The 57,671-nt window shown below is 59.0% G+C and carries 40 protein-coding genes and 4 tRNA genes (2 of these 44 running past the window's edge); 30 read left to right on the plus strand and 14 right to left on the minus strand.

What is annotated here, in order from left to right; translation table 11 throughout:
* Both BLU85_RS23295 and BLU85_RS23300 read left to right on the plus strand, forming a co-directional pair.
* A protein-coding gene (locus BLU85_RS23295) for an autotransporter outer membrane beta-barrel domain-containing protein (protein WP_092204065.1) crosses the window boundary here: on the plus strand, positions 1–1,602 show its 3' portion. It extends 615 nt beyond the left edge of the window; 1,602 of the gene's 2,217 nt are visible here — the last part of the coding sequence; its start codon lies off the left edge, out of view; the stop codon is at positions 1,600–1,602.
* 203 nt (positions 1,603–1,805) lie between these two features.
* Complete coding sequence (locus BLU85_RS23300) at positions 1,806–3,272, plus strand: hypothetical protein (protein ID WP_139208022.1); 1,467 nt, start codon at positions 1,806–1,808, stop codon at positions 3,270–3,272.
* A 79-nt stretch (positions 3,273–3,351) separates the two neighbouring features.
* On the opposite strand, the gene BLU85_RS23305 is transcribed toward BLU85_RS23300, so the two are convergent.
* The gene (locus tag BLU85_RS23305; RefSeq protein WP_092204067.1) at positions 3,352–8,340 is read right to left on the minus strand and encodes an RHS repeat domain-containing protein; all 4,989 of its coding nucleotides are present in this window, start codon (positions 8,338–8,340) and stop codon (positions 3,352–3,354) included.
* Between the two features lie 54 nt (positions 8,341–8,394).
* Positions 8,395–8,949, minus strand: a complete 555-nt coding sequence (locus BLU85_RS23310; protein WP_139208023.1) for a hypothetical protein — start codon at positions 8,947–8,949, stop codon at positions 8,395–8,397.
* Positions 8,950–9,158: 209 nt separating this feature from the next.
* Here BLU85_RS23310 and BLU85_RS23315 point away from each other — a divergent pair, with 209 nt between their 5' ends.
* The 8 genes from BLU85_RS23315 (at position 9,159) to BLU85_RS23350 (ending at position 28,445) form a co-directional block, all read left to right on the plus strand.
* The gene (locus tag BLU85_RS23315) at positions 9,159–10,628 is read left to right on the plus strand and encodes a hypothetical protein (RefSeq protein ID WP_092204069.1); all 1,470 of its coding nucleotides are present in this window, start codon (positions 9,159–9,161) and stop codon (positions 10,626–10,628) included.
* A gap of 42 nt (positions 10,629–10,670) precedes the next feature.
* A complete protein-coding gene (locus BLU85_RS23320) occupies positions 10,671–13,358 on the plus strand; it encodes a fibronectin type III domain-containing protein (RefSeq protein ID WP_092204070.1) in 2,688 nt (895 codons plus the stop codon).
* 181 nt (positions 13,359–13,539) lie between these two features.
* Positions 13,540–15,945, plus strand: a complete 2,406-nt coding sequence (locus BLU85_RS23325) for a hypothetical protein (protein WP_092204071.1) — start codon at positions 13,540–13,542, stop codon at positions 15,943–15,945.
* A gap of 80 nt (positions 15,946–16,025) precedes the next feature.
* Entirely contained in the window at positions 16,026–19,388 is a 3,363-nt protein-coding gene (locus BLU85_RS23330) for a hypothetical protein (RefSeq protein WP_092204072.1), read from the plus strand.
* Between the two features lie 67 nt (positions 19,389–19,455).
* Positions 19,456–24,069 carry an RHS repeat domain-containing protein gene (locus BLU85_RS23335; RefSeq protein WP_092204073.1) on the plus strand — a complete coding sequence of 1,538 codons (4,614 nt, stop codon included), beginning with the start codon at positions 19,456–19,458 and terminating at the stop codon, positions 24,067–24,069.
* A gap of 453 nt (positions 24,070–24,522) precedes the next feature.
* The gene (locus BLU85_RS23340) at positions 24,523–25,074 is read left to right on the plus strand and encodes a fimbrial protein (protein ID WP_092204074.1); all 552 of its coding nucleotides are present in this window, start codon (positions 24,523–24,525) and stop codon (positions 25,072–25,074) included.
* An 82-nt stretch (positions 25,075–25,156) separates the two neighbouring features.
* Positions 25,157–25,909, plus strand: coding sequence for a fimbrial biogenesis chaperone (locus tag BLU85_RS23345; RefSeq protein WP_092204075.1), 753 nt, complete (start codon positions 25,157–25,159; stop codon positions 25,907–25,909).
* Between the two features lie 34 nt (positions 25,910–25,943).
* Positions 25,944–28,445 carry a fimbria/pilus outer membrane usher protein gene (locus tag BLU85_RS23350; RefSeq protein ID WP_092204076.1) on the plus strand — a complete coding sequence of 834 codons (2,502 nt, stop codon included), beginning with the start codon at positions 25,944–25,946 and terminating at the stop codon, positions 28,443–28,445.
* Here the strand turns inward: BLU85_RS23350 and BLU85_RS31180 are convergent.
* Positions 28,442–28,615, minus strand: a complete 174-nt coding sequence (locus BLU85_RS31180; RefSeq protein WP_170847626.1) for a hypothetical protein — start codon at positions 28,613–28,615, stop codon at positions 28,442–28,444. The genes BLU85_RS23350 and BLU85_RS31180 overlap by 4 nt on opposite strands.
* Here BLU85_RS31180 and BLU85_RS23355 point away from each other — a divergent pair.
* Positions 28,614–29,579 (plus strand): fimbrial protein, encoded by a 966-nt coding sequence (locus BLU85_RS23355; RefSeq protein WP_170847627.1) that lies wholly within the window; start codon positions 28,614–28,616, stop codon positions 29,577–29,579. The genes BLU85_RS31180 and BLU85_RS23355 overlap by 2 nt on opposite strands.
* Before the next feature lie 158 nt (positions 29,580–29,737).
* Positions 29,738–30,751: an RHS repeat-associated core domain-containing protein gene (locus BLU85_RS23360; RefSeq protein WP_092204092.1), complete on the plus strand. Its 1,014-nt coding sequence runs from the start codon at positions 29,738–29,740 to the stop codon at positions 30,749–30,751.
* Between the two features lie 135 nt (positions 30,752–30,886).
* Here BLU85_RS23360 and BLU85_RS23365 read toward each other — a convergent pair whose 3' ends face one another.
* The gene (locus tag BLU85_RS23365; protein WP_092175694.1) at positions 30,887–31,201 is read right to left on the minus strand and encodes a helix-turn-helix transcriptional regulator; all 315 of its coding nucleotides are present in this window, start codon (positions 31,199–31,201) and stop codon (positions 30,887–30,889) included.
* 256 nt (positions 31,202–31,457) lie between these two features.
* Here BLU85_RS23365 and BLU85_RS23370 point away from each other — a divergent pair, with 256 nt between their 5' ends.
* The 3 genes from BLU85_RS23370 (at position 31,458) to BLU85_RS23380 (ending at position 33,857) form a co-directional block, all read left to right on the plus strand.
* Positions 31,458–31,862: a MarR family winged helix-turn-helix transcriptional regulator gene (locus tag BLU85_RS23370; RefSeq protein WP_092204078.1), complete on the plus strand. Its 405-nt coding sequence runs from the start codon at positions 31,458–31,460 to the stop codon at positions 31,860–31,862.
* A 52-nt stretch (positions 31,863–31,914) separates the two neighbouring features.
* Complete coding sequence (locus BLU85_RS23375) at positions 31,915–33,123, plus strand: MFS transporter (protein WP_092204079.1); 1,209 nt, start codon at positions 31,915–31,917, stop codon at positions 33,121–33,123.
* A 182-nt stretch (positions 33,124–33,305) separates the two neighbouring features.
* Entirely contained in the window at positions 33,306–33,857 is a 552-nt protein-coding gene (locus BLU85_RS23380) for a glutathione peroxidase (RefSeq protein WP_014339719.1), read from the plus strand.
* A gap of 89 nt (positions 33,858–33,946) precedes the next feature.
* Here the strand turns inward: BLU85_RS23380 and BLU85_RS23385 are convergent, their stop codons facing one another.
* From BLU85_RS23385 to BLU85_RS23395, 3 genes are all read right to left on the minus strand, one after another.
* Complete coding sequence (locus BLU85_RS23385; protein WP_092204080.1) at positions 33,947–35,221, minus strand: OmpP1/FadL family transporter; 1,275 nt, start codon at positions 35,219–35,221, stop codon at positions 33,947–33,949.
* 144 nt (positions 35,222–35,365) lie between these two features.
* Entirely contained in the window at positions 35,366–35,848 is a 483-nt protein-coding gene (locus tag BLU85_RS23390) for a hypothetical protein (protein WP_092204081.1), read from the minus strand.
* A gap of 275 nt (positions 35,849–36,123) precedes the next feature.
* On the minus strand, positions 36,124–36,348 hold the full coding sequence (locus BLU85_RS23395; RefSeq protein WP_003204606.1) for a hypothetical protein: 225 nt from the start codon (positions 36,346–36,348) through the stop codon (positions 36,124–36,126).
* A 951-nt stretch (positions 36,349–37,299) separates the two neighbouring features.
* Between BLU85_RS23395 and BLU85_RS23405 the strand changes: the two genes are divergently transcribed.
* Positions 37,300–37,623 carry an SEL1-like repeat protein gene (locus BLU85_RS23405; protein ID WP_092204082.1) on the plus strand — a complete coding sequence of 108 codons (324 nt, stop codon included), beginning with the start codon at positions 37,300–37,302 and terminating at the stop codon, positions 37,621–37,623.
* A gap of 188 nt (positions 37,624–37,811) precedes the next feature.
* Entirely contained in the window at positions 37,812–39,197 is a 1,386-nt protein-coding gene (gene rmuC / locus BLU85_RS23410) for a DNA recombination protein RmuC (RefSeq protein WP_170847628.1), read from the plus strand.
* A gap of 190 nt (positions 39,198–39,387) precedes the next feature.
* Here rmuC and BLU85_RS23415 read toward each other — a convergent pair whose 3' ends face one another.
* Both BLU85_RS23415 and BLU85_RS23420 read right to left on the minus strand, forming a co-directional pair.
* Positions 39,388–42,858, minus strand: a complete 3,471-nt coding sequence (locus tag BLU85_RS23415; RefSeq protein ID WP_092204084.1) for a hybrid sensor histidine kinase/response regulator — start codon at positions 42,856–42,858, stop codon at positions 39,388–39,390.
* Between the two features lie 239 nt (positions 42,859–43,097).
* Positions 43,098–43,637 (minus strand): TetR/AcrR family transcriptional regulator, encoded by a 540-nt coding sequence (locus BLU85_RS23420; RefSeq protein WP_092204085.1) that lies wholly within the window; start codon positions 43,635–43,637, stop codon positions 43,098–43,100.
* A gap of 103 nt (positions 43,638–43,740) precedes the next feature.
* On the opposite strand from BLU85_RS23420, the gene BLU85_RS23425 reads away from it, so the two are divergent.
* The 4 genes from BLU85_RS23425 to BLU85_RS23440 all read left to right on the plus strand — a co-directional run bounded on the left by BLU85_RS23425 (position 43,741) and on the right by BLU85_RS23440 (position 48,521).
* Positions 43,741–44,931, plus strand: coding sequence for an MFS transporter (locus tag BLU85_RS23425; protein ID WP_092204086.1), 1,191 nt, complete (start codon positions 43,741–43,743; stop codon positions 44,929–44,931).
* A gap of 70 nt (positions 44,932–45,001) precedes the next feature.
* Positions 45,002–45,313, plus strand: a complete 312-nt coding sequence (locus tag BLU85_RS23430) for a cupin domain-containing protein (protein ID WP_092204087.1) — start codon at positions 45,002–45,004, stop codon at positions 45,311–45,313.
* Positions 45,314–45,416: 103 nt separating this feature from the next.
* Entirely contained in the window at positions 45,417–46,565 is a 1,149-nt protein-coding gene (locus tag BLU85_RS23435; RefSeq protein WP_092204088.1) for a TDT family transporter, read from the plus strand.
* Positions 46,566–46,646: 81 nt separating this feature from the next.
* The gene (locus BLU85_RS23440; protein ID WP_092204089.1) at positions 46,647–48,521 is read left to right on the plus strand and encodes an MFS transporter; all 1,875 of its coding nucleotides are present in this window, start codon (positions 46,647–46,649) and stop codon (positions 48,519–48,521) included.
* A 177-nt stretch (positions 48,522–48,698) separates the two neighbouring features.
* Here the strand turns inward: BLU85_RS23440 and sugE are convergent, their stop codons facing one another.
* The 3 genes from sugE to rdgC all read right to left on the minus strand — a co-directional run bounded on the left by sugE (position 48,699) and on the right by rdgC (position 51,163).
* Entirely contained in the window at positions 48,699–49,013 is a 315-nt protein-coding gene (sugE, locus tag BLU85_RS23445) for a quaternary ammonium compound efflux SMR transporter SugE (RefSeq protein ID WP_003204587.1), read from the minus strand.
* Positions 49,014–49,129: 116 nt separating this feature from the next.
* Positions 49,130–50,098: a bile acid:sodium symporter family protein gene (locus BLU85_RS23450; RefSeq protein ID WP_092204090.1), complete on the minus strand. Its 969-nt coding sequence runs from the start codon at positions 50,096–50,098 to the stop codon at positions 49,130–49,132.
* Between the two features lie 144 nt (positions 50,099–50,242).
* Positions 50,243–51,163 carry a recombination-associated protein RdgC gene (gene rdgC, locus BLU85_RS23455; RefSeq protein WP_092204091.1) on the minus strand — a complete coding sequence of 307 codons (921 nt, stop codon included), beginning with the start codon at positions 51,161–51,163 and terminating at the stop codon, positions 50,243–50,245.
* A gap of 160 nt (positions 51,164–51,323) precedes the next feature.
* On the opposite strand from rdgC, the gene BLU85_RS23460 reads away from it, so the two are divergent.
* The 4 genes from BLU85_RS23460 to BLU85_RS23475 all read left to right on the plus strand — a co-directional run bounded on the left by BLU85_RS23460 (position 51,324) and on the right by BLU85_RS23475 (position 51,840).
* A tRNA-Val gene (locus BLU85_RS23460) sits at positions 51,324–51,399 on the plus strand.
* Positions 51,400–51,418: 19 nt separating this feature from the next.
* Positions 51,419–51,495 (plus strand) — tRNA-Asp (locus BLU85_RS23465).
* A 175-nt stretch (positions 51,496–51,670) separates the two neighbouring features.
* Positions 51,671–51,746 (plus strand) — tRNA-Val (locus tag BLU85_RS23470).
* Between the two features lie 17 nt (positions 51,747–51,763).
* A tRNA-Asp gene (locus BLU85_RS23475) sits at positions 51,764–51,840 on the plus strand.
* An 89-nt stretch (positions 51,841–51,929) separates the two neighbouring features.
* Here the strand turns inward: BLU85_RS23475 and BLU85_RS23480 are convergent.
* Both BLU85_RS23480 and BLU85_RS23485 read right to left on the minus strand, forming a co-directional pair.
* Complete coding sequence (locus tag BLU85_RS23480) at positions 51,930–53,066, minus strand: catalase family protein (RefSeq protein ID WP_092205591.1); 1,137 nt, start codon at positions 53,064–53,066, stop codon at positions 51,930–51,932.
* Between the two features lie 31 nt (positions 53,067–53,097).
* Positions 53,098–54,903, minus strand: a complete 1,806-nt coding sequence (locus BLU85_RS23485) for a di-heme-cytochrome C peroxidase (RefSeq protein ID WP_092205590.1) — start codon at positions 54,901–54,903, stop codon at positions 53,098–53,100.
* A gap of 269 nt (positions 54,904–55,172) precedes the next feature.
* Between BLU85_RS23485 and BLU85_RS23490 the strand changes: the two genes are divergently transcribed.
* The 5 genes from BLU85_RS23490 to BLU85_RS23510 form a co-directional block, all read left to right on the plus strand.
* The gene (locus BLU85_RS23490; RefSeq protein ID WP_003204577.1) at positions 55,173–55,886 is read left to right on the plus strand and encodes a BamJ family beta-barrel-assembly machinery protein; all 714 of its coding nucleotides are present in this window, start codon (positions 55,173–55,175) and stop codon (positions 55,884–55,886) included.
* A gap of 293 nt (positions 55,887–56,179) precedes the next feature.
* On the plus strand, positions 56,180–56,635 hold the full coding sequence (locus tag BLU85_RS23495; RefSeq protein WP_072406553.1) for a YkvA family protein: 456 nt from the start codon (positions 56,180–56,182) through the stop codon (positions 56,633–56,635).
* Positions 56,636–56,737: 102 nt separating this feature from the next.
* On the plus strand, positions 56,738–57,079 hold the full coding sequence (locus tag BLU85_RS23500) for a helix-turn-helix domain-containing protein (RefSeq protein ID WP_053124879.1): 342 nt from the start codon (positions 56,738–56,740) through the stop codon (positions 57,077–57,079).
* On the plus strand, positions 57,076–57,447 hold the full coding sequence (locus tag BLU85_RS23505; protein WP_003179080.1) for a hypothetical protein: 372 nt from the start codon (positions 57,076–57,078) through the stop codon (positions 57,445–57,447). Before BLU85_RS23500 ends, BLU85_RS23505 begins: the two co-directional genes overlap by 4 nt.
* A protein-coding gene (locus tag BLU85_RS23510) for an SEL1-like repeat protein (protein WP_092205589.1) crosses the window boundary here: on the plus strand, positions 57,448–57,671 show its 5' portion. It continues 178 nt past the right edge of the window; 224 of the gene's 402 nt are visible here — the first part of the coding sequence; it begins with the start codon at positions 57,448–57,450; its stop codon lies beyond the right edge, outside the window.

Consider the following 57,671-nt stretch of genomic DNA (forward strand, 5'->3'; position numbering starts at 1 on the left):
CTGGAGCTCGACGGCACCCATGTCGAAGGTTTGACCGGCGCGGCCATCAGTGTCACCGACCCCGGCGCCACTTCGGAGCCAGCCGAGATCCTGATCAAGAATGGTTCGACCCTGGTAGGCGGTAACGGCGTGGTGCTGGAGGTGCGGAACGGCGCCATCGCCAACACCACCGTGGACAATAGCAACCTGGTGGGCGATGTGATCGTCAACGACGGCAGCACGGCCAACCTCACCTTGCAGAACTTCGCGACCCTGACCGGGCGCCTGCAGAATGTCGAGACCCTGGACCTCAACAGCCAGGGCAAGTGGATCATGGTCGAGGACGGCCAACTGAATAACCTGAACATGGGCGGTGGTTCGGTGCAGTTCGGTCAGTCGAATGAATACCTGCGCCTGTCGGTGGCCAACCTCAGTGGCAATGGCAACTTCATCATGCACACCGACTTTGCCAGCGGGCAGACTGACTTCCTCGAGGTCACCGGCACCGCCACCGGCAGCCATACCCTGGACATCGCCAGCAGCGGCGCCGATCCGCTGTCCGACAAGCAGATCCATGTGGTGCACACCGCCGGCGGCGACGCTGCGTTCTCCTTACTCAACGGTCGCGTCGACCTCGGTACCTATTCCTATGACTTGCAGCAGGTGGGTGCCAATGACTGGTACCTGGACGCTGCCAGCAAGGTGATCAGCCCGGGCACTGCCTCGGTGCTGGCGCTGTTCGATGCCTCGCGCTCGGCCTGGTACGGCGAGCTGAGCACCCTGCGCACCCGCATGGGTGAAGTGCGCATGAACAGCGGCCAGGCCGGCGGCTGGATCCGTACCTATGGCAATCGTTTCGATGTCTCGGCCGAATCCGGCATGGCCTACAAACAGACCCAGCACGGCCTGTCCCTGGGGGTCGATACGCCGGTCCCGGCGTTGGGCGACGGCCAATGGGTGATCGGCCTGCTGGGCGGCTACAGCCGTTCCGACCTGCAGATCAAGCACGGCACCTCCGGTGAGGTGGACAGCTTTTATGTCGGTACCTATGCCACCTGGCTGGATGCCGACAGCGGTTACTACTTCGATGGCGTGCTCAAGCTGAACCGCTTCCAGAACGAATCCAAGGTGGCCCTCAGCGATGGTGCCAAGGCCAAGGGCAGCTATGACACCCATGGCGTGGGCACCACGCTGGAGTTTGGCCGGCATATCAAGCTCGACGACGGTTACTTCGTCGAACCTTTTGTCCAGGCGGCCGCGCTGGTGGTGCAAGGCAAGGACTACTCGCTGGATAACGGCATGACCGCCGAGGGCAGCCGCAGTCATTCGCTGCTGGGCACGGCGGGCGCTACGGTGGGTCGGGATATCAACCTGGGCGGTGGGCAGATTCTCCAACCGTACCTGAAGGCGGCCCTGGTGCATGAGTTTGCCAAGGAGAACGAGGTCAAGGTCAACAACACCCGTTTCGACAACGACCTGTCCGGTTCGCGCCTGGCCTTGGGTGGCGGGGTGGCGATGAAGGTCACGGACAAGGTCCGCTTGCATGCCGACCTCGACTACAGTCATGGCGACAAGATCAAGCAACCCTGGGGCGTCAACCTCGGCGCATCTTATGCCTGGTGATCTATCGAAATAACGACAAAGGGCTGGTTATTCCAGCCCTTTGTCGTTTTTGCACACCGGGTTCCAAACGGGTTGTCAACCTAGCAGTTCTATCAGTACTCAAGTTGCAGAGTGCGGTGTTAAATGCTCCTTATTACGTCGGGGCTGATGGATGAAGTTGATAGTTCATTGGCATGTTTGTTCCTGCTTGAAGGAGTATCGCCATGACTGATGACAACTCTCCACGCCGCCTACTGCGTAAGCCGATTGTTTCAGTACTGCTGCCCGATAGTTCCGATTGGGACGAAACCGGATTGTTGCCGGTTGAGTATGTGAGTAAGCCGTTGCGGGTGGAAGTTCCACCTTGGATCGATTCACCGCCAAGTCCCGGGCTGAGGTCGTTTCTACGGGTTTACTGGGATAACCTGCCCCGTCCCGTTTATGAAAAGGAATGGACATCGACTGACTGGGGGAGTGGAAACAGTCCTCCGCCTGCCGATTTGTTTTTCGATCTTGAGGCATTGCATGTTGTTCATGGTGTCCATGATCTGTGGTACGAAGTGACGCTCTTTGGCGGCAATATTGACCCCTCTGAACATCTGACGGTCACCATCGATGAAATCCCCCCCAACCTCGGCAGCGACCCCAGGCTGGTCTTCGACACCACCGAGGTGACCAACCAGTACCTGGACAACAACGATGACAAGTTGATGGGGGATGTGCCGCCGTATGCGGGTGGCGCCCCAGGCGATGTCATCACTTGGTACTGGAGCCAAGTTGCGTTTCCGGTGAACCCGGCGGATAAAGTCGATTCACGCACGTTGTTTCGTGGCGAGAGCGGCCAGCCGCTGCCGCTGGAGGTTCCGGGTCGTGTCATTCGGGACAATAACAATGGCGAGCGTTTTGCGTACTACCAGATCAGCGACCGCGCCGGTAATGTCTCCACCTCTCGCGAGGTGCGCCTGAATGTGAACATTCGGCCGCCTACGCCACGGCGTTTTCCCACCGTGAAGGAGGCGAACAGTACCCCGTCAGGCACGGGCACGTTGAATCCATTCAACGGTGGCTCAGGGGTGACCGTGGTGGTGGAAGCCTCGGAGGTCGATCCCCACGAAGACGTCATCGTGGACTTCGTCGGCCTGGGCGGCGAGGACGGTGTCGGCTCCATCACGGGCGTGCGACCCATCACCGCCGGCGGGTTGGAATTTGCCATCCCGGCAGCCGTCGTCGCGGCGAACATTCCGGTGGACAGCTCCGACTTGCGCAAGGTCGAGACCTATTATTGGCCCGGCACGTCCCCCCAGCATTCGGCGATTTATACCCTGCGCATCAACCCGTTCGCCGTCGGGGCGCTGGGGCAGGTGCATTGCCGCCAGGCGCAGGTGGGCTCGCCGGCGACCCTTCCCAAATCGCGCGTTCCGCCAGAGGGCGCGGACCTGGAAATTGCCCGGTGGATCTATCAGGCCCGGGGCCAGCGGATGAACGTGTGGGCCATCGCGGAGGGCGTGCGCACCGATTTCCAGCGCGGGGTCCCGCATGGTTTCGATGGGACATTCAGCATGAAGATCGCGAAGGATTATGTGGATAGGCTGGCGCTTGACTCCATGTTTACGCTTTATGCGGGGGTGAGTTTTGATGGGGGGGAGAGTTATATTGAGTTCAGGAGTTTGGCGTTGAAAGTTGTGGCTTAAAAACGTCTGGGACTACCCGGTAGGGAACCTACCGGGTTTTTCAATGGTGCCATTGTATCGCTAGCTCTTTGAATAAAATCTAGCTACGGTCTCTGATCCATTTTCCGTCCTTCGATACCTTGGCGCTGAATGACTTGACATTAAGTTTGCCGTTAGTGACTTCGGATTGGACAAGATGCCATTTTCCGTCTCTACCGTGTATTAGCTCCCCACCTGCTCCGGAAAGCTCTGTTGCGTTTGAACTGACTTCAGCACCAGCGCGATCTCCCTCAGTAGGGGAGTCACCTACGCTACGGGATCGTTTTAGCTTGCGGGAGTTCGTAGGCCCAGTGTATTGGGATCGCACCCTAGGGAGTTTTTTTCTCTGAAAGAAGCGATACTTGCTCCTAAATGCCTCATTCAAGAAATCGGTTGCTTCTGTGGCACTGGCGCTACGCTTTGCAGCGTTCGCGCCTTGTACCGCCGCTGAGGCTCCCTCATCAACCGCGCTGGCTGCAGCCCCTGTCCCGCTCCTGGAAATTATGGCCGTCTGATCCGGTCCTATAGAGCCAAAGCTTTTTGCCACTTGGGCATGCCAACTTTGGGTGGCAGCCGCAGCAGAAGCAACTTTAGCAGCCGCCTTCATGGCTTGCGACAGACCCCAAACACCAAATAACGTGTCCAAACCACCAGAAATCAGCGCACTTGTCTGCTTTCTTTCACGATCTCGCAACCTCGTAGCGTGGGTAGCCATGATACCTTCATACATGCCATAAACACCGGCACCAATCCCCAACAAGGTGAAGGTACTCGTAACACCTATCGCCAGCGCCCCAACCGGAGGCGCAATGACCACCGCCGCTATCGACAACGCAATACCAATCGCCGACAGCGCCGCGCCCAGCGCGCCCAGCCAGTTCACGCCACGATTGGCATGCCCGGTGGGGTCGACGAAGTTGATCGGGTCGCCCGCCGTGTACATGTAGGGGTTGATCCCCCCGGCATCGAACGGGCTCAGCGAATCCGGGCTGTGGAAGCACATCAGCGTCGGGTTGTAGGCGCGGTAGCCGCGGCCCAGCAGATACCAGCCACTGGTTTCATCGCGGACTTCGCCGTTGAAGCCCAGCAGACATTGCAGGTCATCCTGCGGGCGACGTTCGCCATAGGCGCCATATACGGCCTTGCGCAACTCATCCTGGCTGCTCTCGCCCAGTACGCTGTTCTTCGCATCGGTCAGTAGCAGCAGGGTTCGCTCGGGATCGTCCTGTTGCTGCTGGCCCAAGGGTTGGCCGTCGATTCCCAGATAATGGATCTTCCTGTCGCCTTGTTCGGTCCGGGTCAGGCTGTCGTCATCGTAGAAACGCAAGGTTTCCTCGTCCGACTCATGGGTAACGCCGAACAAATGGTCGTGGGCGTCGTAGCGGTATTGGCTGACGGTCTTGCCGTCGCTGTCGGTGACGCGCAACAAACGACCCTGGCTGTCATACGTCAGGCGCTGGCCGTTTTCGTCGTGCAACAGGTTGCCATCCTCGTCGTAGTCGAGCTCGATGCTGTCCGGATAGTCGGGGTGCTTGTGGGTAATCCTGACCAATTGGCAGTGATCGTCATCGGCAAAAGTGCGCACGGTTTCGTCGCGGCTGCCGTCGGCGAACAGCGTATAAACCTCGGTGATATTGTCCAGCGCATCGAAGGCGAACAGCTGTTCACAAATCCCGTTGCCATAGCGATCTTGCGGCAGTTGGCTGCCTTCGCAGTTGTACTGCACCAGCCGTCCGCGCGGGTCGTAGCCGAAGGTTTCGAGCAGCTCGGTTTCATCGCCCTGTTGCCGATGGCGGCTGTGCAGCTTGCTGTCGGCCCGGTAGACCTGGGTGATCGTCTGCTGCGGGTGACCACTGCTCAGGTTTATCTGGCGGAGTATCTCGCGGCCCTGGTCGTCGAAGCTCAGCCGGGTTTCCAGTGACTGCCGGGTATGGGTGTTCTGCGTGGTGATCAGGCTGATCTGGCCGAGGCTGTCGTATTCGAAGGTCGCCTGGATCTGGCCCTGGGTCACGCTCTTGAGCCGGGCCTTTTCGTCATAGTCATAGGTGCAAAGCAGGCCATTGTCGTTGGTGCGGGTCAGGGGCCGGCCATTCAACGTATGGGTGTAGTGACTTTGCCATTGCTTGCCCGAGCGCTTCTCGGTCCAGCTCTCGCGTCGCAGTTGGCCGGTGGAGCTGTAGTCGAAGCTGTGCTGGCCCTGAGTATTTTCCGAAAGTGTGAGTTGCGCGCTTTGCTGGTCGTAGTTGAAGCTCGACTGCTCGTCCGGGGCGATGCTGGCGACCGGTGCGCCGGTCAGTCCCAACTGGTACTCGTAGCTGATGGATTGGTTGCTGGCGGTGATCCGCGTATCGACCTGGAGTTGCCCGCCTTTGTACTGGAACTGTTGCAGGCGCGGGCCGACTTTCAGTGTGGTCTGGCGATCCAGCCCGTCGAAGGTCTGCGAGCCGACGCAGGTGCTCGTCTCATTGGCGACGACCTCAAGCTTGATGGGTAACTCATCGGCGCTGTGACGGGCGTACGTGCGGTGAATTTCACTGTAGTCGGGCAATGTGGTGGCCTGCACCCGACCGAACAGGTCGTAGGTGAAACGGGTGGCTTCGCCCATCGGGTCGATCTGCTCGACACAATTGCCCAACCCGTCATAGAAGAACTGCATTTCGCTGACCGTCTTGTCCGCTGCGTCCAGCGCCTCGACCTTGTCTTCCTTGCCAAAGCGATTGAGCGTCGAGCGGGTCTTGCCCGTTATTTTCACCGGGGTGGCAACGCTCTCGCTCCAACTGCGCAGGGTTTGCGAGGGCGGGTCGTTTTCAGTGACATGCGCCACGCCATCGCTGCCGATGACCTTGTATTGCTCGCCCCAGGCGTCGTACTCGTAGCGGCTGGTCAGGGCAACATTCTTGCTGCCTTCCCAATCGATGTCGGTCTCGCTGGCCAGTTGTCCGAGGGCGTTGTAGGTCGCTCGGTAGGTTTCTCGCAAGGCATCGGGTTCGCCGCCCATGGCATCGGCATCCTGACGCTGCACTTTCAATACGCGGTTCAAGCCATCCAGCCAGGTAATGGTTTCGACGCCCTTGGCATCCTTGGCCCACTGCTGCGCCTGTTGCTCCGGTGTGTTGGTCAACGTGTAGCTGTAGGTGCGCTTGGCATGGTAGGCCGTGTCCGGTGCCACGCTCTCCTCGATCACCCGGCCCAGGCGATCGTACTGGTAGACGATCTCGGTGCCGACATCATCGGTGCTGAGCAGTCTGGCGCCATTGAGCAGCGAGTGTTCTTCGATGATCGTTTTGCGGATCGGCGCACGGGGTTGGTCGTCATAGCCGACCAGGGTGGTTTCGGTGCGCATGACCATGGCCCCGGTACGGGCGCTGCGGGTCATGCTGTAGGCGTATTCGGTGGTGGTCAGGGTATCGTCCTGGCCGTACAGCGTTTGCCGCATTTTGCTGAGCAACCCGTGCTGGCGGGGATCATCGGGGTTGACCAGATACTCATGGGCGATACGGCGCAACTCGGTCTGTGGCTGGTCGTCCACCACCTGGAACAGGGTCTCGTCGCTCAAGGCCAGCCAACGGTCGCTGCCGGCGAGCCCGGGGTATTCAACGTAGCGATAGCAGGTTTGCAAAACAGGCGCCTCACCGTACTCGGAAGCGGCCGGTGTCACGGTCTTGCTCTTGATATTGCGCACGAACCCGTGCGGATCGGCCGGGCAGTCATCCTCGCCCAAGGCGCTGTACCAGGTGTTGGTTTCGGTCACGCCATTGGCATTGACCTGCACCAGCAGGTTGCCGAAATCATCGTAGGTGCTGGTCGTCACTTCACTGTGCCGGGGCAAGGTGGCGGCAACATTGCGCCAGGTCTGGGTCAGGCGCTTGGGCAACTGGAAGTAGGCCGGCTGGTCCTTGAAGTCATCCAGCGGGTCGCCGTAGTACTCGGTCTCGGTCACCAGCAGGGAGTCGTCCTTGCCTGGTGCGCTGGCTTTTTGCGAAGTCTCTTCCAGCACCTGCAGATGGAACCGGTTGAACACCCGGCGGGTGGTTCGTATCGGTTTCTGGGCCTGGGCATCCCAGAGAATCTCGCTGGTTTCATAGCGATAGCCCCGGACCACGCCATCGCGATAAAGGTTATCCAGGCCATTATTGGTCCAGGTGACACCACTGCCATAACCGAGGAAGTTGTTGCCGGTGCGATCGTACTCATAATGCGTTTCGATGATCGGTTGCCCGAATCCCGGATCGATCTTGTGCCAGTGGACCCTGGGCAGCGTACGGTCGAGCACCCCAGGGAAGGAATGCGGTGTGCCTGAATAGCTGACGGTTTCATGGCCGCCAGCGGGGGTACGGACCTCCTTGAGCAGGGTCAGGCCGCTCAGGGAGATGTAGTCGAAGCGCCAGGACGCCAGGTCGTCGGTGGGCAGCACCACGCTTTTGGTTTCGCCGCCGAGGATATTCAGCACGAACAGGGCTTCCAACGCGGTGTCGGGATACAGCTTCACCTCCAGGATGTTGGCGCTGCGTTCCAGCCTGAGCAGCTCGGTACGGTCGGCATTGCGGATTTTGTTCAGCAGTGGCTGGGTACCGAAGGCTGTGTATTCCAGGGTCACGCTATGACCCTGGGGCGAGAGCATTTCCACCGGCATCGCGACCTGGCCCTGGCCCACCTGGAGGATTTCCACCAACCCGGATTTATGCACGACCTTGTAGCGTTGATCGCCCAGGTCGTGGAAGTGAAAGGTATCGAGTTTCTTTTCCGGGATCTCCATGCCATCGGGCCCGGGATCGACCTTGAAGGTTTCCCCGGAATACAGGGAAAGTATCCGGCTGTGCGGGTTGTACTGGGACAGTTGCAGGTCCCAACCTTTGCCAAAGCCACTGTCGCTTGTGTTGAGCGCATTGAAATTCAATTGCAGCGGTACGACTGGGCCACAGAGGTTATTGGCCTTGAGTTCGGGCAGGGAGATGGCGCAAGTGTATTGTCCGGTGCGGGGGTCGACCTGGCTGAGGATGAAGTTCAGGAAGTTAAAGGCGTTGGAGGGCACGGAGGTGGCGGTGGTCATGGGGGTGGTCCTCGGTGTGCGCGGTGAGGGGGCTGCCTGTTGAAAGTGTTTGGATTAGTTAGCGGGTTGTGAGCGTTCGATGTAGACGCAACTGATGCGCTCGTTGAGGTTTTTGCTGGCTAGATCAGAACCTACAAAAGCTCCATCGGGCTCAACCCGTAGGTGTTTTCCGGCAATCAGCTCTCCCGGCCGCAGGTGTCGCAGTGCATCGATGGAATGTGTCACGGCGCCGTGCGGGGTCCAGTCAGTGGGTTGCTTGACGGTTTTCAACAGGAAGAAAAAATTACTTGGGACTTTCGCATTCGAGCAGGACTCATTTTCAAAGAACTGAATCAAAGTTGCCGAGGGTACATTTTCCAGCCAGAAAGTTGAAACCATATTATTTTCACAATATTGGTTCGGTAAGCTGAAGTTCGCTGTCAGGGTTGTTTCAGGGATTGGCAAAGTGCACTTTTCTTCGCCTTTGTCGTTATTGAAGTGAATGCTTCCGAAAGCATTCTGTGTGGTATTACCCCGGTCGGGTGCAACGCACGCAACAATGCCGAGAGCACTGACACTGATAAGCGTCATCCAGGCACAAGTTCTCAATGTCGATTTAAGCGAGTTCATGGTCGGATACCTCTATTTAAATGGCCGAGGCTGTTTGGAAGGGGTGGCTGCACAGTTACCTTCTGGTCGAATCTAGCACTCACAAGAACCTTTGGAACCTAGTAGTTCTGCTAGTACCCAGCCTGTTTGGCCAAGCGTATAAATAAAAAAACTCAGGTATTTGCACGGGCAATTGTCCGGCTACCGGCATTGATTCGAAGGGTGGCAATATGACTACAAGCCATATCAAAGACGGAAAAAAAACGCCGGCCAAACCTCGTCAGGATGGCCTGCTACCCGCCCCGCAAATCAAGGAGTCCCACGACCAGCACCTGGATGCCGACAAGATCGATGGCAGCATGACCCTCGCGGTCGTGCCCTATCCCGGCATGGCCAACGGTGATGTGGTCCGCTTGTTCTGGGTGGGGACCCGTGGCGATGGGAACTCCGGCCCTGCGGTCAACCTGCCTCCCAAGACCTTGAGCGACAGTGACACCGACCCGAGCAACAACCCCGGTTCAGTGCTGACCTGGACCGTGTTGAAAAGCAGTGCCGTGGCGGTGCGCGACGGCAGCATCGCCCTGCATTATCAGGTCAAATATGCGTCTCCCTCGCAGCCCGATGACGAATCGGTGGAACGCACGATCCTGGTCACGCCACCCAGCACACCTGAACTGCCGGCGGCGACCGTCATGGACCTGACCGGCAGCGTGATCAATCCCATCCAGTTCCCCGAGGGCATCCGGGTGGTGGTGGCGCCTTATCCGGGGATTCGCGCGGGTGACGATCTGCTGGTCTACGGCACACGCACCGGGTTGGGCAGTGGGCCGAATAAAAACACGGTCCAGTATCTGCGAATCGACCAGGCGATGATCGACAGCGGCCGGATCGAGGTGCCGATGCCGCTTCAGTGGTTGCTCGATAATCAGGGCGGTGCCGTCAGCCTGCGCTACCAATATGCCCGTGACGATGGGGCCGGTTCCGGCGAAATTCTGGAACTGACGATTCGCGAGCCGTTGGTGTTGCCGACACCCACGGTGGATAACAGCGTGGTCAGCGAGGGCCGCGACGAGTTGAATCCGATCACCGCCATCAGTGGCGCCTTTATCAGCATTCCGCCGAGCGCGACCATCGGTGACGATGACTCGGTCATCGCCCATTGGAAAGGCTTCGGGGCCGAGGGCTCGTATGACGCGGTGGATCCTGCCCAGACCAACCCATTGAAATTCAAGGTGCCTTCGACGGCCTTGCCGCCGAACTTCGGCAAGACGGTGGAAGTGACGTATAGCGTCTCGGGCCAAGAGGCCCAGCCCCCATTGCAGTTGTTCGTGCGTGAGCTGACCAGCCATCCGGCGATTACCTGCGAAGGCGCCCAGGTCGGCTCGCCGGCGACCCTGAGATTGTCCGCTATTCCCCCCGGCGGTGCATTGTTGAGCCTGGGTCTCTGGTCGTTCATTTCAACGGCTCAAAGCGTGCGCCTGTGGTTGACCTCCAGCGCGGTTCCTGAACGCGACATCATTGCCGTGCGCCAGGTCCTGCCCGCCGAGACGACTGCGGGCGTCACGGCGCGCCTGACGACCACGCACCTGGCGGGAATCCCGGTTAATTCACTGTTCACTCTGCGGGCGAGTGTCAGTTTTGATGGCGGGCACTCGACTGTGGTGTTCAAGAATCCGTTGCAGTTGAAGTTGTTGGATTGATTACCCAAGGCATGCCCTTTGCGACACCGGGAAGATCGGATCATGAGCAAAATGTCATTGACGAGTTTGATTGCCGAGATGCACGGCAAATCCCTGACCTGTGGTTGGGACGCCGTGGTGCTCTACGATCAGCGCAAGACCAATGAATTATTGCTGCAGCTTTATATCGAGCGGGTCAATAGTGAAAACGGCTATATCGAACCGATGTCGATGGTGGCGCCCTGGGGCGAGGATGCCTACAAAGAATACATCCATGACCTCAAGTTGAGTGCGCCGCGCTTGTCGTTTGAAAACGCCGATCCGAAATTGCCGGCGAAGACCCGCCTGACCATGGACATGATCGGCGGCATGATCGTCAGCGCCAAAAAACCTCCTGGCGGGCCTTTTTACATATCGAAGTTGCTCAAGATATTGCCTGTGGGTGGCCCACAACTGTGGATGGACCAGCCTGTGACCAAGGCCCAGGTCAACGGTCTTGGCGAAGTGCTGATCGATTTGGCAAATGCCAATAACTTCAAGGCCAATTTCGTGCTTGGCGAGCTGTCGATGGAAAAAGTCGGCATCCGTTTCAAGGAGTACTTCCAGGAAAATATTCCCGCTGACAAGAAAGTGTTCCCACTGGGCCGCTTGGACGGAGAGTTGAATGGTGCGTTGACTCCGCAAAACTTCGAAGTCCGGTTGATGAAATCCGCTCCCAACGCTCTGATGGGCGATGAGCAATACGGCGAGGGCGCGGTGATGTTGTTCATCACCTTGAAGGGCGGGCGCGATAGTAGTCGCTTCCCCGACGCCCAGTCACCTTATTTGATTCCGGCGGATGGGGGCGGGGGGAAATATACCGGCACCTTGCTGATATCGAACAAAGTGCTCGTGGAGTCAATTCTGAAGCCGGCGCTGGAAAGCTCCATAGGTAAAGGCCTGGAACTGACGATCATCGATAAAGGGCAGGATCTTGCTTCGACGCTGCAAGCGACGGCCGGTGGGAGCCAGGTTGGTTTTGACACGACAATGTATTCCTATTGGTACGCACCCACTCAAAGCCAGTCATTCACAAACAGCAGGTTGGAACCCTTCGCTTACCAATTCAAATGGGACGTCAACGCACCCAGTGGCTTGAGTCTCTTTTATGGTGCAAAAGGCAATCTCTACATCCAGTGGCTCGCATCGGTTTCGGGGCAATGCAAAGTGCCCGCAAGGAACCCGGATCACGATTTTGGCTACCAGTGCAAGCATTGGCTGCAAGTATTGCTCGAGGCCAATGTGGACCCGACAAGCAATCATGTAGCGCTGAATAACCCGATCATTGAAATAATTCAAACCCGGGTCACGTTTAACGGAAGTGCCGGTCATTACTGGAATGAAGACGGTGAGGCGGAGACGAAAAGGCATATCAGCGACAGGGTCCAATTCGCCATTGGCGGTGTCATCGATAATATCCAAATTCCGTCGATCGACGTCTTCACCCTAAGGAATCTGTTATTCCCGGGGCACAACGCGCTGCACCTGACCAAGGCTTTCGTCCCCGGCGACCTCGCCCTGTTCGGTGAAATCGACCCGCTACGTACCAGTGCGAAACTCTCCCCGCTCAACTCGACCGTTGAAGCTGGCAGCGGATTTCAGTTCGACCTGACCCCGATGCCGAGCAATGTGACCTGGTCGGCGCGGGATATCGATGGCCGGGTGTCGCTGCCGGAGGTTATCAGTTCGAGCGGGTATTTTACCGCGCCATCCCAAAGCCAAATGCCCGAGGGCTTTCTCGCCATCGTGGTGACCGCGCGGGGCACCTTGGACGGAGCACCGGTGCAAAGCTCGGCGTTGGTTTCGGTGTTGGGCAGCATGGTCTTGACCAACCCCCTTTACGACAGCTGTGATCCGGGAGAAACGAAACAATTGACTGCCGAGTCACTGGACGGTGGCGCCCTGGAATGGAATATCCTGACGCCGCAATGGGGCTCAAGCTTGACCCCGGTATCGGGTGAACCGACCAAAAGAACCTATACGGCTGGCGGCAGTTCGGACCGCTATACACCGTTTTCCCTGGACAAGATCGAAGTCAGGCAAACGTCCAATGGCCAGGTGGGTTATATCCATGTCCTGATTCAAAACCAGGCGGTCACCACGCCATTGCGAATTTCCGAGGCGAGCGACCCTGACAATGGCACGGTGCAGTTTGAACTGCGCGGCACGCATGGCCCGGTCGACCCCTCCAGGGTAACCTGGAAATTGCTCGGTGGGCCGGGCACTTTCGATGAGAGTACAGGTAGCTATCGTGAACCGGCCTCCGTGGCGCCGGGCAGCTTTATCGTCGTGTCGGGTATGGTCCCCGATGAGTTCCAGGACATGCTTGCCGTTGCTGCGATTCCGTTGCCGCTGAGCAAGTATGTGGAGTTGCTTGAAATTCTGAATGAGACGGTCCCGCCTGTAGATTCCTCTCTCCCGATTCCCGGAAACTTTCGCTTGGAACACAATAATTACTACCCAATCCAGTTTCAGTGGAGCGCGTCGAATAACGCGGTTAAATACAGGCTTTACCGATGGTGGGTACCGATCGCAGACATTACCGGCACCGAATATACCTCCAGTGTTCAAGGCTATAACCGCTTCCATTTGCGTGCAGTTGATGCAGCCGGGCAACTGTCCGAGCGAACGCCTTATGTTTATTTTTATCCTCCAGGTTATTTGTCAAGCGAGCCTGGTCGTTCGGCCGGTTCAGGCGACGAGGGAGGGTAGGAGCTAATAACTTGGTCTCTGGATAACTCTATTCGGTCAGTATTGAGATTTCCAGCCAATGCAGGACTCATTGGGTGCGTGCGATTTTGCGGTTCGCCGTATATGGCACCCCGATGCATCGTTATCGACGTTTTAATACTTTGAAAGACAGAGAGACTACCGGCTATCGGAGTGATAAATCATGAGCAAATTTACCCTGACGCAATTGACCAATCAGATGCAAGGTAAGTCCTTCACCTATGGCTGGGACGCGGTAACTCTCTACGATCAGCGCAAGACCAATGAATTGCTATTTCAATTATATGTCGAGCGATTCAATAGCGAAGATGGTTATATCGAGCCCATCACTATGGAGGCTCCGTGGGGTGACGGTAGCTATGTGGAGCATATGTATGGGCTTAAATTGGGTGCGCCGCGCTTATCCTTTGAAAACGCCGATCCGAAATTACCGGCGAAGACCCGCCTGACCATGGATATGATCGGCGGAATGATCGTCAGCACAAAAAAATATTCCGGCGGGCGGATGTTTGTTTCCAGAATGCTCAAGGTATTGCCGGTAGGCGGTCCGCAACTTTGGATGGATCAGCCAATCACCAAGGCAAGAGTCTCCGGGCTGGGCGATGTTCTGATCGACCTGCGTGATGCCGACAATTTTAATGCCAATTTCGTGATCGGCAGCCTGGCGATGGAGGACGTGGGCCGACGGTTTGAAGAATACATCAAGTCATTGGATACCAAGTTATCGTGGTTCCCTCTGGGGCGGCTTGAAGGCGATTTGAATGGGGTTTTAACGCCACAACATTTTGAAGTTCGGACTATGAAGTCCGATCCCAATGCCTTGTTTGGCGATGAAGAATATGGTGATGGCGCGGTGATGTTGTTCATCACCCTGAAAGATGGTCAAGACGGCCTTGACTTTCCCGGTATCAGAGATCCCTACATGATTCCGGCCGATGGCAATGGTCAGAGATATACCGGGACGATGCTACTATCTAGCCGAATTTTGGCAGGCAAAGTTCTCAAGCCCGCTCTGGAAGACTCCATCGGAAGCGGGCTGGTGTTGAGGGTGGTGGATGCTGGCCGGGACATGGCTTCGACATTGGAGGCTACAGCTGGCGGCGGAAATATATCTTGGGCCACGGCACAGTATCAGTATTGGTACGCACCCACTCAGAATTACGGTTGGACTAGTAGTAAGTTAGATCCGTTCGCTTATACGTTCAGCAAGATCGACAGCAATGCCCCGGGGTTAACCGTGAATTACAGTGCAACCCGTCGTCTTATGATTCACTGGATAGGTATCGTGTCGGGGCGATGCAAAGTGCCTGCAGTTAATCCGAGTCATGATTTTGATTATCGTTGTAATTATGAGCTGGGCATGAAGTTGGAGGTCCAGTTGAACAGGGAGAATAATCATGTAGAGCTGACCGATCCTGAATTGTTAGGTATGGACGCCGTTACCACCTTCGGTGGATCTGCCGGTCATTATTGGAATCTTGACGGTGAGAATGATACAAAGGGTCATATCAGGGAAAGGGTTCGAACAACAATTTATGATGCGGTCAAGACAATTGAAGTTCCTTCTATAGACACGTTTCTGATCAGGAATCTTTTGTTTCCCGGTCACAATGCCTTGCACTTGACCGAAGCATTTATTCCTGGCGATCTTGCGGTATTTGGTGAAATAGATCCACTGCGCACCAGCCTGGTTCTCTCACCCAGACAATCCACCATCGAGGCAACCAGCGGTTTTCAGTTCTCCTTGAGCGCAACGCCGGACAATCTCGTTTGGAAGGTCCGCGATGTCGATGGGCAAGTCGACATGCCGGAGTTGATCAGTTCAACCGGCTATTTTACCGCCCCGGCGGCAGACCAATTGCCCGACGGTTTCCTCGCCGTGGTGGTCACCGCCGAAGGGACCCTGAATGGCGTGGCGGTCCAAAGCTCTGCATTGGTCACGATACTGGCCAGTGTGATCGTGGCCAACCCGATATACGACGCCGGCGACCCAGGTGAAAAGCGCAAGTTTACTGCCCAGTCGGTGAATGGCGGAGTCTTGGAGTGGAACATTCTCACCCCCCAATGGGGCTCGAGGCTGGATCCGGTGGCAGGCAAGCCCGACGAACGTGAATATACGGCGGGCCCTGGTAGCACAGACCCGAACGTTCCGTTTTACATGGACAAGATCGAGATCAAGCAAACCGTCAATGGGGTGACGACGACTGCTTATATCCATTTCCTGATCACCAAGCTGGGGGTGACCACACCCATGTGGATATCCGAGGCGAGCGATCCTGCCAGCGGTACTGTGCAGTTTGAACTCAGGGGCAGGGAAGGCACTCCGATCGATCCGTCCCGGGTGATCTGGAAACTGCTCGGTGGAACAGGAACTTTCAACGATCAGACCGGGGTGTACCAGCAACCGGCATTCGTTCCTCCAGGCAGTCTTGTCGTGGTCTCCGGTACCGTCCCGGGCGAACTCCAGGACAGCCATGCCCTTGCCGCCGTTCCATTACCGCTCGAACGCTACGTGGAGTTGATCGGCAGTGTGGGAAATACCCTCAAGGCCGATTGGGGCTCTGACTGACATCAATGTAAAGGCCATCTGGTTGGCAGGTGTGCCGTTATTCATTCGCCGTTGCTTATAAATTGCTGAAGGCAAAAGCCATGACTACTTATTCGTTGAATGAACTCACCAATAGGATGAACGGCAAGTCGGTGACGCTCGGCTGGGATGCCGTGGTCTTCATGAACCGAGCCAAGGTCAATAGTCTATTGGAGCAGCAATACATTACCCGTTTCAACCGCGATAGCTTTCTCAAGCGTATTTTCGGTGCACCGTCCATGGTGCCGGATGACAGTGAATACCTGGAGATGAGTGGGTTGATCCTCAGCCATCCACGCTTGAGCTTCGAAAAAGCCTCACTGCGCAACTCACGGGCGACGGCGACCATGGATATCGTCTCGGGCACGGTGTCCTATGTCCGCAAGGGCTCCGGACAAGTTCCCGGGGCGATTCTCTACAGCTATGTGGTCAGCGTTAACCAGGGCTATACCTTGACCATGGATATCGACCTGACGGCGAGCCGCGGTACGGTCAATGAACAGGGCAGGGTCATCGTTGATATCGGTGATGGCTACAATTGCCGTTGTAACCTGGTCAATGAGGATCGAGCCCAGGAAACCCTCGGTAATTTCTTCAAGTCACTGTTTCTCGAACAGAAACCTGAAGACAGGATATATGAGCTAGGGATGCTCGACTTGCGCGATGTCGATCTCCTGGCGCCGCGTTCTTTTCTGATTCGCACCATGGCTACGGACGAGGGCAAGAATCGTGCTTCCGACGACTACGGTGAGGGAGCGGTGGTGGTATTTGTCCGGACCAAGGGCAATCCGAATGAAGGCGGCGACCCTAATGAACTTGCAGTGGATTATTTGATTCCCAATGATCGGCATCCGACGACGGGTAAGGCGTTGTATTCGGGGTCATTAATATTAGCCAGTCGTGTGGTTTTTGACTGGTATGTGCGGGAGGCGATTGAAAGACAGATCGGGGGGAATTTGAGGTTAAGAGCATCAGACTCAAATCATCTTGCACGAAAACTGTCTGCGGTAGCAGGGGGGTTTGATCTTCCTGGGTTTGAGATTGTGCTTGGCGAGGATCTTACCTCAAAGACTACACTACGCAATCATGGACCGTTGTCGTTCAATTTAGCTGACCCTGACCCCGATAAAGCACTGCAGGTTTTTTCCAATGACGAAAATAATCTGGAAGTTGCGCTACAAGGGGGACGACTTTTGCCTATGCATTATCGTCATTGGGTTTGGTTGATAGAGGACCAGAATAGGTATTGGGATGCGATAGCGACTGCTACGGTTAAGCTGACTTTTGCTCCCGTATTTTCATCTCAATTGAATTATGTAACTTTTGAAAGCGATGCTGAGTCAATCGTTCGATTCAATGGTGATTGGGATCCTGAAGAATTTCTAGTTAAGTTTTCTGATCGATTCAAGATTTTTGAGCGATTGGATGCCCATCTACGGCCTTCGTTCCTGGATATATTGAAAGTGTTCCGTTCGTTGGATCTGCCCGGCTTAAACGTTTTGGCCATCAGCAACCTACTTTTTCCCGAGCGCAATGCCTTGCAACTAACCGAAGCCCGATTGCCGGGCGACCTGCTGATGGTCGGGCACATCGATCCTAAAGAAACGACTTTCACCCTTGATCCTCTTTTGCCGGTGATCAAGGCAGGTGACAAGCAGACGTTCGAGATCCGACAACTGAGCTACAGACACTCGAATGTCCAATGGAGCGTACGCAGCGTGGATGGCAGTCGGGCACTGGGCGTCATTAGCAACAATGGCGAATATGAAGCCCCCGATGTCCACCTGCTCGACGGCAGTGCCATACGTAACGTAGTCACTGCCACGTACACCGATCCGGACACCGGTAAGGAAGTCACGGCTTCGGCCTTGGTAGTCGTTGTGTTGACCAGCGTGGTAGTAACGCCTTCAATGTCGCTGATCCCGATGAGCGATCGCCGTGATGTACGGCTCAAGGCGACTTCGCTGGGCGCCGGGCCATTTCGCTGGACGCCGCGCAGCAATGTCGGTTCGCTGCAGGTCAATGGCGCCGAGGCAGTCTATACACCGCCCTCTTCGGACCTGCTGGATGGCACGCTGAAAGCGGTATTGATCGATGTCGAAGACACCAGTACCGGCGAGAAAACCGTGGCCACTGTATTGTTGCGTCAAGGCAACTTTGCATTGAACATGTCGCCGACCCTGCATCCCGGCCTACGCCCCAATGGCACTGCATTATTGTCGCCACCGAGCCCGCACCGTCCTGAACAATTCACTTGGGAAGTGGTGGCCGGGGAGGGCAGCATCAATGGGCAAACCGGGCTGTTCACTGCGCCCTCAACGATCACGCAGCCCTACAGCGTGGTGAAAATCAGCCATTCCGATGAGTTTTTCGATCACTTCGGCTACAGCATCATTCACTTGTCCGAGCATGCCCGGCAGTCGCAATGGCACGCCCTGGATACCTTCGATTTCGAAGTCAGCACCTACCCTCCAACGGTGTATGCCAATGGCTTGCAACAGGCCAAGGTGACAGTGCGGGTTCAGCCTGCTGGTGATGGAGAGTTGTCGGAGAGTGAAATCGAGAGCATAAAGCTGGTCTCGGCAGAACAGAAAATCCCGTTGCCGGAAGTCGGTGAAGACGGGGTACCTGAAGGTAATAAATGGTATTACACCGAGTCCGAGAATATCTATGAGCGGTACCCTCATCCCACACTGAGTCAGGATGATCCTCCAAAAAGACCGAAGGGTATGGTGGTCAAGGAATTCTTTGTCCAATGCCATAAGGTTGAAGACCTACGCGTTGCAGCTATGTTACGTAGCGACAACTATGAAACGTTCTATTCCAACCCGGGATCGGAAGGCGATGCGGACCGTAAGGTCATCAATCTGCATGCTGTTGAACCGCCGGAAGCCGGCACCAGTGGAGGGGTACTTTTAACCTTTGGTGACAAAGGGCCGACGCGTGTCGATGGTGATGAGGACGATGAAAAAGATTTGACCACCCTTGATTACTACTATTTAAAACTACTGATTAATCAACGGCAGGTGCCTATAAAGAAAATTCAGTTTGTCGGCAACTCGAGTATGGTGAAGTGGGAAAGTGACACCATGCTTGAGGATATCCATAGCATTACCGGATATGCCATCGCCGATGACCTCAATGATAAGGGAAAGATAATTCTGCATACCGATGAAATTCTCAAGCGACGCTTGCTCGGTCAACTCAATGCGCCAGAGGAAACGGTTAGAGATGAAATACCGGCAGGTGAAGTATTGTTCAGCTTGCAGCGACGTGAATATTGGCGGTATGACGGTTATGCCAAGTCCGATTTTGATAAAGCACTGAATGTTATTGTATTTGACAAGTATGGCAACAGGCACAGTGTGATAATCGGCTTCGATGGAACTAATCGAAACAAGCTCGCGATAGTAGGGCAATCCTAGATGATTTACGGTGCGACCTGTTACAGGTCGCACCGTTTAAATATTCCGCTGCTTCAGGAGAAGCACCATGTCGACCTCAACAACCATCCACTCCAACGCCTTCAACTTCCTGAGCTTCATCCTGAACCAAGTAGACCCGCGAACCGGGCAATACACGTGCGCCATCTCCCTGCCCGAACTCAAGGCCAATGATCTCAACGGCCCGATAGTACCGCTGCAATTGAACTTCAATCCACTCAACGCCACCGACAGTGGTTTTGGCAAGGGCTGGAACCTGCAACTTTCGCAGTACGATCCGAACCGGCGGATCCTCTCGTTGTACACCGGGGAAACCTTCAAGGCCTACCCCGGGCCCGATGGCATGGAGATCCCGGAGAAGAAGCTCGACTCCTTTCATTTCCACGACTTGGGCAACCAACGCTACCGGGTCGAGCATAAATCCGGGTTGGTGGAGATCCTCCAGGTGGGGCAGGGCCAGTTCGCCATGCCGGTGGAGATGCGCTCGCCCCAAGGCCATAGCGTGACCCTGGAATACACCGCCTTCGGTACCGACCCGTTGCTGAGCAAAGTTCGCAACGCCGATCTCACCGAGCTGATGAGCCTGGAGCGCAGTGGCAACACCCTGGAGGTCAAGCTGCATCCCGGCAGCAAGTACGAAGCGTTGTTCGTGCTGAATATTCTGGGTGGCGAGACAAAAAGCATCGTCCTGCCCACCGAGGACCAGGCGTCCTGGCGTTTCGAGTACATCCCGCTGAGCGGTCTGACCTTGCTCAAGGAGGTCCATACCCCCACCGGCGGCCATGAAACGGTCAGCTATTCCGGTTCGCCACATGCGTTTCCCGGACTGGGCGACCGGACGTTGCCCCGGGTGCACTCGCACACCCGTGATCCGGGATTCGAACAGCCGCCCATCGAAACCCACTACGAGTACGACCGCACCGGCAATAACTTTCTCGGTTACGGTAGCGGCGTGACCTGGAGCGATGATGGCCTGGACAACCTCTATCACGACAACGTGATCAGAAACTATCAGTACGAAACCCGGGAAATTCTTTGGGACGCGATCGCCGAGAAACCAATACGGACCACTCGCCGGGTGTTCAACCGGTTCCATTTGTTGGTGCTCGAAGAAGTCCTGCAAAAGGCCGGCAGCGCGAACGGGGATGACACCTTGTTGGTGACTGAGAACGAGTACCACGTCAATCCGCTGGATGACTTCAAGGACCAACCGAACTTTTTCCAACTGCCCAAGCGCGTCACCCAGACCTGGCGCCATGCCGCTGCCACCGTGCCGCGGCGCGAAGAGGTGGTCACCACCACCTATGACGATTTCGGCAACCTGCTGGAGCAGGTCAATGCAAATGGCGTGACTGAAACCAGCAGTTGGTACCTTGCCGCCGGCGAGGACGGCTGCCCGCCCGATCCGCAGGGCTTCGTGCGCAGTATCAAGAGCAAGACCATCACCCCGGCGCCCTCGGGCTACGGCGCCGCACCGACTTTGCAGACCCGTTATCGCTATGCCGAATATCCCGGGCTCACGGGTACGTCGCCCTGGCTGGCCTTGAGTGAGGAGAACCTGTTCGAGGGTGATCAGGTTCGGCAACAGAGCGCCTTCACCTACATCAATGCACCAGGCAATGCCTTCGAACACGGGCGCAAGTTGCAGGATGTGGTGACCCTCAACGGCCTGGCGACCACCACCGACTACGTCTACAGCAAGACCCGTAACGCCCGCGCCGATGAAACCGTACTGCACACCGTCAATACCGTGCGGGGTTTTGACGGCGAGGAAAAGACGATTCGCCTGGAGCATTCACTGCTCAATGGCGAGCCGCTGCTCAGCCGTGATGACAACGATGTGGCGATTGCCACCGAATATGACCTGCTCGGTCGGGCGACCAAGGAAACCGTGGCCCCGGACACTCCCTACGAGGCCAGTCGTACCTACACCTACACCCTGGTCAACGCGGTGGGCCAGCAGGCCCAGCAAAGCGCCATCGACGTCAAGGGGGTCGAGACCATCAGTTGGCTCGACGGGCACAACCGGGTGCTCAAGGAAACCCGTCGCGATGCCGATGGGCTGGGCGGCAATCCGCAGGCGTTCCGCGAGATATACCGGGCGAGCTACAACCAGCTCGAACAGATGACCAGCGAAACCGTGATCGACTGGGAGCGCGGCAAGGACGTGCCGCTCACCAGCCTCTTCAACTATGACGACTGGGGCGAACAGCGCAGTGTGATCCGCCCCGATGGGGTCGAGGAACACGAGGTCACCGACCCCATTCACCGCACCACCACGCAATGGCTCGAGGGCCAGGGCAAGACCGTCACCACCAACAACCTGTTCGACAAGCCCGACAGCGTCAAGCGCATCGACTGCAATGAGCAGCAGATCAGCGAGCATGTCTACCATTACGACGGGCTGGGGCGCACCGCCGAGGAATACGATGCGGCTGGCAACTGGACCCGTTATGAATACGACGCGTTCGACCGGATGACCAAGACCCTGTTGCCGGACAGCACCGAGGTCGAGCGCAAGTATGCGCTCCACAGCAGCGAAGACCTGCCGGTGGAGATCAATGTCAATGGAGCGGTGCTCGGTGAGCAAGTTTTCGATGGCCTGGACCGGATGATCAAGTCGATTACCGGCGGGCGCGTAAGCGTCTATACCTTCGATCCGGGGCAACGCCAGCCGAAAAGCGTCAAGCGCCCCAGCGGGTTGGAAACCGCCTATGTCTACCGGCCGGAACTCGGCGAAGACCCGGAGCAGCGGATCGCCGTGGAAAGCACCGCGAACTACAGCTATGACGCGCAAAATGCCCGGCTGCTGAGCACTGAGGAGCAGGATCCGCAAGGCAACACCCATCGGTTGGTCCGCTCATACTTCAGCACCGGCGAAATAAAAAGCGAAAGCCGCGAACAGACCGGCCAGCCAACGCGGGTCATGCACTACGAGTACAGCCGCCAGGCGCGCCTGGTCAGCTACACCGATGTGCTCGAACAGACCCAGTCCTATGAGTACGACGACCATGCCCGGCTGATCGCCACCGAGCTGGGCACCACCCGTTCGACCTTTACCTACGACGATTGGGGGCAGCTCCAGGACATCGAGACCGTCGATGGCGGGCAGACATTGAACACTCATCTGGAGTACGACGATTTTGGTCGGGAGGTGCTGCGCCGTTTCGACTTGGGCGGTGGCGTGGTCCAGACCCTGACCCAGGTGTACGACGAGGTCGACCGGCTGACGCAGCGGACCCTGGTGCAGGGCAGCGAGACCTTGCGCGATGAAACCTACAGCTACGATATGCGTGGACGATTGGTGGAGTACGCCTGCACCGGTAGCCAGGCACCGGTAGACCCCTATGGCAAGACCATCAGCAGCCAGATGTTCGGTTTTGATGCCCAGGACAACCTGGACTTTGTCGAAACCGCGTTCGACGGCGGGCGCAACGCCAGTTACTACGAGTACGGCAATCCGGATGATCCCTGCCAACTGACGGCGATTACCAACACCTTCCAGCCCGATTATCCGGCGCGACTGGAGTTCACCTATGACGCCGATGGCAACCTGCTGCAGGACGAGGCCGGGCGCATCCTCGAGTACGACAGCCTGGGGCGGTTGATCAGTGTCAGCGCTTTGTCCGGCGAGTCGGGCAGTAGCTATCGCTACGATGCGCTGGATACCTTGAGCGGTAGCCGTATGGCTGGCGCCAATGAGTCGAGGTTCTACCAGGATGGCGAGTTGGCCAATCAACTGGTGGGTTCCGAGGGCAATACATTTGTGCGTGCCGAGGGCGTGGTGCTCGGGGAGCAGGCGGGCACGCTGGGAAAGTCATTATTGCTGGCTACTGACGCCATGAACACCGTGCTGCATGAGGTCCATCAGGGCGGGGGAGAGGGTATCGCCTATTCACCTTACGGTCATCGAGCAGATCGCTCATCGTTGAACAGTCATCTGGGTTACAACGGAGAGCTGCGCGAAATACAAACCGGTTGGTATTTATTGGGTAATGGCTACCGGGCTTATAACCCTTTATTGAGGCGCTTCCATAGCCCGGACTCGATGAGTCCTTTTGGCAGGGGTGATGTCAATGCGTATTGCTATGTAACCAACCCATTGAGTGAAAGTGATCCGACGGGGCATTTTCCGTTTTCTAAATTGTTGTCAAGGTTTGGCAGAGGTGTCAGGGGGTTGTTTGGTGGAGGTGCTAGCAAGGCTGCTGGCAAGGTTGCAAGAACGCCAAGTGTCAGCAGCAGTTTAGCGAGTGACGTTTCGATTGCCTCTAAAGGTGAATATAAGAGGCTTAAGGCATTGGAGTTTGTGGAAGAAACCAGGCGTGGAGCGTATGAGGATAAGCTTACCAAGTATAATCTCGCCAAGAAGTCAGGAGCCGATCCGAAAAAACTTGCTAAGGCGGAAGAATCCATGAATTCCGCCAAATTTGACTATGATGAAGTTCAACGAGATGTGCATATAGTCACGGAAACATGGAAGAGAGGCCAGGAAATACCTTTGGATGTTCGGCTGCGAATGTCTGAATATGCGGAGGAACATAGCAAACATTTGACGCGTATTCGTCAGACTAACGCACGTATAGAAAATGAGAGGAAGTCTAGATTGGAGCGAGATTTAAGACGTGAACATGTGTCTGATCCCGCTCGGTTTTGGAATAGATAACTCTTTGTTCTGTTTCGCAGCAACAAGAGTGTAACGTGCTCGACGTCGGCTGAGTTGTCGGTTCCAATGGCGCGATCCTGATACGGATCGCGCCATTGGAAGAAAAGCGGCTCTTAGTTTCATCGATGTCTTATTTCCTCATTCACCCACCCAGCGTGAAATGCGTTTCTTACCCTCTTCAAAATACCTATCTCTCCTCCCGCACTGCTGAAATTTCCCACAACAAATGCCTCCCTCTCCGACATCGACCTGTAAGAGAAATCCTTAAAGTCCGCCCCGCAATTCATCGGGGCTTCAGGCGAACCTGAACGTCCCGGGTTTTGCCTGTTAAAGCCTGCTCAAGCCGAACCCAAGGCATACAGCTGGGTTTTACAACACACTTGCGCGCAGCGCCGTCCAATTTGGTGCTGCGGGGCGAGAAAACTCTATTTTCCCCTACAGGTTCAATCCTCCATGAAGCAATCCCTTTTGGCACTCCCCCTTGGCCTGATCCTCGGCATGGCCGCCTCTTCGGCCTTTGCCACCACCGGCACCATCAACTTCGAGGGGATGATCACCGACATCACCTGCCCGATCGAAATCATCAACCCGGAAACCGGCGCGCCGGGAAACCTGGTGCGTCTGGGCCGGGTTGCCAGCAGCCAGTTCGCGGCCATCGGCGATGAAGCCGGGCACCGTGATTTCGCCATGCGCGTCACCCCAGGCGCCGGTTGCACGGCGCCGACCAACGCCACCGTCAAGTTCACCGGCGTGCACGGTGCCACTGGCGCCGGCAACACCCTGCATGCCCTGCGTTCGGGCACCGGTTATGCCCGTGGTATCGGTCTTGCGATCATGGACAACAAGGGTGCGCTGATCGGCTACGGCGCCGAGTCGGCCGACTATCCACTGGATGACACGTCCCCTACCGATATGCGCTTCACCGCGGCCTACAAATCCACCGCAGGGTCGGTCACCACCGGTGCCGCCCAGGTTGAAGTTGCCTTTATCGTCAACATCACCTGATCTGCATCCCCCGGCGCCAGCCGGGGGACCTCGGTAAGCGCCTGGGTACTCTTGGAGTGCCCAGGCCCAAGGTATCCGTTTTATGTACAGCCTGAGCATCCCCACAGTTTTTTCCAAGGCGATCCGAGCCTGTTTGCTGGTTCTCGCACTGATCGTCCAGATTCCCGCTAGCCAGGCGGCCTTGAGCATCAACGGCACACGCCTGGTGTTCACCAGTGAACAGCGCAGTGCCGCATTGATCGTCAGCAACCCCAGCCAGCAGACCTATGCCGTGCAAACCTGGGTCAATACCGAGAGTGACGACACCACCACCGCCGTGCCGCTTATCGCTTCGCCGCCGTTGTTCCGCCTGGATCCGGGTAAGGAACAGCAGGTGCAGATCAACCGCCTGCCCAACGATTTGCCCGAGGATCGCGAGTCGCTGTTCTTCTTCAATGTCCAGGAAATTCCCCAGGCTGAGAACGCGGAATCCAATGTGTTGAATATCGCCCTACGTACGCGAATCAAGGTGTTCCATCGCCCCGCCGGGCTTACGCAGAACCCGACGCTGCGCCTCAAGGACTTGCAATGGTCGATCAGGCAAGTCGAGGGCAAAACGCATTTGTGGGTGGACAATCCGAGCCCGTTCCATGTGTCTTTCCTGCGCATCGAAGTCAAAGGCAATGGCCAGCAACAGGCCTTCAGCAGCCCGGCCATGGCCTATCCGTTCTCCAGCCAGTCCTACCCGTTGGAAGGGATCAAGCCGGCCGCCGGACTGCAGGTGAGTTTCTCGACCGTGGACGACTATGGCGCGCATGTCAGCTCGGCGCCCATGGCGATCCAACTGCTTCCCTGACACGCCCCCGCACGACTATCGCTGGAAGACCACCATGACCCATGTACTTGCCCGCCGCCGGCCCTTGCGCCAGCGGCTCGCTCCTCTGTTTGTCCTTGGCGGAGCCGTTGGCGGGTTCGACGCCAAGCCCGCATCGGCGACCCAGGCGCTTGAATTCCAGTCCGGCTTCATGCATCAGGGCGGTACCGCCGGCACCCTGGCCCTTGAAGCCTTGACCCAGGGTCAGGCGCTCGCTCCGGGGCGCTATCGGGTAGCTGTCCAGATCAACCGCCATTACATCGGTGAGCGAGAACTGGATTTCAGTCTCGATCCCGACCAGCAAAGCCTCTCGCCTTGTCTGGATGCGGGGCTGCTGGAGCAGTTGGGTGTCAGGCTCGAGAGCCTGGTCTTGCCCCAGGACGCCAAATGTCTGGATCTACGGGCATTGATTGCCGATGCCCGCGTCGAGTTCGACGCCGGCAAGTTGTTGCTGTCGCTCTCGGTGCCGCAGATCGCCATGCACCGTGACAGGATCGGACAGGTCGATCCCGAGCAGTGGGATGCCGGTATCAACGCGGCGTTCGTCAACTACCAGGTATCCGCCCAGCAAGGCACCAGTCGCTATCGCGGTTCTACCAGCAGTGATGACCTGTACCTCAACAGCGGCCTCAACCTGGGCGCCTGGCGATTGCGCAGTAATCACGCACTGCACCAGAACACCGACGGCCAGCGCGAATGGACCCAGGCTTATACCTATGCCCAGCGCGACCTGCCCGGCACCCGGGCCAACTTGACCCTGGGCAAGACCTTCACTGGCGGCGAGATTTTTCGCAGTGTGCCGATCACCGGGATGGTCGTTGCCTCCGACATGGGCATGCTGCCCGACCTGCAGCAGGGCTACGCGCCGATCATTCGCGGCGTGGTCCAGGCGCGCTCCAAGCTGGAAATCAAGCAGAACGGCTACCCGATCTACTCCACCTATGTCAGCGCCGGCCCCTATGAGATCGACGATCTGAGCACCGCTGGCGGCAGCGGCGAGCTGGAAGTGGTGTTGACCGCCGACGACGGGCAGGTCCAGCGTTTTATCCAACCCTATGCCACCTTGGGTAACTTGCTGCGCGAAGGGGTCTGGCGCTACAGCGCGACCCTGGGGCGTTACTCGGCCGTCAGCGGCCAGGACGATCCCTTGCTCTGGCAGGGCACCCTGGCCCTGGGCAGTGCCTGGAACACCACCTGGTATGGCGGGGTGATGGGCAGTGATTTCTACCGGGCCGGCAACCTGGGCCTGGCCCGGGACTGGGGCGGCCTTGGCGCCCTGGCCTTCGACCTCACCCATTCCAGCGCCGAGTCGGGACGTGGTGAGGGTGTGCAGGGCATGAGCTACGCGCTGAAATACAGCAAGGCCTTCCAGACCAGCACCAGCCTGCGTTTCGCCGGTTATCGCTACTCCACCGAAGGTTATCGGGATTTCGACGAAAGCGTGCGTGAGCGCAACCGCGACGGCAAGTTCGCCGGTAGCCGGCGTAGCCGCCTGGAAGCCGCGGTGTTCCAGGACCTGGGGCGAACCAGCTCGGTCAACCTGACCCTCTCGCAAGACGATTACTGGGGCAATAACCCGCAACAGCGCCAGTTCCAGTTCAACCTCAGTACCCAGCACCGTAAGGTCAGCTACAACCTGTTCGCCTCGCAGTCCCTGAGCGATGAACGCAACGGCAGTCGCCGACAGGCCGGTTTGAGTATTTCCTTTCCCTTGGACTTCGGTCATTCGAACACCGCGACCCTGGGCTTCCAGGACAATGCCGGTCGCTACAGCCAGACCGCGCGCCTGACCGGCAGCGCCGATCAGAACCGGCTCAGCTATAGCACTGCGCTGAGCAACAGCGACGACAACCAGCGCTCGGCGACCTTGGCCCTCGGTTATCAAGCGCCCTTCGGCAGCGTGGGCGGAGGCTACACCCAGGGCAACGGCTATCGCAGCCTCTCACTGAATGCCAGTGGTGCGCTCCTGCTGCATGGCGATGGCCTTGAATGGGGTCCCTACCTGGGCGAAACCATGGGCTTGGTGGTGGTGCCCGACACCCCGGGCGTCGGCGTACTGAATGCCACCGGCGTGCGCACCAACGCCCAGGGCTACGCCCTGGCCCCTCATCTGCGTCCTTACCGGCAGAACCAGGTGGTGCTGCAAACCGATCAGTTGGATCCGGAGATAGAGATCGACAACGGCGTGACCCATGTAGTGCCCCGACGCGGCGCCGTGGTCAAGGCCGCCTTTACCGCGCGCAAGGTCAACCGCGTGGTCTTGACGGGCCGCACCCCGGGGGGGCAGCCGTTGCCGTTTGGCGCCCAGGTCAGCGATGCCCGCGGCGAGCGGCTCGGCGTGGTTGGGCAGGCCGGGCAAGTCCTGCTGACCACCACGGCCGAACCACAGACGCTGGATGTGCGCTGGGGCAAGGAGCCCGGACAGCATTGCCAGCTGCAGATCGCGCCGCAAAGCATGGAACAGGCGCAAGGCTATCGGCTTCAGACACTCACCTGCACCGAGCCGTTGGCGCATTAATTTCCTTGCCGGGCGCCGCAACGCTGCGCGCGCCCTGATTCTTCAGGAATTCGACAGATGAAATCAGCATCACGAGGATTGGCCGGGGTCGTTGCCTTGATCGCCGCCTGCCAGATCGAGGTGGCTGCGGCTGCCAGTTTTTGCCGTTGGGTGACTTCGGCCAGCAGCATGACTTTCCGCCTCGACGCAGGCAGCGTCTATGTGCCCAGGGATGCGGCGGCAGGGCATGTGATCGGTGAGTTCGATCGCAGCTTTTCCATGCCCAGTACCGAAGGCCAGATCATTCACTGCGAAAATGACCTGGGTTCGACGCTGACCTTCAACGCTGTCGCCAGCGCACCGCTGTTCCCTGGTACCTTGCCGCCGGTCAATGGCGAAGACGTCAACGGTAAGGTGTTCATGACCGGGATCGACGGCATCGGGGCGCGTATCAAGTTGCAGCATCCGTTCGATGGTGTCGCCGCCGATGCCTTCGTTCCGATTACCGAGCCGACCGTTCCCTTCAATGCCTTGCTCAGCGCCGCGGTGTCCAATACCGCACCGCTGCGTATCGACCAGCTTCGCGGCAAGCTCACGCTGATCAAGACCGGGCCTATTGCGCCTGGCCCGCATACCTTCGACAAGGCCTTGTTCGGCACGCGCTTTTCCAATATTGGCAACGGCTTCGACTTCCAGTTGAGCGGCACGGTGCTCCAGGCCCAGTGCGGTGTCTCCAGCGTCAGCGCCAACCCGGTGCCGTTGGGCGACTGGCGCACCTCGGACTTCGGCGCGCCCGACACGGCCACCCCGGCGGTGCCGTTCAATATCACTCTGGGCAACTGCGACGCCGATCCCGGCGACATCAATGTCTCCTGGGCCAATATTCGCCTGGAAACCACCAACGGCTCGGTGCCGATCCCCGGCGTGGAAGGCGGGTTTACCTTGGGCACCGGTTCGACGGCCAGTGGCGTCGGCATCCAGGTCCTCAAGGCCGACGGGGTGACCCCGGTGGCCCTGCAGCAGGAGGTTCCGCTGGCGGCGATTTCACCGGGGACTACCGTTCTCGACTTGAGTGCGCGTCTCTATCAGACGGACCCACGGGTTGTTGCTGGGGTGGTGAAGGGGGCGTTGAATTTTACGATCAGTTTTCATTGAGCTGAATGTCCCTGATACATGCCGGCTCCTGCAGATTGCACTTTTTAGCAGGGGCCGGCCTTGATTGGTTGCCAATCCTGTTACTTCTTACAGTAGGCAGATCGGCCGGGAAAACCGACACTGACGGTCAGGTTGTTTACCCTACAGGTATCAAGGTCATGTCCAGCCCACGGCTTATTCCGCTGGTCAGATACCACTACGACTCGCTGGATCGTTTGCTCGACTGCGCGCCCGTCGATCAGCCGGTCCAGCAGCGGTTCTATCAAAGAAATCGTTTGGCGAGTGAAATTCACGGGCAGGTCCGCCACTCGTATTTCCAACAGCCCGATAGCGTGCTTGCGCAACGGTGGCATCACGGTGAAATCGACGAGACGACGTTACTCGCCAGCGATCTTCAGCGCTCAGTGTTGCATGCATTGAACCGCAGCCAGCACCAGGCCATGGCCTATACACCCTATGGACACCGGCCGACGTCATGTGGGCTGCCTGGTTTGTTGGGTTTTAATGGCGAACGTGCCGACCCGGTCACCGGCCACTACCTGTTGGGTAATGGTTATAGGGCGTTCAATCCATTGCTAATGCGTTTTAACAGCCCGGATTCGATGAGTCCGTTCGCAAGGGGCGGAATAAATGCTTATGCGTACTGTGGGGGGGATCCAGTCGGCCGAGTCGACCCGTCGGGGCATGTGTTCAAGATTGCGGCTTCATTGTTGGGGCTCGTGACGGTCGGCCTGTCCGTGGGCGCTGTTTTTACTGATGGGATGACACGTATGACATTGGTCATAGCTGCGTCATTGAACGGTGCAATGGGCGTAGGGTCGCTGTTTGCCGCAGTTCGGCCTCCTCGATATGTTGTTGGGCGCGGCAGGTCCACCGTGATAGGACAAAGTCCGGGGACTCAGACGCCGCATACGGCTTTGGATGCGCCTCCGCCCCCATATAGTCATCTATTTAACAACTCGCCCCGAGCCCCTGATGTTTCAGTCAGCCTGAATAATGATGTTGCACCACCCAGTTATACGGAGGCCATGGCGAGAAAGGCGAGTAGAGAAGCACCACCCAAGTATGTAGAAATTGAAATGTCGGTTCTCCCCGGACGTTTCCCTGCCTCTGCGGCTTCGAACGTCGTGCAACCGCTTCCGGAGAATGCGCGAAGGATCCGAAACAATTGATGGGTAACGCTTAAGCAGGGTTCGAGGCTGTTACGAAACACTGGACAGCTGGCTCGACTGCGCACCCGCCAGAGCGCTTCGATGAGTTTGAACACCCATGTTCGTGCGCTCTGCAGGCGAGCCGATCTTGTCAAATCAGGAAGTCTTTTCAGAATTTGCGTGGACGTAGGGTTTATCAATCAAACCCAGCTCCAACGCCTTGAATGCCGCAGTCCAACGTGAGCTCACACCGAATTTGCGACGAATGTTGGAAAAGTGATAATTCACACCGGCTTCGCTGCAGTTGACGATTTGGCTGATCTCCCAGGAAGACTTGCCGGCGGCGCTCCACTGCAGGACCTCCGTTTCCTTGCGCGTGAGTTTTACTGCTGCCTGTTGTTGCGAAGGCTCAGGCTGGAAACCGCCTTGGGCAGATGAAGGATGGGGCGCGATGGGGTCGGAGCGATACATGACAAAACTCCCGTATACGATGAATGACGGCGTGGGGAGCGCCAAACCCTGTTTCATACGAACCGGGTGTCGCGAGCGCGTTCAAGTCCCTTGGCCAAAGCTGTCGGTACAGGCTCGTTATAGCGCGGTTTGGAGGCGTTGAAACCTGTAAGAAATAACAGGAGCGAGTGAATGGTTTCTTTGAATCGGCGCGCACTGCGGCGAAAATCTCGATTTAAAAATTGCATTCGCTCTATCCCGGGTATATACACGCACCATGCTTCCTTCCCAATGTCTGTGCATCAACCTGCGTCGTGCCGCCCGTGGCGTCAGCAGGTATTACGACGGCGCCCTCGACGGCTTCGGGATTAACGTTGCCCAGTATTCTTTGCTGAGCAACCTGGCGCGCCTGGACCAGCCGAGCATTTCTTCCCTGGCCGAGGCCATGGGTCTGGACCGCAGCACCTTGGGGCGCAACCTGCGGGTGCTGGAAGGCGAGGGGCTGGTGAGGCTGGCCGAGGGCGAAGACCTGCGTAACCGCATCGTCGAGCTGACCGAAACCGGGCACGCCCGGCTGGCGGCGGCGCTGCCGGCCTGGGAAGCGGCGCAACAACGATTGATCGATAAGCTGGGCGCCGAGAAGCGCACGGCATTGCTGGCCTTGCTGGACGAACTGGCGTAGTGCCGGTTCGTTCGACTACAAGCGGGTATATACCCGCGAGCGGAGAATAAGAATGACATCGATGTGGCGTACCTGTGGTTGGGTCCTGGTGGGCAGCGCGCTGATCCTGGCGTTGTCCCTGGGTGTGCGGCATGGCTTCGGCCTGTTCCTTGCGCCCATGAGTGCCGAGTTCGGCTGGGGCCGTGAGGTATTCGCCTTCGCCATTGCCTTGCAGAACCTGATCTGGGGCCTGGCGCAGCCTTTCACCGGTGCGCTGGCCGACCGCTTTGGTGCGGCGAAAGTGGTGCTGATCGGTGGCGTGCTCTACGCACTCGGTCTGGTGTTCATGGGTATGGCCGACTCGCCATGGTCCTTGTCGTTGAGCGCGGGTCTTTTGATTGGCATCGGCCTGTCGGGCACCTCGTTCTCGGTGATCCTCGGCGTGGTCGGACGGGCCGTGCCACCGGAAAAACGCAGCATGGGCATGGGCATCGCCAGTGCCGCCGGTTCCTTCGGCCAGTTCGCCATGTTGCCCGGTACGCTGGGGCTGATCGGCTGGCTGGGTTGGTCGGCGGCGTTGTTGGCGCTGGGGCTGCTGGTGGCGTTGATCGTGCCGCTGGTGAGCATGCTCAAGGACGCGCCCTTGCCAGTGGCTGGCAACGAGCAGACCCTGGCCGAAGCCTTGCGCGAGGCGTGCAGCCATTCCGGGTTCTGGCTGCTGGCGGTCGGCTTTTTTGTCTGCGGTTTCCAGGTGGTGTTCATCGGCGTGCATTTGCCGGCCTATCTGGTGGACCAACATCTGCCGGCGAGTGTCGGGACAACTGTGCTGGCGCTGGTCGGGCTGTTCAATATCGTCGGCACCTACACTGCCGGTTGGCTGGGCGGGCGCATGTCCAAGCCGCGCTTGCTGACTTGGCTTTACCTGTTGCGGGCGGTGGTTATCGGCTTGTTCCTATGGCTACCGGTGACGACCACCACGGCATATCTGTTTGGCATGGCAATGGGCTTGCTGTGGCTGTCGACCGTGCCGTTGACCAATGGCACGGTAGCGACCCTGTTTGGTGTACGAAATCTGTCGATGTTGGGTGGGATCGTGTTCCTGTTCCACCAGTTGGGCTCGTTCCTCGGTGGTTGGTTGGGCGGGGTGGTGTATGACCGCACGGGCAGCTACGACTTGATCTGGCAGGTATCGATCCTGCTCAGCCTGCTGGCGGCGGCGTTGAACTGGCCGGTGCGTGAACGGCCGGTGGCGCGCCTGCAAGTCCAGGTCGGTGCGGCATGAGTCGCATCGGCCCGTGGTTGATCGCTGCCGGCGCCGGCCTGTTGCTGGCACTCGCCTGGTGGGGCTGGCACCAGGGCGGGTTGGCCTTGATGCAGCTGGGCATGGGGACGTGTTGAACAATGGACGGCGGCGGGCGTGGCAGAGTAACGTCGTGGTCTGACATGCTTTAAGGAAGTAACGACATGTTGATGCGCTGGTTTGCTGTTCCCGCCCTGTTGCTGGCTGTGACCGGGCAAGTCTGGGCCGCCGGTTGCCCACCGTTGCTGGAGGGTTCGTTGCCCAAGCTGCGGGCCAAGGAAACCATTGATTTGTGCCAGCGCTTTGCCGGCAAACCTCTGGTGGTGGTGAACACCGCCAGCTTCTGTGGGTTCGCCCCGCAATTCAAGGGCCTCGAGGCGCTCAACCAGCGCTACAAGGACCAAGGGTTGCAAGTGTTGGGCGTACCGTCCAATGACTTCAAGCAGGAATCCAAGGACGGAGCCGAAACCGCCAAGGTCTGCTACGTCAATTACGGTGTGACCTTCACCATGACTGAACCGCAGCCGGTGCGGGGTGCGGATGCGATACCGCTGTTCAAGCACTTGGCTGAACAATCCGGCGCGCCGAAATGGAATTTCTATAAGTACGTGGTGGACCGCCAGGGCAAGGTGGTTGGCAGTTTTTCCAGCCGGATCAAGCCTGACGATCCCGATTTCATCAAGGCGGTAGAAGCGGCCATCGCCTCCAAACCCTGACACCTGCGACGAAAAAGCCCCGCCTCTTTGCAGAGTGCGGGGCTTTTTTTCGCTTCGACTGGCGAGGGGGTCAGGTTCGCCGTGAAACATCAGAAGCGGTAGGTTGCACCGACACCGAAACCGTTGGCGCTGTTTTCGTATTTGGCGTTGTAGGACTGGCCGAGGGCATTGCTGCCGCTGACGTTGACTTTTTCTTCCTTGAGGTAGGAATAGGCCACGTCGATGGTCAGGTCGTCGGTCGGACTCCAGCCAGCACCCAGGCTGAAGATGGTCCGGTCGCCGGTCGGGATACGTGGCGAACGGTCCTGGTTATTGGTCGGTGCCTGGTCGAAGGTCAGGCCGGTACGCAGTACCCACTGTTTGTTCAACTGGTAGGAGGTACCGATGGCGTAGGCCCAGGTGTCGTGCCAGTTCTGTTCTTCAGTGATGGTGCCGAGAGCAGGGTTCAATAGACCGCCGCCACTGCTGGTGCCTTCGTTTTCCACAGTGATTTCTTTCAGGCGGCTCCAACGAGTCCAGGTGCTACCGGCATAGACGGTCCAGGCATCATTGATTTGTTGAGTGACCGAAAAGTCCACCGACTCAGGCGTGGTGATGTCCAGCGAAGCGTCGTAGCGACCGTTGGTAAGCAGGAAGGCAGGCATCCCGGCGCCCGGATTCACTTCAGTGTGGCCTTCAAGCTTGTACTTGACCTTGGAATGGTAGGTCAAGCCGACACGAGTGGTGTCGGTTGCCTGGACCAGCACGCCGACATTATAGCCGTAGCCAATGTCGTCACCCTTGATCTCTACGCCGGCCTCCGGCAGACCCGGTACGCCCAACTGCGATTCCAGGGAGCCGGAAATCCGGTTGATGGTCGGGCCGAAACCGATCGATACCTTGTCGTTGAAGGCATAGCTGACGGTTGGCTGGAAGGTGACGACCTTCACTTCGCTCTTGCTGCCGAAACTTCGGCCCTGGAAGCCGTTTTCGTAATCGGTGATCAAGCCAAACGGCGCGTAGACACCCAGGCCGAAAGCCCACTGATCATCGATAGGCTTGACGTAGTAGCCCATCGGAACGCCGGTGAGCGGAACCATGTCGCCCTTGTTGGTGCCGGACTGGGTACCGCTGGCATCGTCGATATCGGTGGAGGCATCGATGGCGGCGAACCCGCCGGTGACTTGCTGGCGCTTGAGGCGCGACATGCCGGCAGGGTTGCCAAACACGGTGCTGGCGTCATCGGCAGAAGAGGAACGACCTGCGAAACCAGTGCCCATGCCACTGATGCTTTGTTCGTTCAAGGCAAAGCCACTGGCGAAAAGTTGTGTGGATGCCAAGGTAACGGCAAGGCCAAGGGTGGTTTTGAGCATCATTTTTTTCATTGTTAGAACTCCTGGTGATCACCGGGGCGAAAATTACCAACATTTTCGTTCAAGCGCTATAGCCTGTATGGCTTGATTTAGAGCGGTTTTGTAGGACAATCCGACCAGATTCGCGACCGTTGTAGGAAGTTTCCAAATTTCCCATCAGCAAGCGACCTGACTCAGCGGCGAAACACAGATTTGCCAGGCGCAGGTGAAATCTCGCAGACGCCCTTGGGGATGAAAGGTCTGGCGCCAGATGCGGGCCATGCCCAGCAGGTCGTCGGCGTCGGGAAGCGGGGTATTCTGTTCCTCTACCAGCAGCCAGGCGATGGCGGTGGCGTAGCGCAAATTGACGGTCAACTCCAGGTGCGGGCCGCTGAGAAAGGCATGCTGGCTGGCCAGGCCGCGCACCAGGCTGGCCCGTTCCGGATCTCGTGCCAGGTAATGGTCCCAGAGTGCCTGGTGGCGGGGCTCGGTAATGCGATACAAGCCATGCCCGCGTCGATCATGCAGGGCTGAACCCAGGGCGGACTGGCTGGCGGCAATGCCCAGTAACAAGGATTCCGCGGTGGCGCTGTGACGCTCAAGGTAGAGGAGCGTCGGGCGGATCACATATCGACACAGTTCGCTGGCAGCGATACCCATAAAACCCTCGAAGTGTGAAAGGGGCGGGGCCTGAAGAGTATGGGCTTGGCAGCGGTGGATCGGTCCAGGCCCCGCCGGAAGCGGATCATGCCGCTTGACTTGAAGTGTAGTGTCATATTCCCGCTGTAAAGGACTGTTTTTAAAACATCTTCAGCGAACGGTTATAACTGTTATATCCGTTGGTGCTTACGGCGTTTCGCTTAATCGAGAAATTTCGGGCAATAAAAAGCCCCGCTTTCTGAGCGGGGCCTTTGGGTTTCAGCTTTTGTGGCGTCTCAGGCAACCAGTGCCTGGCGAGTACGCTCGATCACGGCCTGCAGCGGTTCGGCGCTGGAGTACTGGTCGGGGTACAGGCGTTCGCTGTGACGGGCGATGCCGTGTTCGTTGACCAGCGTGAAGCTGAAGCAGCCTTTGCGAGCGGCCATGATCAGGCAGTTCATCGGTGCAAAAGCGTTGGTGAGGGTGCGGATAGCATCCTGTGCGTGGATTTGAGTGGACATGTTATGGGTGTTCCTGCAAATGACACGGTTAAGAACCGTGCAACGTTAAAACGTTCCAGTAACGTCGACCACCATTGGTCGAACGAAGAACCCGACTGGAACAAAGCAGCCAGTTTGAGCGCTATATAAGTGCGCGCTTGGGCTGGCAGGTAGGTACTTAGGAGGGCAGGCAACACATCGAGGGCAAAGGTTCTGGGCCCAGGGTGAAGATCCTGATCAATTTTGCAGGTTGGTTCGGTCAGAGTAATGAGCCTGGCAACACCCTTTGCATTCGATCAAAGGCTGTGTTGGCGCAAGATTTACCTGGAAACCATCGAGGGGGTCGGTCTCCTTTTTTCGGTGAGGCGTCCTTGGGAGGATGGCTGACCGTGGAGATGTATTCGACCCGGAATTGACTTTCAGCTTGGTACTAACGCTGCGGATATTAACGGATCGAACCCGTGAAGGGAAGGGTGTTGGTTAAAAAATATTCAAGTGGGCACCCAATCGCTATGGAGGGCATGCCGTAGCACAGGAACCGACGCTTGCAAGTGCGCCCACGCCAGCGTTGCTGCAATGCACGGCCGGAGGTTATCCCCAGCTTTTACCGCCCGTTGTGCCAAAAAATCGCAGCGTTATAACCCGTTCAGCTGTTACTTGTGCACACTCGCGGCACCACTTGTCACCGAACTGTCATGTGGGAACAATCCGGGGTAGGTGCCTGTATCCAAAATTTAAGTCAATGAAAAACATCGCTTTTTTTTACTGGTGAAAAAATCGTCAGTTTGAGCGCAGGCCCCGTTCCACAGGGCTTTGCGCGAGTTCAGGGGGGGTTGTCCACTGAGTTATCCACAGCTTCTGTGGATTGTCCCAAGCGCTTGCTCTAGCACGGGCGTGCCGGTTTTTTTCGGCTTTACCCGTACGAAAAAAGGAGTAGAGTGGCGCGCCTTCCGATCTGTCCCACAGTGTTTTATGAAGTTTCGCTCAGTATCAAATCCTGTTACCTCCACACCCTCTGGTGTTACCCCGCCCAAACGTTTGTCGATGCGGGTGGCTGAGTGGCTGCTCGACAGCCCGCGGCTGGGGGAAAGCCCCAGCGTCAAGCACTTGGCTGGTCGTTTGCTCAAGCAACCGGCCCGTGAAGGCGTAGTGGCCGCGCAAAGTCGCCTCGGGCAGTTGATGTGCCGGGAATGCGGCAACGCCCGGGATCGACGCATCGGCCACGACCTGCTGCGCCAGGCCGCCCGTGCCGGCGATGATCGTGCCCGCCGGGCCCTCGGTGAAATCGAAGATTGAAAACGAAGACTGCGCTGGGCAACCCCCAGCCGCTTGGTTAACCTTCGGGCTTTATTTGATCGGCAGGAATTGTCATGGCTATGGATTTGACCAGCCTGTTGTTTGGCCTGGCAGGCGCTGCGGTGCCATTGCTGGCACTGGCCTGGCACCTGCAACGCCAAGCCGCCGCCGCGCAGACCGAACTGGCCCTGCTGGAGGAGCGCCTGGCCACGGCCCACATGGCCCATGATGGACTCAATGCCCAGCTCGATGCCTGCCGCGACGAAATCAGCGATCTGAGCCAGGCCAACGCCGCCAAGCAGGCCGAGCTTGCCGCGGCCTGCCGTGAGGTCGAATTGCTGCAGATCGAGCGCGACAATGCCCGGGATGCGGCCCACGCCTGGAACCTCGAACGTGCCAACAAGGAAGCCGAGCTGCGCCGGCTCGATGCCCAGGCGGCGTCGTTGCAGGCCGAACTGCGCGAGCAGCAGGAAAGCCATCAGCAACGCCTGGATGACCTGCAAGGCTCGCGAGACGAGCTGCGGGCGCAGTTCGCCGAGCTTGCCGGGAAGATCTTCGACGAACGGGAACAGCGTTTCGCCGAAACCAGCCAGCAACGCCTGGGCCAGTTGCTCGATCCGCTGAAGGAACGCATCCAGTCCTTCGAAAAACGCGTTGAAGAAAGTTACCAGGCCGAGGCCCGGGAGCGTTTCTCCCTGGGCAAGGAACTGGAGCGCTTGCAACAACTGAACCTGCGCCTGAGCGACGAAGCCACCAACCTCACCCGGGCGCTCAAGGGCCAGAAGACCCAGGGTAACTGGGGCGAACTGATCCTGGAGCGGGTGCTTGAACATGCCGGCCTGGAGAAGGGCCGCGAGTATCAGACCCAGGTCAGCCTCAAGGGCCCGGACGGCGAGCGTTTCCAGCCGGACGTGTTGATTTATCTGCCGGGCGATAAGCAAGTGGTGGTCGATTCCAAGGTCAGCCTCACGGCCTATCAGCAGTACGTGGCCGCTGAAGATGACGCCATCGGCCAACTCGCCCTCAAGCAACATGTGGTGTCGTTGCGTGCCCACGTCAAAGGCTTGGCCGGCAAGGACTACAAGCGCCTGGACGGTTTGCACAGCCTGGATTTCGTGTTGCTGTTCGTGCCAATCGAAGCGGCGTTTTCCGCCGCCTTGCAAGCCGAGCCGAACCTGTTCCAGGAAGCCTTCGACCGCAACATCGTGATTGTCAGCCCGACTACGCTGCTGGCGACGCTACGGGTGATCGACAGCTTGTGGAAGCAGGAACGCCAGAGCCAGAACGCCCGGGAAATCGCCGAGCGGGCCGGGTGGCTGTATGACAAGTTCGTCCTGTTCATCCAGGACCTGGACGAGATCGGCAGTCGCTTGCAGCAATTGGACAAGGCCTACAGTGCGGCGCGCAACAAACTGACAGAAGGGCGCGGCAACCTGATCAGCCGCAGCGAACAGCTCAAGCTGCTCGGTGCCCGGGCGAGTAAGAGTTTGCCTGCCGATTTGCTCGAGCGGGCGATGACGGATGCGGATGGGCTGCCTGAGTTGCCGGAAGAAACCGCAAAAACCCAGGATTGATGAAACCCTTAGGCTTGATGCAAAACCTGTGGCGAGGGGATTTATCCCCGCTGGGTTGCGTAGCAACCCCAGTCCTGGGCACCGCGGTGCAACTGATGAACCATGCAAGCCGCTTTACGACTGCTGCGCAGCCGAGCGGGGATAAATCCCCTCGCCACAGGCTCAGTGCCCGGCTGGAGAACTCCTGTACCTACAACGGCAAATGCCGACTCAACAACGCCCGCAACGCCGCCGGCTTCACCGGCTTGGCCAGGTAATCCAGGCCCGCCGCATGCACCAGGGCCACCGTCTCGGGGCGGCCATCGGCGCTGATCACCACCCCTGGCACCGGTTCCCCCATGCGCCTGCGCAACCAGGCCATCAGTTCGGTGCCGGTCTCGCCGTCGTCCAGATGAAAATCCACCAGCGCCAGTTGCGGTCTGCCGCCCTGGGCCAGCCAACGCTCGCATTCCTCGCGGTTGCGCGCGGTCCACACCTGGCAACCCCAGCGCGTCAGCAGGCTGTTCATGCCGATCAGGATGCTGTCTTCGTTATCGACGCACAGCACCTGCGCGCCGCTTGGCAAGTGACCGTTGGTTTCGGCCACGGGGCCCGGTACGACGGCCTGTGTTTGGGCCAAGGGCACGCTGACGCTGAACACGCTGCCGCGCCCCGGCCAGGAGCGTACGCGCAAGGTATGGCCCAGCACGCGGCACAGGCCGTCGGCGATGGCCAGGCCCAGGCCCAGGCCTTTTTCGGCGCGGGTCTGGTGGCTGTCCAGGCGCTTGAACTCTTCGAAAATGACTTGCAGCTTGTCCTCGGCGATGCCCGGCCCGCGGTCCCAGACTTCCAGGCACACCTCGCCGTTGCGCCGACGTGCGCCCAGCAGCACCGGGCCCTTGGCGTAGCGGAAAGCGTTGGTCAGGAAGTTCTGCAAAATGCGCCGCAGCAGCTTGATGTCGCTGTCCACCCGCAACTTCGAGCCGCGAACCCGGAACTTCAAGCCTTGTTCCTGGGCCAGCGCCGTGAACTCCGCGCCGAGGGTATCGAGCAGGTCGTTGAGGGCGAAGGGCTTGCGGTCGGGGTTGATCTTGCCGTTTTCCAGGCGGGAGATATCCAGCAAGTCGGTGATCAGGTCTTCAGCCGAGCGCAGTGAACTGTCCAGGTGTTGCACCAGTTGCCGGGCCTCGCTCGGCAAACCGTCGTGCTGATGGGACAGCGCGGCGGAGAACAGACGCGCGGCATTGAGCGGTTGCATCAGGTCGTGGCTGACCGCCGCCAGGAATCGGGTCTTGGATTGATAGGCCGCTTCGGCGGTGCTCTTGGCTTCGGTCAGGGCCAGGTTCAACTGCGACAGTTCCCGGGTGCGTTCCGCCACTCGTTGCTCCAGCCCTTCATTGGCTTCGGTCAGCGCCTGTGCGGCCTCACGGAAGGCGGTGATGTCGGTGAAACTCATGACGAAACCGCCACCGGGCATCGGGTTGCCGATCAGCTCGATGACCCGGCCGTTGGGGAACAGCCGTTCAGAGGTATGGGCTCGGCCCTGGCGCATCCAGTGCAGGCGCCTGGCGACATGGACTTCCGCCTCGCCCGGCCCGCAGAGGCCTCGTTCGGCGTTGTAGCGGATGATGTCGGCAATGGGCCGGCCGACACTGATCAAGCCGTCCGGGTACTTGAACAGCTCCAGGTAGCGGCGGTTCCATGCCACCAGTCTGAGGGACTGGTCGACCACGCTGATGCCCTGGCTGATGTTCTCGATGGCGCCTTGCAACAGGGCGCGGTTGAACTGCAGCACTTCCGACGCTTCGTCCGCGATCCGGACCACGTCTTCGAGCTGCATCTCCCGACCTTCGATGGCGGCTTTCACGACCGCACGTGTCGAAGAGGCGCCGAGTACACCGGCCAGCAGGCGTTCGGTGTGGGCGATCCATTCGCTGTCGGCGTTCTGGTTTGGGTTGAAGCCTTTGCCCTGGCGGTAGGCGAAGCGAATGAAGCTTTGCCGTGCCCGCTCTTCGCCGACGAAACGTGCGGCCAGTTGCAAGAGGTCGTCGATGTGCACCGCCAGCATCGAGCGGGGGTTGGGGCGGGCGCTGATTTCCTGGCCGATGAAGCGCCCGGCCTGCCAGTGTTCCGAGACGCGTGTGCGCGACAGCACCGACACCCAGGCGAACAGCGTGAAGTTGCCGGCCAGGGACAGGACCACCCCTTGGGTCAGCGGCGTGATCGGCAGGTTCAAGGGATTGCCGTGCAACCAGGCCAGCCCCGGGAAACTGCTGAGCGACCAGCCCAGGCTGTGGGCGGCAATCGGCAACACCAGGGTGTAGAACCACAGGAAGATCCCCGTGGCGAGGCCGGCGAACACGCCGCGGCGGTTGGCTTGTTTCCAGTACAGCGCGCCGAGCATGGCCGGGGCCAGTTGGGTCACGGCGGCGAAGGCGATCTGGCCGATGGTCGCCAGGCTCGCCGTCGAACCCAGCAGCCGATAGCTGACATAGGCCAGCAACAGGATGACCACGATGCTGACCCGGCGCACCGACAACATCCACTGGCGGAACACCTCGAAGGGGCGTTCGGCGTTGTTGCGGCGCAACAGCCAGGGCAACAACATGTCGTTGGAGACCATGGTCGACAGCGCCACGCTGGCCACGATCACCATGCCAGTGGCCGCCGAGGCGCCGCCGATGAACGCCAGTACCGCCAGGGCCGGATGGGCCTGGGCCAGCGGCAGGCTGATGACGAACGAGTCCGGCAGCACGGAACTGGGCAGCATCATCTGCCCGGCGAGGGCGATGGGCACCACGAACAGCGCGGCCAGGGCCAGGTAGGCAGGGAATACCCATTTGGCCAGGCGCAGGTCCTGGGGCTCGATGTTTTCCACCACGGTCACGTGGAACTGCCGCGGCAAGCAGATGATCGCCATCATCGCCACCCCGGTCTGCACCACCATGGACGGCCAATTGATGGTTTCTTTCCAGTATTGCTCCAGGCGTGGGGCGAGCATCGCCTGATTGAACAGGTCGTCGAAACCGTCGTACAGGCCGAAGGTCACGAAGGCGCCAACCGCCAGGAAGGCGAACAGCTTGACCAGGGATTCGAAGGCAATCGCCAGCACCATGCCTCGGTGGTGTTCGGTGGCGTCCAGGTTGCGGGTACCGAACACGATAGTGAACAGTGCCAGGATCAGCGAGACGATCAGCGCGGTGTCCTGGGCGCGGGTGCCCATGGCGTCGGCGCCGGCACCGATCAACAGGTTCACCCCGAGCACGATGCCCTTGAGCTGCAAGGCAATGTACGGCAGCACGCCCACCAGGCAGATCAGTGCGACCACCACCGCCAGGGATTGGGACTTGCCATAGCGGGCGGCGATGAAGTCGGCGATGGAGGTGATGTTCTCCTGTTTGCTGATCATCACCATTTTCTGCAGGACCCACGGCGCCAGCACCAGCAGCAGGATCGGCCCGAGGTAGATCGGCAGGAACGACCAGAGCTGTTCGGCGGCCTGGCCCACGGCGCCGAAGAACGTCCAACTGGTGCAATACACCGCCAGCGACAGGCTATAGACCCAGGCCCGCACCCGTGGCGGCAGCGGCGTGCTGCGTCGGTCGCCGTAGAAGGCGATGGCGAACATGATGGCCATATAGGCCAGGGCGACAACGGCGATCAGCCCGCTGGACAACGACATGGAAACTCCCCAACAAAGACACCGGGACTTGAGCCCGGCAGGACAGTCTCGCATGCCCGCTCGGGTTCGTCAGTGTCGACCAAGGTCGAGGCGTGGTGGGGCGTCGCAGGGTGGGCAATGAGGTGTCTGGGCGGGCCTCATCGCGAGCAAGCTCGCTCCCACATTTGATCTGCTGTGAACACGAAATTTATGTTCGCCTAATACTCAGTGTGGGAGCGAGCTTGCTCGCGATGACGGTGTTACTGACCCAACGCAATATCCACCAACCGATACAACTCCCCAGCCTCCAACGGCGCAGTAGCAAAGAGAATGCGAAAAACCGTCGGCGCCACCACCACATTGATCAGCCGCTCGACGCCTGGGTTGGGCTCATCGGGATAGCGGTCCAGGATGATCTGCAACTGACGGCTGATGATCCCTACGCAAAACCCTGGGGTGGCGCAGGCCTGGATGTCACGCATCATGTTGCGACCGGGCTCGGAACTCATTTCGTCCAGGTACTGCTCGGCCCAGGCGCGCAGGTCGCCGCGCAAGCTGCCGGTGTCGGCCGGTTCGCCGTCGGGGCGCATGCGGGCGATGGCGACGTCGGCCAGCAGCGCCGGCAGATCGCCCCAGCGCCGGTAGATAGTGGACGGCGTGACCCCGGCGCGCGCAGCGATTTGCGGCACGGTCAGTGTGGCGCGGTCCTGCTCTTGCAGCAGGGCGCGGACCGCCGAATGAATCGATTCCTGGACCCGGGCGCTTCGGCCGCCGGGGCGTAAACCTTCTTTAATAGCCATGTGTCAGACCTTAACACAAAGAATTTGCTTTAAGCGCACACCGGTAGCACACTCCGCAAAAGCAAAAAATTAGCTTTTGCGAATGTTCTTGTGGAGCGTGCTCATGTCCCGTCCAGCTTCGACCCGCGCCAGCCTGATTTTCCTGGCGCTTGCCTTGCTCGGTTTTCTCGCCGCGTCCAGCGCGCCGACGCCGTTGTATCACCTCTATCAGGAACAATTACAGTTTTCCCCAGCCGTTCTGACGCTGATTTTCGGCGTGTACGCCTTCAGCCTGCTGGCGGCCTTGCTGACCGTGGGGTCGCTGTCGGATTACCTGGGCCGCAAGCCGGTGATTTTCGTGGCGCTGTTGCTCAACATACTGGCGATGCTGCTGTTCATCAGTGCCGACAGTGTCGTCTGGTTGATCAGTGCCCGGTTGATCCAGGGGTTCGCCACTGGCATGGCCACCAGTGTATTGGGTGCTGCCTTGCTGGACTTCGACCGTCGCCAAGGTCCGTTGATCACCAGCGTTGCGCCGCTGTTGGGCATGGCGTGCGGGGCGCTGGGCTGTGGCCTGCTGGCCGAGTTCGCACCGTTGCCGTTGCAACTGACCTACTGGCTGCTGCTGGGGTTGTTCCTGGCCCAGGCCGTTTACCTCTGGCGCCTGAAAGAAAGCGTCAGCCCGCAAGCGGGTGCCTGGCAGTCCTTGCGTCCGACCTTGCACGTACCACTCCAGGCGCGGCGGGCCTTGTGGCGGGTCCTGCCATTGGATCTGGCGGCCTGGGCCGTGGGCGGTTTCTACCTGTCACTGGCACCGTCGCTGGTGCGGGCGGCTACCGGATCGACCTCCAATCTGATCGGTGGCGCGCTGGTGGCGGTGTTGACCCTCAGTGGCGCATCAGCCATCTACCTGTTGCGCAACCAGGAGGCCGACACAATATTGCGTCCGTCCGCGAGCCTGTTGGTGATCGGCCTGGCATTGGTGCTGGTGGCGGTGCATGGTGCCAGCTTGCCGTTGTTCTTCGTCGGCACGCTGGTCACTGGTGGCGGTTTCGGCGCCGGGTTCCTGGGGGCGCTGCGCAGTCTCATGCCGCTGGCCTTGCCCCACGAACGGGCCGGCCTGATGTCGGCGTTCTATGTCCTCAGTTACCTGGCCTTCAGCCTGCCGTCGCTGCTGGCGGGGAACCTGACGCGGGTGTTCGGCTTGATCCCGACGACCGATGGGTATGGCGCCGTGTTGATCGTGTTGTGCGTCGCAGCGCTGTGGGGGTTGCGGCAGTCGATCAAACCGCTCAGCGATGGCGTTCGGCCTTGAAACCAGGCATGCAGGTGCCGCAGGCAGTGGGTTAGTCTTGGCACCTCAGTCTTCATTCCGGACGGATCTCTTGAAAATCATCCGCAGTAAATCCTTCACCGGTGACCGTGCCTGGGCGGCGCTGGATATCGCCAACATGAACGGCATCACCACGCGCCTGCACTGGACCGATCAGCCCTACAAATGGCACATCAACGACGGCCAGGAAGTCTTCGTGGTGCTCGATGGGCAAGTGCAGATGTGCTATCGGGAAGACGGTGTTGAAAAAGAGGCTTTGCTGGACGCCGGGGATATTTTCTACGCCTCTGTGGGCACCGAGCATGTGGCCAATCCCTTGGGCGAAGCGAGGATTCTGGTGATCGAGACTGAGGGCAGTGTCTGACCGTTATCTGTAAAGTAGATAACATATAGAGAAATTGCCCGTTATATAGATATTCGATTCGGCTCTAGCATGGTTCCACCTCAACTGAGGACAGGAGTTCGCCATGACATGCTGTGCTGCAAAAAACCGCTTGCGCCCCTTGAGCCATTTGCCCAGGCCGCTGGAGGCCATTCGTCAATTCACGCCTAACTGGTTTGCCGTGGTCATGGGCACCGGTGTGCTGGCGCTGGCCTTGGCGCAATGGCCGACGACGATGCCAGGCCTGCACGCCTTGGGCGAAGGATTGTGGTTGTTCAACACGCTGTTGTTCGTGGTGTTCGCCTTGATGTACACAGCCCGCTGGGTGTTGTTCTTCGACGAAGCACGACGGATTTTCGGTCATTCAACGGTCTCGATGTTTTTCGGCACCATTCCCATGGGGCTGGCGACCCTCATCAACGGCCTTTTACTGTTTGGGCTGCCGCGCTGGGGCGAGGGCGTGGTGCCGGTGGCCGAGGTGCTGTGGTGGATTGACGTAGCGATGTCCTTGGCCTGCGGCGTGTTGATTCCATTTCTGATGTTCACCCGCCAGGAACACCGGATCGACCAGATGACCGCCGTATGGCTGTTGCCGGTAGTGGCCGCGGAAGTCGCAGCCGCCAGTGGTGGGCTGTTGGCGCCGCATCTGGCGGACGTTCACTCGCAACTGATCATGCTGGTTACCAGCTACGTGCTCTGGGCCTTTTCCCTGCCGGTGGCGTTCAGCATCCTGACAATCCTGCTGTTGCGCATGGCCCTGCACAAACTGCCGCACGAAAGCATGGCCGCCTCGAGCTGGCTGGCCCTTGGCCCGATCGGCACCGGTGCTCTGGGCATGTTGTTGCTGGGCAATGATGCCCCCCTGATTTTTGCTGCCAATGGCCTGTCTGGCGTGGGCGAGATCGCCGCCGGGCTGGGGCTGGTGGCCGGTATCACGTTATGGGGTTTTGGGTTCTGGTGGATGTTGATGGCGTTGCTGATCACCGCCCGCTATCTACGCGGCGGCATCCCGTTCAACCTTGGCTGGTGGGGCTTTACCTTCCCCTTGGGCGTGTTTGCGCTGACCACATTGAAACTGGCAGACCTGCTGAAACTGGAATTCTTCAGCGTCTTCGGCAGCGTGCTGGTGGCGATGCTGGTTGTGCTGTGGCTGATCGTCGCCCGACGCACGCTGCTGGGCGCCTGGCACGGTGAGTTGTTTGTGTCGCCGTGCATTGCGGAGCTGGCGAAATAATCGTTAAAGACAGGTAATGTGTGGCCTGGATCGAAAAACGTTCATTCCAATAAGCGTCCACGCCACTCAGGAACATGGAAGATGAGTCACCCTTCGCAGTTCACCTTGCTTCGCACGCGGCGTTTCCTGCCGTTCTTCATCACGCAGTCCCTTGGCGCGTTCAACGACAACATTTTCAAGCAGTCGCTGATTCTCGCCATCCTCTACAAATTGACCATCGAGGGGGACCGCTCGATCTGGGTCAACCTCTGCGCGCTGCTGTTTATCCTGCCGTTCTTTCTGTTCTCGGCTCTGGCGGGGCAGTTTGGGGAAAAATTCGCCAAGGATGCGCTGATCCGCCTGATCAAGCTCGGCGAAATCGCCATCATGGCGGTCGGCGCGGTGGGCTTCATGTTCGATCATCTGTGGCTGATGCTGCTGGCGTTGTTCGCCATGGGCACCCATTCGGCGCTGTTCGGTCCGGTGAAGTATTCGATCCTGCCTCAGGCCTTGCATGAGGAAGAGTTGGTCGGTGGCAACGGCCTGGTGGAAATGGGCACCTTCCTGGCGATTCTCGCCGGCACCATCGGCGCCGGGATCATGATGTCCTCGGCCCAGTACGCACCGGTGGTGTCTTGCGCGATTGTCGGCGTCGCGGTGCTCGGCTATCTCGCCAGCCGTGGCATCCCACGGGCAGCGGCGGCCTCGCCGCAAATGCGCCTGAACTGGAACATCTTCAGCCAATCTTGGGCCACCCTGAAGCTGGGTTTGGGGCAAACCCCGGCGGTGTCCCGTTCGATTGTCGGCAACTCCTGGTTCTGGTTCGTCGGGGCGATCTACCTGACGCAGATCCCGGCCTACGCCAAGGAGTGGATGCACGGTGACGAAACCGTGGTGACCTTGATTCTGACGGTGTTCTCGGTGGGCATCGCCCTGGGGTCGATGCTCTGCGAAAGGCTCTCCGGGCGCAAAGTCGAGATCGGCCTGGTGCCGTTCGGCTCGTTCGGACTCACCGTGTTCGGTCTGCTGCTGTGGTGGCATTCCGGTGGAATTCCCGACAGCGTCGAGGGGCACGGTTGGCTTGAAGTACTCGGTTTCGGTCACGCCTGGCTGGTGTTGATCGACATCCTTGGCCTGGGTGTGTTCGGTGGCTTCTATATCGTGCCGCTGTACGCGCTGATCCAGTCGCGCACGGTGGAGAACGAACGGGCACGGGTGATCGCCGCCAACAACATTCTCAACGCGTTGTTCATGGTGGTTTCGGCGATTGTCTCCATCGTCTTGTTAAGCCTGGCCAAGCTGTCGATCCCGCATTTGTTCCTGGTGGTGTCGCTGCTCAACATCGGCGTCAACGCCTACATCTTCAAGATCGTCCCCGAGTTCAGCATGCGTTTCATGATCTGGCTGCTGAGCCATTCCATGTACCGCGTGGAGCATCGCAACCTGGAGGCGATACCGGATGAAGGGGCTGCGCTGTTGGTCTGCAACCACGTGTCTTTCGTCGATGCCTTGCTGATCGGTGGTGCGGTGCGTCGGCCGATTCGTTTCGTGATGTACTACAAGATCTACAACCTGCCAGTGCTGAATTTCATCTTCCGCACCGCTGGGACCATCCCGATTGCCGGGCGCCAGGAAGACATTCAGATCTACGAAAAAGCCTTCAAACGAATTGCCCAATACCTGAAGGACGGCGAGCTGGTGTGCATTTTCCCTGAAGGAAAATTGACCGCTGACGGTGAGATCAATGAGTTCAAAAGCGGACTGACACGCATCCTCCAGGAAACCCCGGTGCCGGTGATTCCCCTGGCGCTGCAGGGGCTGTGGGGCAGTTTCTTCAGCCGCGACCCGGCCAAGGGGCTGTTTCGCCGGTTCTGGTCGAGGGTGACGCTGGTGGCGGGTTCGGCGGTCGCGGTAGAGGCGGCAACGCCTTCGAGTTTGCAGGCGTTGGTGGGAGACCTGCGCGGCACCGTCCGCTAAACAAAAAACTGTGGGGCAGAAGGTTTGGGGGATTAAACCTGTGGGGAGCAAGAACTGTGGGAGCAAGGCTTGCCCGCGATAGCGATCGCAAGGACGCCATCGCGAGCAAGCTTTGCTCCCACAGGTTTAATCCCACAGACCTTGCTGCCCTCAGAGGTTTGGTTCCTGCAGGAAAATTCAGGCGCTGACCTTGAGCCCGATCAACCCCGCAACGATCAACGCCACGCTGGCCAGGCGAACCAGCGCCATCGACTCACCAAACAAAATGATCCCGGCGATCACCGTGCCCACGGCACCGACCCCGGTCCAGATCGCATAGGCGGTACCCAGCGGCAGCTCCTTCATGGCAAGGCCGAGCAGGCCGAGGCTGATCGCCATGGCGGCAATGGTCAGTGCAGTGGGGAGAGGGCGGCTGAAGCCGTCGGTGTACTTCAGGCCGACAGCCCAGCCGACTTCGAACAGGCCGGCAAAAAACAGAATGATCCAAGACATCAGACACCTCATCGATGGATGGGGTCGTCCCCGGATTCAAGACTCAATCGAGCGGCGGGGTCGTCCCCGCCTGGATGGATAGAGTGCCAATGATTGACCACTCGATCAAGTTTGCCTTAGTCAGCGGTTTGCCGGGCGGCCAGAGTTTCGCGGTCCTGCTTTTCGCTCATGCGCCGGAAGTACGTCGAGAGCAAAGCCCCGGAAATGTTGTGCCAGACGCTGAACAGCGCGCTGGGGACCGCCGCCAGCGGCGAGAAATGCGCGCTGGCCAGGGCCGCGCCCAAGCCGGAGTTCTGCATGCCCACTTCCAGTGCCAGGGATTTGCGCTGGGCCAGCGGCAGCTTGAACAGATGCCCGGTGAAGTAGCCCAGCAAAAAACCGAAGCTGTTGTGCAGCATCACCACGGCCATGATCAACAGGCCCGATTCGGCAATTTTTGCCTGGCTGGCGGCGACGACGGCGGTGACGATGATGACGATGCTCACCACCGACACCAACGGCAACACCTCCACGGCATGGCGTACCTTGTTCCCCAGCAACCGCTGCGCCACCACGCCCAGCACGATCGGCAGCAGCACCACTTGCAGGATCGACCAGAACAGCTCCATGAATGACACCGGCAACCAGGCCGAGGCCAGCAACCAGATCAGCGCCGGGGTCAGCAGCGGCGCGAGCAAGGTGGTGACGGCAGCGATGGCCACCGACAGTGCCAGGTCGCCGCGGGCCAGCCAGGTCATGACATTCGATGAGGTGCCGCTTGGGCAGCAGCCCACCAGAATTACGCCGACGGCAATTTCCGGTGGCAGATGGAAAACTTGGCAGAGCAACCACGCCACGCCGGGCATGATCACGAAATGGGCGACCACGCCCAGGGCCACGCGCCAGGGATGGCGTGCGACTTCAGCGAAGTCTTCGAGCTTGAGGGTCAGGCCCATGCCGAACATCACCAGCCCGAGCAGCGGCACGATGGCGCTTTTCAGGCCGATGAACCAGGCCGGCTGCCAAAATGCCACGACGGCGAAAATCAGTACCCAGTAAGCGAAGGTATTGCCGACGAAGCGGCTCAATGCAGCCAGTGCGCGCATGACCTGATCCTTATTATTAAGAACATCCAATACTCATGTGGGAGCGAGCTTGCTCGCGATGGCGGAGTGTCAGTCAACATCTCGGTGGCTGTCATACCGTTATCGCGAGCAAGCTCGCTCCCACAAGGTAGCTATCCGCCGGGTTTAGATCCCCTGCGGCATCTCTTCCCCACCCAACGCTTCAACCAGCGCCGGCAGGAACTCGCCGAACGTCAACATCATCAGCGTGAAGCTGGCGTCCAGTTGGCCGAGGGCTTCGTCGCCACCGTCCTGCTCCGCCTGGTCCTGCAGCAGGTCTTCGAACTTCAGGCGCTTGACCACCATCTTGTCGTCGAGCACGAAGGACAGTTTGTCCTGCCAGGCCAGCGACAGTTGCGTCACCACCTTGCCGGTGTTCAGGTGCAGCTGGATTTCGTCGCTGGTCAGGTCCTGGCGCTTGCAGCGCACGATGCCGCCGTCCTCGTGGGTGTCGCGCAGTTCGCATTCATCCAGCACGAAGAAATCGTCCGCGGCTTTCTGGGTCTTGACCCAGTCGGTCATGGTGGCGGTCGGGGCCATCTTGACCGTCAGCGGGCGCACTGGCAGTGAGCCGATGACTTCGCGCAGGGTGGACAGCAGGTCTTCGGCGCGTTTCGGGCTGGCCGAGTTCACCAGGATCAGGCCCTGTTTCGGCGCGATGGCGGCGAAGGTGGACGAGCGACGGATGAAGGCGCGGGGCAGGAACGCCTGGATGATTTCATCCTTGAGCTGGTCCCGTTCCTTTTTATAGACCTTGCGCATTTGCTCGGCTTCGATCTCTTCGACCTTTTCCTTCAGGGCATCGCGCACGACGCTACCCGGCAGGATGCGTTCTTCCTTGCGCGCGGCGATCAGCAGGAAATCCTGGCTGACATGCACCAATGGCGCGTCTTCGCCTTTGCCAAACGGCGCGACGAAACCGTAAGTGGTCAACTCCTGGCTTGCACATGGACGCGCCAGTTTGCTGGCCAGTGCAGTTTCCAACGCCTCGGCATCAAAAGGCAGATCTTGGGTCAGGCGATAGATAAGCAGGTTTTTGAACCACATGGGGTGAGTCTCTCCTTTATACAAAGGGGGGCATTATTCTCTTCGCGGCGCCATAGGCCAACCCTTCGCTAAGCCTTTGGAAGGCCTGAAAAAATTAATTTAAAAAGTGCTTGCCAGCTTAAAGAGTGCTCCGTAGAATGCGCGCCACACCGAAAGCGAAGGGTGATTAGCTCAGCTGGGAGAGCGTCTGCCTTACAAGCAGAATGTCGGCGGTTCGATCCCGTCATCACCCACCATTCGTTCAACGTGTTACGCGCAGCGGTAGTTCAGTCGGTTAGAATACCGGCCTGTCACGCCGGGGGTCGCGGGTTCGAGTCCCGTCCGCTGCGCCATATTCGGTTACCTGGAACACTGAACGCCAGGTCACCACGGAAAGCCCGCTAACGCGGGCTTTTTGCTGTTTGCAGTTACCGCGGTGTGTGTCGATCATGTTTTTTGCTGAATTTTCCAATTAAATCAGCATGTTACTAAAAACTGTGAGAGAATGCGCCCCGCATCGAAAGTGAAGGGTGATTAGCTCAGCTGGGAGAGCGTCTGCCTTACAAGCAGAATGTCGGCGGTTCGATCCCGTCATCACCCACCAAGCTTTCAATGTTACGCGCAGCGGTAGTTCAGTCGGTTAGAATACCGGCCTGTCACGCCGGGGGTCGCGGGTTCGAGTCCCGTCCGCTGCGCCATCTTCGGTTTCCTGGCCCGCTGAACGCCAGGTCACCACAAAAAGCCCGCTCAATGAGCGGGCTTTTTGTTGCCTGTCATTTGGCCGTTGCTACTGCTCGGCATTGCGGCTGTGGCGGTAATCGCTGACCGCCTCATACACCGCCTTGCGCAGGCGATTGATGCCGCCGATGGGGCGGTGTGCCTCGATGCCGAACCACGGGTTGAACGACTGGTTGTCGCAAGCCAGGTTCAGCTTGGGCGTGTCGAAATCCTGGGCCGGCACCTTGATGTGCGCCACGGTCTCGAACGGTGCATCACTTTCCTGCCATTCAATACTGGTGTCTTCGATCGGCATGTACTTGCTCGGATCCTGCCGTTGGATCTGCAGGACGAAACACGCTAGCACGCGGTCTATGGATAACTGCTGATTCAACGCGCTACGCAGAAAGTTCGGCAGGTCCTGGTTCTGAGGGGGCAGGGTATAGCTTGGGCAGCTATCCGGGTCCGGCGCGACGCGAAACTTGGCATTGGCTTCGCCGAATTTGTAAGGCGATACCGAGAAATAAGTGGTCTGGGTCGGACTGGCCGGAGCCGGCGAGAGGGTCGCCAGGGCGATGAACAGATGACGGATCTGCCAGGTGCGCGGGTCCAGGCTCGGAAAGAACGCCATCACCTTCTTCCCGTCAGCCTGGGCGGCCACATTCTGACGGTACTCGGCGACATCACTGACAAAGAAGTTCGGATGATTGAACATCACGAAATCCTGCTCGCCCTGTGATTGCCGATCAGCAAGCAGTTGTTTGCCCGGTACGTTCAGCAGCTTGATCGCCATCCCCCGTGCATCGCGCAGGCTGTCGAATTGCGGATAAGCGTTGCCGTTGGACAGGCGGATCGTGGCCTGCCAAGTCTTGCCCGGTTCGGCAAACACGCCTTGGCGCAACGGCGCCGGCAGGTCGCTCGGCACCTGGACTTCGGCCATGACGCAACCGTGGGCCTTGGCATGGGCGTCGCGCAGGTAACGCGTGCCTTCGCGGTGCTGATCGACGATGCGGATCGCGGTCTGGATGATGTCCTGGGTCATGGCAGCTTCGCCGGGTGCGATCTGTTCCTTGTCCGGGACCGGTCCCTTGTGCTGCCAGGCAAACCAGGCCGTGGACAGGGCCCAGCCGAGCAACCCGATACCCAGCAGCCACAAGAGCGTCTTGCCCAAAAAGGCGCCGAGGCGCAGCCAGAGGGTGATCAACATGCCAACATCCTTTTACCGGTGAGGTTCATCATTACAGTTGCGACTCCAGTGGCCCGCCCAGTACTTTCAAATACTCCAGCAAGGCCCAGCGCTCCTGCGGTTGCAGCAAGCGGCCAATGACGCCGTTACCGCGTTCGCCGGCGCGGAACTCATGGCCGCTGTTGTGATTGCCGGTAATCCGGGTGTCGAAGATAAAGCCGTTGGTGAACGCTTCGGTGCGATAGCCCAGGTGGCGTGGGTCGTATTCGAAGTTGCCCTTATAGAACGTGGTCGCCCGCTCGTCCTGGGGCGACAGCAACTGATAGATCGTCGGCACCGAGCCGTTGTGCAGGAACGGTGGCGTGGCCCAGACACCCGCCAGTGGCCGGGCCTTGTAGGCGCGCAGTTCACGCACGCCAATGGGCAGGCCGAAACCGTCCAGGGCCGGGCGTTCGACGGGGGTGACACCGGCGTCGCGGTAGGCGCGGTTTTCGACGAAGGCGGTGACGTAGGCCAGGCCTTTGGCGACCGAAAGCTGACTCAGGTCCAGCGGCTCCGTCGGGGTCGGGTGCAGTTGCACGTCCAACTTCGCCAGTTCGGCCGGGTCCCACTGCAGGCTGGTCAGGTCGAAGCGGTGGTCGGCGATGTTATTGGCGGTGCCCGGGTCGGTGCCGATCACCTGCACAGGCAGCATGTGCAATTGCTGCACCGGCCTGTCAGGCCCCTGGACCACCTTGGGCACATGGCAGCCGGCGCAGTTTTCGGTGAACAGGGCCCGGCCCTTGGCGGCCAAGGGTTTATCGATCGCGCCCAGCAATGCTTCCGGCCACACGGGCGGCTTGAGCAGTTGCAGGGTTTCTTCGATCTTGTTCAAGTCGCGCACGCGCACGCTGGAAGGGTATCGCGCATCGCCCAGCAGCGGTTTGCCCTGGGCGTCGAAGAAGTTCAGCGTGGCACCGACCCCCAGCGCTTCACCGACGTTGCGGGCCATCGGTTGCTGGGCCGATCCGTTCCATTGCACCCAGTCGAAGGTCCATATTTCCCACAACTGCGGGTAATCCACTGGAGCGTTGGCGACCCGGTAGTTTTCCGCCGAAATGGCGTCGCCGAAGCTGGCATTGGCGATGCGACCGAAGGCGTCGGTACGCCCGGGGCCTTCTTCGGTGGGGTAGAGGCCGCGGTGGGTATCATTCCAGGCCACCCGCAGGAACGTGTCCAGGGAAGTCTTGAAGGCCTTGCGCAGCGCTTCGTGGCGGGCGTCGTAGTCCTTGCCCAGTACCTGGCGGGCGAAGCGCTCGAATTTCCAAGGGTTGTAGTAGGTAGACGCCAGACTGGCGACCAATGCCTGTCCGAAACTGCCCCCACGTAGCGTAGGAACACTAGAAGGCAGTACGTGCTGGGCCGAGCCGCCGTCGATGCGTATGGCTTGGCCCTTGAAGTGCAATTCGCCGGTATGACACGCCGCGCAGGTGATATCCAGGAACTGCTCGGTGCTGCCCGGGTTCTGGTGTCGGGCGAACCCTACTGGCAAGTTGCCGGGGTTTTCAGGCGAGGCTTTCTGCGCCGGATCGATCAGGAAGCCGAAGCGCGCCAGGTACTCCGGCGAAGCGAAGCGTTGTTGCGAAAAAGGCAACTCGAGGGCGGTGAACCAGTCGTAGCGCAGGCCTTTGACCTGGGTGCCCTGGGGTGTGAAGTAATACGTCTGGCGTTCGGCGGCGCTCCATTGATCCAGATAGTGCACCTGTTCGACGGGCGTGTAGAACGGCAAGCGAGGATTGGCGACGTAATAAAGCACCACGGCAACGGTGACGATCAGCAGCGCGAGGAGCAGCAAGAAAACGCGAGAGAGAAGGCGCACGGTAACGTCCTTGTTTTTTTGATAAGCCCTTATGCCTCAGTGCTGCGCGGCGGGCAAGTGGCCATTACCCTTGGCCTGTGGGGGAGCGGCAATGTGTCCCTGTACGTAACGGATGACAGAGGCTTCATTTGCCCAAGATTAAAAAGCGTTTGCGGTCCTGAACTTATCATCTCTTTGCGGCTCACATGCCGGTAGCCATTGGTCGTGGCCGCCTGATAAGCTCGCGGCTTTATTCGATTGCCCTTTAGGCGCATGAACAAGGAAATAGCATGAAACAGCATCGGTTGGCGGCGGCGGTGGCCCTGGTTGGCCTGGTACTCGCGGGTTGCGACTCGCAGACCAGCGTAGAGCTGAAAACCCCGGCGCAGAAAGCTTCCTACGGTATTGGCCTGAACATGGGCAAGAGCCTGGCTCAGGAAGGCATGGATGACCTGGACTCCAAAGCGGTCGCCCAGGGCATCGAAGATGCCGTCGGCAAGAAAGAACAGAAGCTGAAAGACGAAGAACTGGTCGAAGCCTTTGCCGCGCTGCAAAAGCGTGCCGAAGAGCGCATGGCCAAGATGAGCGAAGAGTCGGCAGCCGCTGGCAAGAAATTCCTCGAGGAAAACGGCAAGAAAGCCGGTGTTACCACCACCGCTTCCGGCCTGCAGTACGAAGTGGTCAAGAAAGCCGATGGCCCACAGCCTAAGCCGACCGACGTAGTGACCGTTCACTACACCGGCAAGCTGACCAACGGCACCGTGTTCGACAGCTCCGTCGAGCGTGGCAGCCCGATTGACCTGCCGGTCAGCGGCGTGATCCCGGGTTGGGTCGAAGGCCTGCAACTGATGCACGTCGGCGAGAAGTACAAGCTGTACATCCCGAGCGACCTGGCCTACGGCGCCCAGAGCCCGAGCCCGGCGATCCCGGCCAACTCGGTCCTGGTGTTCGACCTGGAACTGCTGGCGATCAAGGATCCGGCAAAAGAAGACGCAGCCAAGTAATCGCGTCTGCTATAACGACAACGCCTCGCTCATGCGGGGCGTTGTCGCATCTGGGCTTCGGCGAATGGCAAAAAAACCGAACGCACGGGGCAGGCTACAGTCATAGGCAATACAGGCGCTGTGCTAGACGCAGTCAGCCGGTCAAGTCAATGAAATATTGGGTTTTTTTATGTGAGTAAAAAACGCCCGATCTAAGCCGGGGCCTTATGAAACGGGGGCTTCAGCGGTGAAATGCAGCTCTGTTCACAAGGTTATCCACAATTTGTGTGGATAACATTTCAGTGGGAGAAAAAATGAAGGCCCCGTGGAATTTTGCGCGATTTCTGCCCTTGGCAGGCCGCCTGCTGGCCCGCGGTCGATTACCGACGTTGCTCTTTGCCGTCGCCAGCAAAGGTGCCCGGGAGGGCGGACGGCTGGGCAAGCTCAAGGAGGACCTGCGCCTGTTGCAGGCCTTGTGCCTGGCTTACTGGCGGGGCGAATACCGTGCGGTCAGCGCCAAGTCGATGCTGTCGGTGGTGGCGGGGCTCATGTATTTCCTCAGTCCCCTGGACGCGATTCCGGATATCTTGCCGATGTTTGGCATGTTCGACGATATCGCAGTGCTGGCATGGGTCATGAAAACCCTCGACGTCGAACTCGAGGCATTCCGCGCCTGGCGTTATCGGCAGTCTCCCGAGAAACTGGCTCAAGTCGAAAGGCTTCCCGATACCCCGGAACAACTCCAGCTCCAAGGGCAGAAAAAGCCCTGATCCCCAGAGAATTCATCACCCCGCGACCTTAGCCAGCATTTAGGATTACACTTCCAAGGAAAAAGGCTGACTCGCTAAGTGTTGTTGTCCTACGGGGTAAACATGGATATTCAAATAATCACACGTGATGGAGAGCCCGAGTACGCGGTTTTGCCGTGGGATCAGTACCAAGCGTTGTTGAAGGCAGCAGGCATCGATCAAGCTCCGCCGCGCGAAGCGACAGTCCGTCACGCGGCGGCACCCGGCCAGGTTCTCCCTGGCCTGGATCAGTTACGCAGTTTGCGCGAAGGGAAGGGCATCGCCATCGAGGCGCTGGCCCGCACGGTAGGTATCAGCCCGTCTTATCTGGCCTTGATCGAGAGCGGCGAGCGACAGCCCGATGCCGCGATTCGGCGCAGTCTGGCCTGGGAGTTGACGGTGCCGGGTTGGAGGGAAGAATCGTGAGCGTACGCATCAGTCGGCAGCATTGGGATGGGTTGTTGGGTGAATTGGACCAGGCGCGTCGCCAGCGCCATTTATTGACTTATCGCGCCTTGCTGGAGCGCCTGCAGCTCCCCAGTCCGGCCATGCAGACCTTGACCGCGGCCCTTGAACACCTGGCGGCGCTGGACGCCCGGGCAGAACAGCCGCTGCGCAGTTCCCTGGTGATCAGCCAAGGTGCGAGCCGGTTGCCGCGCACGGGGTTCTTCGAATGCGTTGAGCGCCTGGGCCGTTTTTCCGGGCCTTCCGATGGGGTGGCCGCCGCCTCCTGGCACGCTTCGGAAGTGGTCCGGGTGTTTGAATACGAATACCCCGAGTCGGCGGAGGCCTGAGTGCTCTGGCGACTCAAGGCGCGGATCGGTTATTGGCTGGCGCGCCGGTTGTTTCACTGGTCCTGGTTCGTCCGCCAGGCGCGTGGCTGGGCCTGGCTCGAGGGCCAATTCTCGCGCATGGCGAACCTGGGCGACGTCGGTGCGCAAAGTTTCTATGGGCATATCCTCACGTTTCGCGGCCAAGGGCTGGGTGCCCGTGAAGAAGGGGTTCGCCTGCTGCGGCT

Origin of the sequence: Pseudomonas sp. NFACC14 (assembly GCF_900106885.1) — a bacterium.
In the GTDB taxonomy this organism is placed as follows: domain Bacteria; phylum Pseudomonadota; class Gammaproteobacteria; order Pseudomonadales; family Pseudomonadaceae; genus Aquipseudomonas; species Aquipseudomonas fluorescens_AA.

What these genes read in the sequence shown, in the direction of transcription:
- BLU85_RS23300 (WP_139208022.1), top strand. Translation starts at nt 1,806, where the DNA reads ATGACTGATGACAACTCTCCACGCCGCCTACTGCGTAAGCCGATTGTT.
- BLU85_RS23305 (WP_092204067.1), bottom strand. Translation starts at nt 8,340, where the DNA reads ATGACCACCGCCACCTCCGTGCCCTCCAACGCCTTTAACTTCCTGAAC.
- BLU85_RS23310 (WP_139208023.1), bottom strand. Translation starts at nt 8,949, where the DNA reads ATGAACTCGCTTAAATCGACATTGAGAACTTGTGCCTGGATGACGCTT.
- BLU85_RS23315 (WP_092204069.1), top strand. Translation starts at nt 9,159, where the DNA reads ATGACTACAAGCCATATCAAAGACGGAAAAAAAACGCCGGCCAAACCT.
- BLU85_RS23320 (WP_092204070.1), top strand. Translation starts at nt 10,671, where the DNA reads ATGAGCAAAATGTCATTGACGAGTTTGATTGCCGAGATGCACGGCAAA.
- BLU85_RS23325 (WP_092204071.1), top strand. Translation starts at nt 13,540, where the DNA reads ATGAGCAAATTTACCCTGACGCAATTGACCAATCAGATGCAAGGTAAG.
- BLU85_RS23330 (WP_092204072.1), top strand. Translation starts at nt 16,026, where the DNA reads ATGACTACTTATTCGTTGAATGAACTCACCAATAGGATGAACGGCAAG.
- BLU85_RS23335 (WP_092204073.1), top strand. Translation starts at nt 19,456, where the DNA reads ATGTCGACCTCAACAACCATCCACTCCAACGCCTTCAACTTCCTGAGC.
- BLU85_RS23340 (WP_092204074.1), top strand. Translation starts at nt 24,523, where the DNA reads ATGAAGCAATCCCTTTTGGCACTCCCCCTTGGCCTGATCCTCGGCATG.
- BLU85_RS23345 (WP_092204075.1), top strand. Translation starts at nt 25,157, where the DNA reads ATGTACAGCCTGAGCATCCCCACAGTTTTTTCCAAGGCGATCCGAGCC.
- BLU85_RS23350 (WP_092204076.1), top strand. Translation starts at nt 25,944, where the DNA reads ATGACCCATGTACTTGCCCGCCGCCGGCCCTTGCGCCAGCGGCTCGCT.
- BLU85_RS23355 (WP_170847627.1), top strand. Translation starts at nt 28,614, where the DNA reads ATGACTTTCCGCCTCGACGCAGGCAGCGTCTATGTGCCCAGGGATGCG.
- BLU85_RS31180 (WP_170847626.1), bottom strand. Translation starts at nt 28,615, where the DNA reads ATGCTGCTGGCCGAAGTCACCCAACGGCAAAAACTGGCAGCCGCAGCC.
- BLU85_RS23360 (WP_092204092.1), top strand. Translation starts at nt 29,738, where the DNA reads ATGTCCAGCCCACGGCTTATTCCGCTGGTCAGATACCACTACGACTCG.
- BLU85_RS23365 (WP_092175694.1), bottom strand. Translation starts at nt 31,201, where the DNA reads ATGTATCGCTCCGACCCCATCGCGCCCCATCCTTCATCTGCCCAAGGC.
- BLU85_RS23370 (WP_092204078.1), top strand. Translation starts at nt 31,458, where the DNA reads ATGCTTCCTTCCCAATGTCTGTGCATCAACCTGCGTCGTGCCGCCCGT.
- BLU85_RS23375 (WP_092204079.1), top strand. Translation starts at nt 31,915, where the DNA reads ATGACATCGATGTGGCGTACCTGTGGTTGGGTCCTGGTGGGCAGCGCG.
- BLU85_RS23380 (WP_014339719.1), top strand. Translation starts at nt 33,306, where the DNA reads ATGTTGATGCGCTGGTTTGCTGTTCCCGCCCTGTTGCTGGCTGTGACC.
- BLU85_RS23385 (WP_092204080.1), bottom strand. Translation starts at nt 35,221, where the DNA reads ATGAAAAAAATGATGCTCAAAACCACCCTTGGCCTTGCCGTTACCTTG.
- BLU85_RS23390 (WP_092204081.1), bottom strand. Translation starts at nt 35,848, where the DNA reads ATGGGTATCGCTGCCAGCGAACTGTGTCGATATGTGATCCGCCCGACG.
- BLU85_RS23395 (WP_003204606.1), bottom strand. Translation starts at nt 36,348, where the DNA reads ATGTCCACTCAAATCCACGCACAGGATGCTATCCGCACCCTCACCAAC.
- BLU85_RS23405 (WP_092204082.1), top strand. Translation starts at nt 37,300, where the DNA reads ATGAAGTTTCGCTCAGTATCAAATCCTGTTACCTCCACACCCTCTGGT.
- BLU85_RS23415 (WP_092204084.1), bottom strand. Translation starts at nt 42,858, where the DNA reads ATGTCGTTGTCCAGCGGGCTGATCGCCGTTGTCGCCCTGGCCTATATG.
- BLU85_RS23420 (WP_092204085.1), bottom strand. Translation starts at nt 43,637, where the DNA reads ATGGCTATTAAAGAAGGTTTACGCCCCGGCGGCCGAAGCGCCCGGGTC.
- BLU85_RS23425 (WP_092204086.1), top strand. Translation starts at nt 43,741, where the DNA reads ATGTCCCGTCCAGCTTCGACCCGCGCCAGCCTGATTTTCCTGGCGCTT.
- BLU85_RS23435 (WP_092204088.1), top strand. Translation starts at nt 45,417, where the DNA reads ATGACATGCTGTGCTGCAAAAAACCGCTTGCGCCCCTTGAGCCATTTG.
- BLU85_RS23440 (WP_092204089.1), top strand. Translation starts at nt 46,647, where the DNA reads ATGAGTCACCCTTCGCAGTTCACCTTGCTTCGCACGCGGCGTTTCCTG.
- sugE (WP_003204587.1), bottom strand. Translation starts at nt 49,013, where the DNA reads ATGTCTTGGATCATTCTGTTTTTTGCCGGCCTGTTCGAAGTCGGCTGG.
- BLU85_RS23450 (WP_092204090.1), bottom strand. Translation starts at nt 50,098, where the DNA reads ATGCGCGCACTGGCTGCATTGAGCCGCTTCGTCGGCAATACCTTCGCT.
- rdgC (WP_092204091.1), bottom strand. Translation starts at nt 51,163, where the DNA reads ATGTGGTTCAAAAACCTGCTTATCTATCGCCTGACCCAAGATCTGCCT.
- BLU85_RS23480 (WP_092205591.1), bottom strand. Translation starts at nt 53,066, where the DNA reads ATGTTGATCACCCTCTGGCTGCGCCTCGGCGCCTTTTTGGGCAAGACG.
- BLU85_RS23490 (WP_003204577.1), top strand. Translation starts at nt 55,173, where the DNA reads ATGAAACAGCATCGGTTGGCGGCGGCGGTGGCCCTGGTTGGCCTGGTA.
- BLU85_RS23495 (WP_072406553.1), top strand. Translation starts at nt 56,180, where the DNA reads ATGAAGGCCCCGTGGAATTTTGCGCGATTTCTGCCCTTGGCAGGCCGC.
- BLU85_RS23500 (WP_053124879.1), top strand. Translation starts at nt 56,738, where the DNA reads ATGGATATTCAAATAATCACACGTGATGGAGAGCCCGAGTACGCGGTT.